The sequence below is a fragment of the Neolewinella antarctica genome (assembly GCF_011927835.1).
GTDB lineage: Bacteria > Bacteroidota > Bacteroidia > Chitinophagales > Saprospiraceae > Neolewinella > Neolewinella antarctica.
In genome coordinates this window covers 1-55227 of the sequence record NZ_JAATJH010000013.1, presented here as the reverse complement: position 1 = coordinate 55227, position 55227 = coordinate 1, and the positions used below count along the sequence as shown (strand labels likewise).

The following is a 55227-nucleotide window of genomic DNA, read 5'->3' as shown; positions in this document are numbered from 1 at the left end:
AAGTTAAGCTGCCCAGCGCCGATGGTACTTGGACATTGCTCCCGGGAGAGTAGGTCGCCGCCAATTTTATGAGAGCCTCATCGCTAACCGCGGTGAGGCTTTCTTCGTTTGGGGAAGACGCTCATCATACATCATGAAAATGCTGCGTTGATTTATGATCCTACGGTTTGTTACAAATAGCGCAAAATAAGTAGGCGAAGTCGCGCTAATTTTGTAAGCCTTCGGCTCCCAAGTAGTTCAGGTTAGGCTCCTGTCTCCGGGCTTAACCTCAATCTTTATGACTGTTTAGCCGTTTGTATAATCAGCGACCGTCGCACATCATCGGTAAGCCTTATTTTGTAGGCAGTAAACAAAGTCCCATGCTAGTACTGATCATTACTTCCCTTTTGCTTTCTCTCTGGTTCTTCCGTAAGAACTTCAAAGACGGCCCACTCTGGATGCTGGGCACCTACCTGGGCATCGGCTTATTGCTATGGACGGATTACCAGTCCGTATTCGTAGCCAGCGAAGCACTGCCCCGCATCATTCGCGACTTCCTTCTACTCGGCATGGTCGGGTTTATCCAGAGCCTGGCGGTAAACAAACGAATATCGGTCTGGGTAGCCATACCACTCATTCTGTTCATATTTGCCCTAGCGCATTTCCTGGAGTTCGAAGCTCCCGGCGAGAATAAAACGTTTACCGACGGTCTCCAGACAACTATGCCGATCGACTACGATGAGGATGGCGAGTTTTTGGTCGAGATCAAACAAGGACAGGCGGGTGAAGCTTTCAGAGCCGATGCTGTTTCCCGGGGCTGGACCCCTAGATCAGCTTTTTTACCAGCCGACGGGCAATCTACTTCCTTAGATGATTATTTTGTACTGGATGTCGAAGACGTACAGAGTGCTGCAGAAATACTGCAAAATCTGCCGTCCGTTGCGTACTTCGAGCCAAATGAGGTGATTCAATTGAGCCCAATGGAGTTGAACGAAGTCGCCCCGAAGACGGGTACACGGAGTTCGTTGTCCATCAACGATCCCTTTACGGATCAGCAGTGGGCAATGGGTGTCCTGAAGATGGATGAGTACTACCGGTTGTTGTCAACAAAATCGCCAGTGAAAATAGCCAGAATTGCTATTTTGGATACTGGGATTGACAGCCAACACGAAGATCTGAGTGACAATTACTTCTCCATCGACACAAAGTACGACAACGACCCAATGGGCCACGGCACGCACTGTGCCGGTATTGCGGCCGGTACTACTAACAATGGAATCGGTATCGGTTCCCTTGCCGGAAGTGGTGACCAGCCATTTGTAGAAATCACGGGCATCAAGGTGTTAAACGCTGCTGGAATGGGTACGCAGAAAAGCATCATCGCGGGCATCATTGAGGCGGTGGACGAGGGGGTCGATATCATCAGCCTATCACTTGGTGGCCCTAGCAACGGCAGCCGTCAGAAAGCCTATTCTCAGGCGGTGAAGTACGCGCACGATCACGGAGCCATTGTCATCGCCGCGGCGGGAAATAGCAACGCTGATGCCTTCAATTACGCCCCGGCAAACGCTACGGGTATGATTACCGTAAGTGCACTCGACCAGTATTTATTGCGCGCGCCGTTTTCCAACAAGGTCGATCGCCTGCAACGTGGTATTGCGGCGCCGGGCGTTGGCATTTATAGCACTACACCGAACAGTACTTACAAAGTATTTAGCGGCACTAGCATGGCCTGCCCCTTCGTAGCGGGCCTCATTGGTGTCATGAAATCTATCGACCCCGAACTGAATGCGGAAGAAGCCTACGATATATTGCAGCAGACTGGCCTTGACGTAGCCGACGGCAAAGTCACCGGCAGGGTCGTACAACCGGCCGCAGCACTCAGGGCCATCGGCAATTGACATCTCACGTTGAACCAACGATTGTTGAGCGAAGAGATCCATTAGATAGTCGAGAAACCGCCTATTCTACCGAGTCAATTTTACAGTATCTTCGGCCATCATCAGTACAGCCGGACCATGGATCTACAGTTAAGCGATAAAACGATTGCCGTAGGCGGAGCAACGAGCGGTTTAGGCCGTGCGGTAGCCGAAGCTTTGCTGGCCGAAGGAGCTACGGTGATTGGTATCGCTCGCACCCAGCAAGATCTGAATAAGATGGGCGCGGTCGCAGGTGCAAAGTTTATTGGCTACGCCGCCGACCTGACCGATGCCACGGCCGTCAAGCACTTAGCCGCTTTCCTGAATGAGCACAAAATTTACGCTTGCGTATTTAACGCTGGCGGCCCACCTACGGGCAGGGTAGAGGACCTGGACATGAACGACTGGGATGATGCCTACCGAAGCACCTTCCGCTGGAAAATTCAACTAACGAACGCATTGCTGCCGGCTATGAAGGAGAAAGCCGAAGGGCGACTGTTGTTTCTCGAAAGTGTTTCCATTAAACAACCCATCGACAATCTGGTGCTGAGCAATGCCATGCGAGCTGCCATGGCGGGCTTCGTGAAAACCTTGAGCCGTGAGATTGGCGAGCAAGGAATTACCGTAAACATCCTGGCACCAGGGTACCACGCTACGCCAAGAATCACGACCGTCCTGGAGAAGTCAGCGGAGATACAGGGCCTCGATCTATCAGCCGTAGAAAGCCAGTTTGCCGCGGAGACGGCCGTAAAGAAAATCGGGCAACCGGCGGATTTTGCAACGATGGCCGCTTTCTTGCTATCTCCCGCCGCAAATTACATCACCGGCCAAACCATTACCGTCGACGGCGGCCTGGTGCGCCACATTACTGGTTAATGAGTACGTTCATAGACAAGAATAAAGACCTTAAACTCATCGAGGTCTTCCCCGGCATAACTGGCCACCTCGTGCATACGGAAGCTTGTACCATCGGGGATTTTTACCTGAAAGCCGGCACGGAACTACCGGTCCACCAGCACCCGCACGAACAGACTTCCACTATTTTGGAGGGCGATTTTGAATTTACCGTCGACGGGACCAAGCGCATATGCCGAGCCGGTGACGTAGCCGTCATGGGCAGCAATGTGCCGCACTCGGGCATAGCACTCACCGACTGTCGCATTATCGATGTCTTCCACCCCGTGCGGGAAGATTACCGGGCGCTGGCCACCAAGAAATAAGCTATGAGGATCTGTTACCTGGGCAACCCGCCGCTGAATTATCCCGTGGAAGTCGAATGGCGGAAGTGGGGGGAAGGCCCCGTCTACGAAATCGACGGCTTAGTACTCTTCGACACCAAAGCTCCCCTGTCCCCCCTGGATTTCAAAAAAGCTTTACTGGCGCAACGGCACGGCCGGACGATTATCTACTTCGGTGAACACGACCTCCCCGCCCCCTTACGTGCCGACCACACTTATACAAGTTTCAACGAGCAGTTGGTTGATACGTACGTAGACCACATCATCTCCAGTCAACGAACCAATTACGAGCCGATCGACTGCAATTTTTACGACAATTTCGAAGCTGCCATCACCGAGCGCCGCCCGGTTCGAATCGAGTTTCGGGAGACGGACGGTACGTCAAGCCGGATCGAAACCCGGCTGTTGAACACAATGACCAATAATGGGGAAGAGTACATCCAGTTTCGGGACGGTACTTGGTTGCGGCTGGACCGGGTGGTTTCCGTGGATGGCGTAGCGGCTGGTGCGAGTTGTCAGTTTTAAACTAAAAAGGCGCGGTCGCGGGTGCCAAGAAAACGGGTAAGGCAAGGAGTTGTGGGTTCACCCACTTTGCTCTTACTAAATTTCTCTGCACCCGCGACCGCGCCAAAGCACTACTGCCCTGGATTGATCAGAAGAAAGCTAGCTTTACTTAAGGCGTCCGAATACGCGTCGTCTCGTTGATCCAGCACTCGACGGTGAAAGATTCCCCCTCCTTCAATCCCCGCTGAAAGACGTCAGAGCGTGACGGCATGTACTGCGTGTACGTGTTGATGAGCTTGTTGGCCTTACTCGTCACCGACTCGTCGAGGCTCTTGGCCCGCTGCCACATGTCGATGGCCGGCCACGTGACAACCTGAGAATTAAAACCGGTGCCGGAGCCACAGAGTGGGCCGCTGCTCGCGTAAAGCGTGCCGATGAGCATATAAGGCTCGCCCGAGCTTGGGTCCGTAGATGAAGCCTGACGGGCCCAAGCGCGCGCCTGACTGAAGCTGCGCAAATCACGATAGTAAATCTTTGCTGTCAACATCTGGTAGGTAAATTTCCGGTCGGCGGGAATATCTGGCATGGCCTCCTCAAACTTCTTCACGGCCTCCCTCGGCTTGCCGTCCTGATAAAGCTGATAGGCGACCTTCACTAGTCGTTGCCACGGAGCGGCGTTCCCACCACCGCCAGCAACTTCGGGCTCCTGGCACTTGCTCGTGAATGCCTGCTTCAGTTCCTGCAGTTCCGGGCTGGATTCAGCGCAACCCCCGAACTTCATCCGGCTGTAAGCGGTGCGGATCTCGTCACAATCATCCGGATTATCCTGGTAGGTTTGGTAGTACTCGTCAACGAAGTACTGACAGTCGTAAAAGCCCTTCACGGTTTCGAAATATTTGAGCGCGCCGGGGGTGTATTCATTAACCTTTTCCCAGGTTGCGCAGTCTTCCCCCGCGCACTCCTTAAGCGCTTTTGCCAATCGGTAACGAAGATTATCAACGGTAGTCTTTGCTTCGGCGTCGGTGAGTTTTCCTTCCCGGTGTAGCTTGACTGTCAAACCGGCCGTAGGGTTGACGACGAAATACTGAAGTTTGTCTTTGCCATCTAACTCTATACTCTCTTTGAAAAGACTGTAAATGTTTTCATCCGTAGCCGAGCCTGGGTAAGTGTAGTAACTGTCGAACGCCTGGATGGCGGCCATGTACCCGTTGCCCGGGTAACACTCGCGGGCTTTCGTGTAGAGGGTAAGCAGCGTATCTCCGTACACTTCTTTCTTGGCCGGGTCTTGCTGGATCAGGTCGTTGTAAAAAGCTACGCCATCAGTGAAGACGGTGCTGCGGCGACCGTCAGCGGCGGGGGAGTTCGCGTAAACTTTGCGCCATTCTTTCATCGCCAGGGTCATGTCTTTTGCCTTGAGGAGTTGGCGGTAGATGACGTAATCCGTTTCCGCCTGGTCGGGGTTGCGGGCGTCGGTAAACTTACCGCAGGGGCTCAGCTCTTCCCCGGGCATGGCGGGCTTGGAGGCCGTACTGGTCTTAGGATTTTTAGCGTTCGTTGTCGCCGGGCCGGCCGCCTTGGGCGTGCAGGAAAAAACCAATGCCGCGAGACAAGAGGCCGCCAGGGAGCGCAAGAATAATTGGATGGACATAAATGAAAATTAGTTTCGTGAAGGATGAAGACGGAATCCAACCTGGGTGTTGGTGTGCGCCTGAGTTTACGGTCAGCAAAAAGGTACTACTTTTGCGGCTCAATTACCCTAATATGAAGATGCATAACTTTAGTGCCGGCCCGGCCATTCTCCCCGCAACGGTTCTGGAGCAGGCCGCCGACGCGGTCCGCGACTTTGACGGGCTTGGCCTGTCGATCCTCGAGATTAGCCACCGCAGCCCATCGTTCACTAAGGTGCTGGCGGAGACGGAATCGCTCGTGCGGGAACTGTTGGACTTGAATGACGACTACGGCGTGATCTTTATTTCCGGCGGTGCGAGTGCCGAGTTTTTTCTGACGGCCATGAACCTGCTCAACGAAGACGAGCGAGCTGGGTACCTGGACACCGGCACGTGGTCTACGAAAGCCATTAAAGAAGCGAAGCTTTTCGGCGGCGTTGAAGTATTGGCCAGCTCCAAGGATAAGAACTTCAACTACATTCCCAAAGGTTACCCTATTCCGCAAGGATTGAAGTACGTACACGTCACGAGTAACAACACGATCTACGGCACGCAAATCAAAGACTGGCCGGAGACTGACGCCCCCCTCGTGGCCGACATGTCGAGCGATATCTTCAGCCGGCGACTGCCGATGGAGAAATTTGGCATCATCTACGCCGGCGCACAAAAGAATATGGGCCCCGCTGGTGTAACCATGGTGATCATCAGAAAGGACCTGTTGGGCACGGTCAAACGGGCGCTGCCCTCAATGCTCGACTACCGAGTTCACATCGAAAAGGGCTCTACTTTCAATACGCCCCCCGTCTACCCCATCTACGTTTGCATGCTGACCCTGCGCTGGGTAAAGGCGCAAGGTGGACTGGAGGCGATGGAGAAGATCAACGAAGCAAAGGCCAAACTGCTCTACGACGAGATTGAACGGAACCCCAAGTTCAAGTGCACAATTCCCGACCCGATCGACCGCAGTTTGATGAACGTAACCTTCGTTACGACGGAGGAGGCCGACACCGCACCCTTCATGGAAGCCGCCAAGGCTGCCGGGGTGGACGCACTGAAGGGCCACCGGTCCGTTGGCGGATTTCGGGCTAGCATTTATAACGCCATGCCAATCGAGAGCGTCCAGGTGCTGGTCGACGTGATGAAGGGTTTCTAATAATTTTACGGGATTCTTTTCCGTTCGGCACCTTTCGGGGGTGCATTCGTCGGCGAAAACGTTGGTTTGGTCGGTTTGAACCGAGTTAGTCCGCGTAAGATTTCTTAAAGTCTTTAACGCGCCCTATTTTGTAACCACTAAGCGATAAACATCAAACCCGCCCGATGAAAACCAGCCAACCCCGTTCCTTTTTACTTGCTGCAATGATAATGTTCGTGCTGAGTGGGCTGAGCTTCGGCTTTCTACTGGGGCAATCACACCAGCAGCGAACGGTGGAAGCGACGGAGCAGATTCGCGCGATGAGTTCGCAGGTAAAAACCGGTGGCGCGCTCGTTGCTCGTGTGGCCCTCAGCGTGCGTAACGTGCTCATTAAGTAAGACAGGAAAACAATTTACGGGGGAGCGCGTCTTCCCTCCACACGACCCGCCCGGTAGCAATACCCGGCGGGTCGTTTAATTTAAAACCCTTTTACGCTAAGTGTTTATGCTCGACAAACAATTCAAAGGGCTCCTCTGTGATCTCGACGGTACCCTGGCTGATTCGGAGCCGCAACACTGTGAAGCCTGGCTCGACGTCCTGAACAATGACTACGGACTGAGTTACGACGAGCACTGGTTCGAGCAGTACGTCGGGACGAGCGACCAGGTTCTGTCCGCTGACGTGATTGAGGCGCACGGCCTATCGGTTGACCAGGCCGAGCTGATTAGCCAAAAGCAGGTGAGATTCCACGACGTCATCAGAACGAGCGGAACTGCTTTTCCGGGAATAAAGGAAGCGTTGCGGGAGGTCGCGGATGCGTTTCCGCTCGCCATCGCCACCAACAGTGGTCGGGCAGATACGGACGTCGTGGTACCCGCCCTGGGTCTGGATTCCTTCACGGACGTGGTTGTGACGGCAACGGACGTAGCGAACCTGAAACCGTCGCCGGATATCTACCTCCTGGCCGCCAAAAAACTGGGTTTGGACCCACGTGATTGTATCGCCATCGAGGACAGTAAGCCGGGGGGCACGGCCGCCAAAGCTGCGGGCTGTTACCTGATCGGGCTCAACGACAAGGTCACCGGCGCCGACGAAATGATTGTGGATAACGCGGCGGCAATTCGGCGGGCGCTGGAATTGCTAAAGCAGAGCTAGTAGAAATCTTGCAGATGGAAAGCAAAAGCACGCCGGAACCCGAACTGATATACCCTGGCTAATTCACCCGGTGCTAGCATTAGGATCCGGGGATAACCACCGACGGTATGGGCGTCCGGCCCCAATATTATCGGACCCGCCGGCGTGAGTTGCACCGTCCCGGGCAGGACGGGAGAGCTAATCATTTGCAAAAGTTCAGAGGCGTGGTCCCGGTAGCTATTTGGAGTATTAGGTTGGGGCAGTAATCGCAATCCCTGTCGGTTGCTCTGCGTACTAATTTCGTAGCGTGCCGTTAAAAGCCCTTCCCTCCGAGTCGGTGAAAGCCAGGTCCATTCCGGCCCCGGATACACGTTGATTGGTGAAGTCATGTCATAAACGGGACCTGGACCCGGCGCGGTGAACTGCTGCTTAACCGCGCCGTCTACGCACGCTAGCAAGTTACTACTCCAGCTTTTTCCAATTTTTATGTTTCCCCCTAATAATAACTCCCTACTGGACAAAATCTCTTTCGACCAGCGACCGTTGAGCGCGAAGTAAGCGAATACCGCACTGCGCGCAGCCCGGCCAACCAGGGTATTCGAATCCCGCAAATCACGTGCCGTTCCTGGTGCTACGGGCTGACCGTCAATCTCCCAGTGCATATCCGCTCCGGTCAGTGCGATGCGGCAATCACCCTGGATTCGCCACGTACCGCCCACCAGCGGAACCTCGATGAGCGGTTGCCCGGGTGGGTTACCCAGCAACTCGTTGGCGAAAGCCGCGGACGGCGGATCTACCGGTCCACCACTCGGGAGGGCTAAATGGCGGACGCCCCGCCGGGCTCCGCTAATCAACTTGGCACTCCCGCTAGCTATCGAGGCCGCGCCCAAATATTCGAGTGTCACCTGATTTTCCACGCTGCTGGGTTTTGTAATAAGTGCGTGAATTTACGGTCGTTTACCCGGGTAAACCTCACGGTATCGCCCGCAGCCAGGCGACTCAAGTTACCAAGGTGCGCTACATTTTCGTTCAGCATGGGCAACGGGCACCGGCCGACAATTCGCCACCCCCCGGGGCTCACCCGCGGATAAATTGCCGTTTGATTTCCCGCAATGGCGACCGAACCCGCAGTAACCGACGCGCGGGGAGTACTCAGGCGGGGCACCGCCAGGCGATGGTCGGTCACGCCGAGAAAGCCAAAACCCGGGCTAAAACCGAGTTGAAAGACGCGGTAGTCCCTACCGCAATGAAGGTTGATCACCTCATCTTTAGTCAATTTCGTCAACGCCGCTACGTCTTCTAGGTCAGGGCCACCTTCGCCGCCGTAGAGCACGGGTAGGTGATGTATTATATTTTCTGTGTTCCAGTTGTCGGGCATTTGCAGCTCGAAAAGCCGATCCATGTCTACTTCACGCACTGGCCGATCAAACACGACCATTAAGGATGCGTAGGCCGGTACGCAGTCAGTGACGTGGGGCCAGCCGGCCAGTGCTTCCCGGTAGGCGTGCACGGCATCGTTCACGGCGGGGTCGATGATGGTCTCCCATTCCAACAGAACGGCGAGGGGGCCGTACCGAAATATGCGCCGGGGCTTACGCACGTGTGGCTTGGTCGTAAATGAGTAGTAATTGCTGACGGATGGCGCTGGCGGCGTAAAGTTTTTTGGCCCTGGTCGATAAATCCGCCCGCCGTACCGGGTTATCACGTCCATCGTGCACCATTTTCTGCATTGCGTTGAGAAGAGCCGCGTAGTCATCCACATCAATGAGTTCCCCCTGTTCTGAATCGGTGACGATCGACTCGGGGCCGCCACACTGGGTAGCGATCGTTTTTAGCCCGCAGAGCTGCGCCTCCAGCATTACGACGGATTGGGTTTCGTAGTCGCTGGTCAACAAAAATGCGTCGGCGGCGCGCATGAGGTCGGCAATCTCGGTGAGTGAGTGGGGGCCTGACACGTTGATCTCTGGTTGGTGACCGTTACTGCTCGGGTGCTCCGGGGCCAGGGAAGCGATTAGCTCGGTGAGTTGTGCGATGTCCCCGTCACCCGCAATCGTCAGGGAAACGTCGGGGTGAGTCTGCCAGACTTCGTAAAAAGCACCGATTATTAGGTCGAGCCGCTTCGCGGGGCTAAAATTACTGACGTGTAAAAACCTGAACGTTGGTGATTCCGACCACTCCGGGGGGGGGGTAGAAAGTCGTCTCGTCAACTGAGTTAGACACGACTTGGTACTTACCCTTGATACCGTGGCGCTCCATGCCCGCCCGCAAACCCGGGCTGACGGGCATGATCAAGTCGGCGCTGCTGGCCGCCCGTGTCGCCAGGTATCGCTCCATCACCCTGAGTAGCGGCCACGGCGCGAGCCACCGGGAAGCGTGCTCCGTAACGACAAAAGGGATGCCCCACTTGCGCGCTAATTTCGCGGCGACGATGCCACCGTCCACCAGTACGTGCGCGTGGATGAGGTCGAAACCGTCGCGAAAAGTCGACACACCACGGCGCCAGGCATTGCGCCTCGCCAGAATACGCTGCACCCGCGGCCCCGCCCCCGAATAATAGATGCGGACAACGTTTAAGGGACCCTCCCGCTTTTTTTCTAACCGTTGATACCCAGTGGGTTCTCTAAAATCCGATGTAACTGCCAGTACGGTGACTTCCCAATCGTCCGCCACCAGCTCGGCGAGGTTTTGTACGAAGTTGCCATCGGCAGGGTAAACGCGGTTGGGGTACCAGGCCGAGATGACGAGTAGACGCATGGGGTGAAAATAGGTGTTAAACCCGGAGCACGCGAGCTTAATTGTAGTCGCCAGCTCGATCGAGCAGGTAAAGTGCTAGCGCAAAATTTCTAAATTTTCGCGCTCATCGCTAAGGCCGGCCATTCGAGGTCGCGTTTGGCCACGAGGTAGTCCACGTCCAAATCCGGCCACTCGACCCCGATGGCCGGGTCATCGTACCGCAGGCCCGCTTCAGTTTTGGGCGCGTAGTAATTGTCACATTTGTAGCTGAAAATCGCCGTTTCGGATAGCACCAGGTATCCGTGGGCGAATCCACGGGGCACGAAGAGTTGTTGCTGGTTCTCGGCGCTCAGCTCGCAGCCATACCATTCGTACAGGGTGGGGGAGCCGGGCCGCAGGTCCACGGCAACGTCGTACACCGAGCCCTGGATTACGCGGACTAATTTTGCCTGGGCGGCGTCGCCCGTCTGTCGGTGCAACGCCCGGAGTACGCCCTTTCCGGATTTTGCTTGGTTGTCCTGCACGAAGACGCTGTTGATACCGGCTTTTTTAAAGATATCGGCGTTGTAAGATTCAAAAAAATAGCCCCGGGCATCTTTAAATACGCGTGGTTGGAATAGCTGGAGACCCGCAATGGGTGTCGTGATAAATGGCATGTGTTAAAGTTGAGTGTGTGTTACCAGCCCCGGTAATTTGGGGGTTCGTGGCCTAGTATTCGGAGGTAGACGAGCGTCTGGGCGCGGTGGTGCGTAGCGTGATCCTGAAGGAGGTAAATGACCACGCGGCGGCTTTTCTCGCCCGCGAAAAAGTTTGGGGCCGGCTCGTTCCACCGGTGCTCGGCGAGTTCGCTGATGGCGTCCTTAGCGAAAGCGTAGGCGGTCGTGAGGGTCACGGAGAGGTCAGCGCGCGTAGCGGTGGGGCTCATCGTTTCGCGCCGGGCGGCAAGGTCAAAATCAACCGGGCTGTGGACGTACGTGCTGGTGAGGAAATAAATATTGGTGGCCAAGTGGTGGAATTGCTCCCTCAAAGTCATCTGGCCGGCGGTGGGGCGAAAGTCCAAATCGCCGTCCGTCGTCGCCAGCAACGTTTCTAGGGTATAGGCCAGTGAGTTATCCCATTTCGTCACCCATTCGGCCCGGGCCGGAAAGTCGGCTTCACTGACCAGCGCGGGAGTTGTAACTACCGCTGTTTCCTGGGCGCGGGCGCGGGAGCAGAGTAGCAACAAAATAGCGAGGGGAGCAAATCGGACCATAGCCGCGAAGATACCCCGGGCGGATTAAAAACGTTCGTCAGTCAACTGCTCGCAAACATTGCGCCCGTCCTTTGCTGGGTATGGTCGAGATAAACAATCTAACGCCGCCCGAAGGTGCTACCTTTGGTTTTGCTGCCCATCTCTACTGATCCCCAAATTCGCTACGTTTTGAAATACCCGTTAACGCTCATTCTGGTGGTTGCACTAGCTACCGTGGCCCAAGCTCAGTACACCGGTGATAGTCTTTATTTTCTTTTGCCCACGGATACGATGCTGTTGGAAGTTGATAAGTCATCCGGCAGTCTACTATTTCAACACCAAATCGCCCCCCGGCAAACCGTCTACGGCGCCGCAAAATTTTACGGCCTCAACGTAGAAGACTTTTACGTGATTAAACCTGACCTACGCGATAAATACGCCGTAGGCGATACGATCGAGGTGCCCATCCCCGCCAGCGTGATCAGGTGGGAGATTGCCGCCGACAGCCTAACGTGGTACGTTCCCGTCCGGTACCGGCTCCAGGCCGGTGAAACGTTGTTCGGCTTGGCAACCCGTCGGCTCGGTTGGCAGAGTGATGCTCCGTTACGGAAATTGAATCCCGACATCGACGTACAGCGCCTTAAACCAGGGACCATTTTAGACATCGGCTACATGTCCGTCGCGGGCCTCCCTCCCTCAGCAACCACTTATCAGGATGCGTACAGCATCCGCAACCGGGGTCTTAAGAAACTCTGGGACGCCAGGACTGCGGGGCGGAAAATGAAAGTAGAAAATGGGAAGGCGGCCTGGACAAAAAAGGGAGACCAGAACAAATTTATGGCCCTGCACCGTACCGCCCCCATCAACAGCATCATCGAACTGACTGACCCCCGGAGTAGACGGACGATTTACGCCCGCGTGATCGGGCGCATCCCGGAGCAGATATACCACCCAAAAATTATCGTGGTGGTCAGCCCACTCGTCGTCAAGACATTTGGCGTGAGGGACCGGGAGTTCTACGTCAGGACGAGCCATTTTTGAGCGATGCACGCTCGCGAGCGGTCTGCGTGCTGCTACCCACATAAGGCAGCCGTAGGACTTGTCGGTCACCCTGATCAGCGTAAAGAGCTCGTAACGTACTAATAATCACGACAATAGCCTCAGGGTCGTTTTCGAACCTTAACTAAATCGAGGATGTTCACCTGTGCGGCGCAATTATAAATACTAGTATCTTTGCCTTTACGTTAGCCATTACGTCTAGCTCGCCTTCCCTTTCATCATCACTCAGGTTTTCCGGGCTTCATTTCCGCACGGTTGCCGGGCGCGCCGAATTAACCTTTCTATGGCCAAGCACATTTTCTACGTTTTCCTGGTTGCCAGTTCCACGCTGATTATGAGCGTCAGTGAATACGAGCTTGACGAGTACTTAGTTGGTAATTTCCGGATGGAAGTCTTTTCGGATAATTACCCAGTTACCGACACGACCGACCTTGTGCGAACGACCGGCCGCAATTTGCGGTCTCTGAAGGATAGTGAGTTACAGAAGCAGCTGAAAACTCGTCTTCGCCAAAACCCCGTCTGGAAGCGGCTCATCGATCAGAAAAGACTGTCGGTGGGCATCGTGGACATGAGTGACCGCAGCCGCACGAAGTACGCTGCCGTCAACGGGCGCCACATGATGTACGCCGCTAGTCTTCCAAAGATAGCCGTGCTAGCCGCCGCCCACGACGCCATCGAGCGGGGAGAATTGGCGGAGTCCGCGGAGGTTAAAAAGGACATGCGCCTCATGATCGCCAAATCCAACAACGCCGCTACTACCCGGATGATCGACCGCGTCGGCTTCGAAAATATCGAGCGCACGATGACGGCTCCCGACCTCAAGTTATACGACCCCGCTTACGGTGGGGGACTCTGGGTGGGCAAGCGCTACGCAGCCGGCGGCCGTCGCTACCCCGACCCCATGAAAGGTATTAGCCACGCGGCCACCACCGAGCAAATTTGCCGGTATTTCTACAAATTAGCCAACGGTGAGCTCGTCAGCGCGGACGCCAGCCGCAAGATGCGCGGATACCTCGTCGACCCGGAGCTGCACCATAAGTTCGTCAGTGTCCTGGATCGTGTCGCCCCGAACGCTAAAGTGTACCGCAAGTCTGGCTCCTGGAGTACTTTTCACGCCGACGTAGCGATGGTGCAGGGACCGGACCGTAACTACATCATGACGGCGCTGGTGGATGATGCCGCGGGAGAATCGATCGTGCGGCAATTGGGGGCCGTACTGGACGACATGCTCAACGGGCAGGCGAAGTAGTGCTCCGATCGGCCTGGCTTCTTTTGTCCGCTACGCTTTAATTTTACCGGAAGAAGCTAAAGTCCTGACCGGCACCAGCGGGCGGCTTTGGCTTGCCGATAAGTACAAATTCAGCCGTACCTTGCTGACTCTCTCCCGCCGACAAAACTAGTTAGGTACTAGGTCTTGATCGCCGCTAAGCCAACGTCATCGTTTCCATTGCAAAGTTTTTCGGCCGCGTGTTTAGAATCCGCCCCGGTGAATGGGCTCCGGTGCTGTTGCTACAATTGCAAATTTTTTTGATCATTGCAGTACTCCTCATCACCAAACCGGTGGGAAGTGCCATCTTCGTCAGTCGTTTTGGTCCCGACGCACTGCCCTACGCTTACATACTGACGGCCGTGGCCGCCGCGATCATTTCTACCGGATATTCGCAGGCGGTCAAATATTTTAGCATCCTGCGGGTCAACTTGTGGAGTCTCGGGATTTGCATTACTGCTTTACTGGGCTGCGTCCTGCTAATTCCCCTGCGAAACACGGAAGATTTTGTCGCCGTTGCCCTCTACATCTGGGTGGCGTTGTTCGGCGTGCTGGCCGCTTCGCAGTTTTGGACGATGGCGAGTATGGTCTTTGACATCCGACAGGCCAAGCGACTGTTCGGGCCGATTGGTGCCGGAGCGATCGCGGGGGGGATCGCGGGCGGGTATCTCGCCAGTCTTTTTGCGGAGACGGTCGGTACCCGCGTCCTGCTGATTATTGCGGCACTAATGCTGATCCCGGTAATTTTGATCAGTTTGTTCGTTTGGCGCAGGTACATCCAGCGGGTGCCCGGGAGGCGGAGCGTTAAGGTGGCCCCAACTGAGCCACTGTCCGAGCGACCCCACCAATTAATCTTGCGATCGCGCCACCTGATGCTGCTGTGTGGAATCATTGCCCTGAGCGTGATCACCGCTAAATTGGTGGATTACCAATTTAGCGCACTTGCTTCGGCCCGCTACGCCGACCCGGCGCGCCTGACCGCGTTCTTTGGCTTCTGGTTCTCGACTTTCAACGTGATCGGGTTGCTGATTCAGTTGTTGTTGACCCAGCGCGTACTGCAACGATTGGGCGTAAGTGGCGCGCTGATGTTTCTGCCCGCCGGCCTGGGGCTTGGCGCATTCGTGATGTTATTCATCCCCACGCTGGGCACGGTCATCTTCAGCCGCTGCGTGGACGGTAGTCTCAAGCAAAGCCTCCACCGGGCTGGCGTCGAGATGCTCTACCTACCGGTCAATCTACGCATCAAGAACCGCATCAAAACTTACATTGACGTGCTGATCGACTCCGCGGCCGGTGGCCTCAGTGGATTTCTGCTGTTGTTTTTGATCGATTACGCCGGGGCGTCGCCGGGGCAAATCAGTATTCTCGTCTTAGTTCTTTCGTTGGCTTGGTTCGCTAGCGTACTCGCCGTTCGCGAAGAATACCTCGACGCCTTTCGTAACCAGTTGGCACACCTACGGCCGAAGCGTAGTAAACGTAAGTTGAACACCCGGCACGAAGAGGTGATGCAGGGATTTCTCAAAGTCCTAGAGGAAGGGGACCACTCCGCCGACGCGAAGCGACTGCTTTACGTCCTGGAACGCACGGAAAAAATGCAGGAAAATATTTTTCTGAAACCCACCGAGCGTCTGCTTTTTCATAAAGATCCGAACGTCCGCGCGCGGGCACTACACAACCTTTCTTACCGGGGGAAGAATGATATTTTCGATCTGGTGGTTTTCATGCTCGACGACAGAGAACTCGTCGTCAAAAAGGCAGCGCTGGAATACCTCATCAATAACCACTTGGAAAGTGCCGTGGAGGTAATTCAGCAACAGTTGAACCACGAAGACCCTGAAATAGCGGGCCTGGCGCTAATTGATTTACTCATCGAAACCAACGGTAACGAAGTGCTGCGGCGGCGGTGGCACCTACACGAAGTGTTCGCCGAGCGCGTGGCTGCATTGGACAAAATGCCCGGCGACCTGGCGTTCAAGTGGCGATTACACTTACTGGTGGCCGCTGGCCGTTCCGGGACAAACCTGGGGAATCGCTTCATCGCTAAAGAACTGCGCAGCCCGAACGAGGAGGTCATAAAAGTTGCCATCATTGCCGCAGGTGAAACACTGGCGGAGAGGTGGCTGCTGCCCCTAATTGACTTCCTTTCGGAAGCTCCCTACCGCAAACACGCCATGACGGCCCTGACGCAGTACGGCTCGAAACTGGTCAGGATCTTACCGCGCTACCTGCGCGACGGAGTCATCGACATCGAGGACCTCCGGCGGCTGCCCGCCGTCATCGAGGGCATCCGGGGCGAGCAAACCGTGTCGCTCTTATTCAGTATGATGGAGAAGTTTTTTCCGGCTGATTTGGAGTTGCGCCTGGAAGTGCTGCGTTCGCTCAACGCCCTCCGGCGCGACTTTCCCGAACTGCCCATGCCGCGCAAAAAGATCACGAAGTACATCCGTAAGGAATCAAGCCGCTATCAGCACGTGCTGGACTTGCTGGGTAATCAGTTAGCCATGGCGAAGACGCTGGGGGACGATATCACTAAAGGAAGGGAGGCACTAATCAAATTACTGCAGAAAAGGCGGGAGGGTAATCTAGACCGCATGTTTCGCCTGCTGGGCCTGTTTTACGCGCCGGCGGACATTATTCCCATTTACCGGGGGCTCAAAACGGCCACGCCGCCGGAGCGCGTAAGTGCCCTGGAGTTCCTGGATACTCTACTGGACAACTCCCTTAAACAGTCCATCATGCCACTCGTAGAATACGAGGTACGCTCGCGCGTAGAAACCGTCGTAACGACCGGGCTCTCGGAAGCGGAACTACGTGTTATGCAAAATTTGTATTTCTCGACCACGCTCAAGGGGACGGACCAGAAGCTGAAGGCAGCCGTCCTCTTCCTGCTGTGCTTCAGACCGGAGGACGATCTCGAATCACTCGTCAGAATGGCCACGAAAAGCTCCAACCCACGGGTGAAAAAAATGGCGGAGCAGGCGCTGGGGCGGTTGGTGGAAGTGTGAGCCATTAGCTCAGGGTCTAACCACGTAGGTAATCTTTGGATCGGTAAACACCATAAGCAAAAATGGGGAGCTACGCGGCTGCGTAACTCCCCATTCGAATAAACTTTGCACCTGCGACGCCTTGGCTAGTCCCGTACTTAGTCGGGGCGACCGCGCCAAAATTTTAGCCCCGCTGCATGCGCTTGCTGAATACTAAAAACAGCACCCCGCACAGCAACCAAGCCGGCAACGTAACGAAGCTCAGGAAAATATCGAACTGCCAGCTGAGGAAGTAAAACAACCCAAAACTGACCGCCCAGGCGTAGAGCACCGCCGGGTTAAATTTAATGCCCGCGACTTCCGCATAATTTTTCTTGATCCCCATCCGCTCGTGGAAGAAGTGCTCGAACACAATTATGGCACCGAACGGCGCCAGCACGAAGCCGTAGAGCGCGACAAAGCCGAGTAATTTCATGGCAAATGCCGGGAAAAGACCCGCTACCGTAGCCAGTGAACCCGCGATGATCGTTCCCCACACTGCGGGGCTTTTGGGGATTAGCGTTTGAAAGGCCAAGCCCGCGCGGTAAATGGTCGGGTTGGCGGTCGTCCAGCCAGCCAGCACAACGGCAATGATGCCAAACCAACCGATCGCGTTATACGCCAAGGGGCCGGGGGCTACCTCAATGTTGCCACTTGCTAACATATCCACGCCCGCGGGCGTCTTGAGGAAAGCAGCGAATAAAAGGGCGGCAGCAATCCAGGCCATGTAATGACCTACGTACATGCCGGCCGCGGTCGTCCAGCCGGAACTGGCATTTTTGGCGAAGCGGAAGACGGAGAGGTCGGACATCCCGACGTGCATAGCTGCGTTGGCAAACCAACTCCAGATCACGACGTGCCAGAACGTAAACTTGATCTGTCCGCCCATCGGCGCGCCACCTTCCCCCCAGATGTCCCAAAACTCTCCAAAACTGTTAACACCCAGCTGACCGAGCGCGACGAAGCCACAAACGATAAAAGCCAGGACAATGATGGGCGACATCCAGTTAGCCACTTTCGACACCGTATCGTAACCACGCGCCGCAATAACGGTCGTAACCGCGCCAACCGCCAGCACAATGAGCACGTAAGTAAGGCCGTTCGGGCCAACATCGTCCAGCGCGGGCATGTCCATGCCGAGGGGAATGCCGATGGCCGTAGAGGACACGGTAAACATCGACCCCGCTAAGAAACAGAAGAACACTCCGTTCGCAACGTTATAAAATTTGACTAGAGTAGAACCACTGATCTTTTCTAGTTGAAAATATAAGGTCAGGCGATTTTTCACCGCGATTTCAGCCGTCAAATATCTCCAGCTCAGTACCGCCAGTAAATTACCGATCAGCAAGCCAACGATAAGGTCGAAAGCACTGACGCCCGCCGTCAGGAAAAGCGGACCGATCATGAATTCCGTACCCGCCGCGTGTTCTCCGGCGTACATGCCCAAAAAACTTTTCCAGCCCTTCCAGTTGGACGACGGCACGGGTTCCCGTTCGAATTCACCGCCGGCGACGTCTTCTATCATCTGTTCTTCGGTCACATTCTGTAGCATGATGGTTTTTTAAAGGTTTGTTGAGTGAGGAGTAGCGTCGCTCTAATGAGGCGAGGCCGCGGGTGCCAGGTAAATTGGGTAGAGCCGTGCGTTATCCGGCCAGCCCGCTGGCTGGGAGGGAATCCTTGAGAATGAAGGGTTGGTGTTTTTTTAGGCCGTAATTCTCCTGTAGGAAGCGGGAATTCAGCGCTTTGTCGGAAATACAGATCGCCGCACCCAGCGCGGAGCCGAGGGAGGAGTCCGTTGTTCTGACTTTAAGTTTCCGGAAATGATGGGTAAGCACGCTCAGGTAGACGTCGTTGTCGCTAAAGCCACCGTCGACGAATAATTTTTTTACCGAAACATCCCCCATGGCCCCCTGAATGTTGGCGACCTGTAGTCGGGTGAGCTCGACCATCAGGTGGTGATAGGCGTGCTGATAAGTCACTCCGTCGGGAATTAGTGTCTTCTCAGCACCGACGCCTCCCAGTTGCGCGAAGTGAAACCAGGGTTGAAAGTTCTTCACGATCTTCCGATAAGTTGCCAAGTCAAACCGGACGGACTCGTGGTGGCGTTCGTCCACGTCAAAATGCTTCGCTAAATAAGTCGTCTGATCTTTGTACTCTTCCCCCAGAAAGAGCCGGGCTGCCTTGACGGGCTTGCCATCGATGCGCATGTAATTGATGCATTGATCCTTGAGGTCGTCTTCCACCAGCGCGCCGGCCGCAAATGGATTGAGGCTCACGCTCCACGTGCCAGTGCTGACTAGTATGAAGGGTTTTCTTTGGCTACGGATATACGGAAGCAAGGCAGCGGAGCTATCGTGGATGCCCACACCGATCTTCACTCGCTTTCCATTGTAGTTCATGTTGATGCTCGTTTCCGTAGAAACGATCGGCGGGAAGACGCGCTGTAGCTGCTCAGCGTAAACCCAGTCGTGATAATCTTTTTTGGTATAATCCCACAGTGCCGTGTGGCAGCCGATGCTAGTGTACTCACTGATCGGGACGCCGGTGAAAACGTAACTAAGAAATTGGGGTAGGTGTAAGGAATACTTGATCCGGGCAAATACCTCCGGTTTGGTGTGCTTAAGCCAGTAGAGTTGCATTCCGGAATTCAGCATCCCGGCGTTGTTGCTACCGGTATCGATCGTAAACGACTTCTCCGGACCGTATTTTTCGTAGAAACCGGCGACCAAATCGTCCGGCAGGGGTTTGTTGTAATTGTACAGGGGGGTCAGTACTTCCCCATCCGCATCGAGGTGTACGAAACTGGCCCCGTAGCTAGAGAAATTAATGGCTGCCACGTTGAATTCTTCCGCTTCCAGGATGCGGTGAAAAACTTCCCGTAACCATTTTTGTAAGGCCTGGATATCTTCCGTCGGAAAGCCATCCTCATCCTCGATCATATCAAAGGAAACGTACTCCCGGTGCACCTCCCGAAAGTTTTCGTCAAAGAGGAAAAACTTCTTGTTGGTGCGGCCGATATCGAATACCGCGGTTACTTCTTGCATGCCTGTTGGCTTTGGCCGACTTTAAAATGATACCTGCGCGGAACACAAAGCTTACTGAACCGGGTACGTGATGGATACGTGGCTAAGCAGCAGTGTTTGTGCTCCGCGCGACGGCTGTATGATCCGTTGCGAAAGACAACATTAGAGGCCAGTAGCCACGGTGTGCTTACCACGCTCACCAATTAATCCTTCGCGCACCTTCAAACTCCGGTAGGCTTCGATGGGGTTGAGCGCACCGCCGCCGTTCAGTCGAGCTTTCTGGAGAAGGGGCCGAACGTCCGTCCGGTAAGCGCCCTGCAGAATTTCCTGACACTTAACCACGTCGTGATTCAGCTGCGCGGCTTCGAGTGCTTTTTGGTCAATAAGGAGTGCTTTCGCGTAGGCTTCCTGAATGGCTTCCAGGCTCTGTAAAAGGTCTTCCAGTGGGTCCTTAATGTTGTGGCTGGCGTCGATCATCCAGGCAAGGTCCGGGTTTTGCGGGTTGTTCGCCATGCCGTAGACCAGTTCGTTGAAGATCAGGAACAGGGCGTAGGGCTTGATGCTGCCGACGGTCAGGTCGTCGTCGCCGTACTTGCTGTCGTTGAAGTGGAAGCCACCGAGTTTGCCCTTGCTCATTAAGGTAGCGACGACTTGCTCGATGTTAGAATTCGGGAGATGGTGGCCTAAATCTACGAGCGTATAGGCGCGGTCGCCACAAGCATTGGCGAGCATGAAACTCGTACCCCAGTCCATGATGACCGTGCTGTAGAAGTTAGGTTCGTAGGGCTTGTACTCGATGAGTAGACTCCAATCTTGAGGAAGCTCCCCGTAAATTTCTTTACAGCTTTTTTCCGTCTGGCTCAACGCCTTCTGGAAGCTGCGTTGTCCGGGAAAACTCGTTCCGTCGGCGAGCCAGATGGTGAGGGTTTTCGAACCGAGCTTTTCGCCGATGCGGACGACTTCGTTGTTGTGCGCCACGGCCTGGGCGCGGATAGCCTCGTCGGAATTCGCGAGGGAGCCGTGCTTGTAACTGTGCTTGGTACCGGGTTGGTCCTGGAAGGTATTGGAATTAATGGCGTCGAAAACGATACCGTTTTGGTCGGCGATTTGCTTGACGGCGGCGTAGTCGGTCGGGGTGTCCCAGGGAATGTGGAGGGAAACGGCTCCGGCGGTTTGCGTAAGCGCGTGGAGGATACCGACGTCACCAATCTTTTGCTCCAGGTTGCCCGGTTCGCCGTGAAAAGAGAAGCGGCCGAAACGCGTTCCCCCCGCACCGAGCGCCCAACTGGGAATAGCAACTTGGAAGTCGGCTACTTTCTGGACCAATGCATCTACGTCAACCCCCTGGTCGATTAGCTTTTGGCTGAGGTAGTAATAGTCGGCTTGGTGGCCTTTCAGGTTGCCGTTAGCGTCGGCTATATGTTGTTTGGTAAGTTGCATGATGTGGGTAGTGTGGGTATAGAAAAATGCGCGGTCGCGGGTGCCGGGTCAATCGGGATAGAGCAGAATAATGGGCATTAATCCCGTCCACTTTGCTGTTTCACCAATCTACCCGGCACCCGCGGCCGCGCAACAGAAAACTTAAATTTACCGAACGAAAGCCGTAGCCATGCCACCGTCAACATTAATGATGTTACCGGTCGTTTTGGTCAGTACGCCCACGCAAGCGAAGACACCATCGGCGATATCCTCCGGACGAATGATCTCGTTGAGCAAATTCCGCTTGGCGTAGTGCGCCGGAAGCTCGTCCACCGTGATGCCGTAAGCCTTGGCCCGGCCTTCCGCCCATGCGCCTTCCCAGATCTTGGAGCCGATGATGACGCCGTCGGGGTTGACGGTATTGACGCGGATGTGGTCTTTGCCCAACTCGGCGGCCAGGAGACGTGCCATGTGCTGCTGCGCTGCTTTGGCCGTTCCGTAGGCTACGTTATTAGGACCGGAAACCAGTCCGTTTTTGGAAGCGATGGAGATGAAATCACCCCCCGTGCCCTGCTTACGCATGGTCTCAACGGATGCTTGAGCTAATTGGAATTGACCCTTTACGAGAACGTTCTGGAGAATATCCCAATCCTTCTCGGTGTGGTCCTCCAGTGGCTTGGAAATCGCTAAGCCGGCGGAGTGAACGACAATGTCGACACCCCCGAAAGCAAGTGCCGCCGCGTCGAGCGCACCCTCGATGGAGGCCATGTCAGTCACGTCGCAAACGGCGTAAGTTGACTGGTCGCGACCGTACGTAGCGTGCGCTTCTTCCAGGGAAGCCTTGTTGATGTCGGAAAGCACCACGACGGCACCTTCGGCCACGAGTTTGTCGGCAATGGCCTTACCGATGCCACCGCCGGCACCGGTGACGAGGGCCACTTTACGGCTGAGCGGTTGTTCTTTCGGCTGACGCTGTAGCTTGGCTTCTTCGAGTAACCAGTATTCGATGTCGAAAGCTTCCTGGCGGGGTAGGGAAGTGTATTCCGTGATCGCCTCGGCACCCCGCATCACGTTGATGGCGTTGATGTAGAATTCGCTGGCGACGCGGGAGGTCTGCTTGTTTTTAGCGAAGCTGAACAGACCGACGCCCGGGTAGAGAATAATGACCGGGTTCGGATCCCGCTCGGCGGGGCTGTTGGCGCGTTTGTGCTTTTCGTAGTACTGGTGGTAACCTTCGCGGTATTTGGCGAAAGCGCCTTCCAGTTTGGCGAGGATGACCTCGCGGTCGCTAAGATCTTCCTGGGGGTCGAGCTCCAGCACGAGGGGCTGAATCTTGGTGCGCAGGAAGTGGTCCGGGCAGCTCGTACCCATGGGGGCGAGACGCTGGAGGTCGTAGCTATTGATGAACTGGAGTACCTTATCGGTATCCTGAAACGTACCCACCTGGCGGGCGTGGCTGGAGGTCAGACCACGGAGGAGTGGCATGAGCTTGGCCGCCTGGTTCTTGCGGGCTTCGGGAGAAAGTGATTTGACTTTTTCGCCACCGAATACTTTGTCGCCCTGCTCGGCAACGCGCTTTTCGATGTATTCGGAGGCCATTTCGATGACTTCCAAACTGTTGATGTAACTTTCGTAGCTCGTATCACCCCACGTGAACAAACCATGGCTGCCGAGGACGATGCCGCGAATGCCGGGGTTTTCGGCCAGGCAACGTTCTAGTTGGAGACCTAGATCGAAACCGGGGCGCTGCCAGGGCACCCAACCCATGGTGTCTCCCCAGATATCCTTCGTGACTTGCTCGCTGTCCTTTGCGGCGGCCACGGCGATGAGGGCATCGGGGTGGAGGTGGTCGATGTGCTTGAAGGGGAGTAAGCCGTGCAGGGGCGTATCGATGGAGGGGGCTTTGCTGTCGAGGTCGTAGATGCAGTGCTGGAACAAGCCGACCATGCGGTCTTCATCTTCGAGGCCGCCGTACACACTTTTGAGCGCGCGCAAACGCCCGGTGTAGAGCCCGGCGATGCCGGACCGCTTGAGGGTGCCGATGTCACCACCGGAGCCTTTTACCCACATCACTTCGACTTCTTCTCCGGTGAGGGGGTCTTTCTCGATGGTCTTGCAACTGGTGTTGCCGCCACCGTAATTGGTGATGCGAAGGTCGGCACCGAGGATGTTAGAACGGTAGAGGAACAGGGCGACCTGGTCGTCCCCCAAGGAAGTGGCGTGGGCGTCGTCCCAGAGATAATCGACGTGGTTGAAGGTTTTCGTAAGGGTCATGTTGATGAGTAGACTTAAGGTTTCGATGATTTGGATGCGTGGCCAAGTTAGAATATTGTTCCGCTAAAAAGTGTCCTGTACCGTCCCGGATGGGGTGAACCGGGCGCGCGGCAATATTTTTGTATTGTTCACGCAATAGCGGCGTAAGATTAGGGGATTTGAATCAAGATGCGGTATTTTACGCCGATGAGCGTTGTTCACTTTGTTAAGAGCATGATGGGACTCTAGCTTCCGGCCTTGTTTTGGTCACTTTTGCGGTGGTCTTCGTTAGCAAAATCCTCATTTAGCTACGGCTAAACTCCGGTTTTGCTGCCTTAACCATCACAAAACTGTCTCACCACGCAGTAGCAGCGTAGCTAAAACCGGCCAGGAACCCACCCCGAAGGAGCAGCGTAGCTAAAGTCCCAACACGCTCTTAGTGATTGAAACTCACCCGATGCAAAACTTTACCTGACGATTTGGCTCCCTTTAGCCCGTCTTAATTAAACCGTTCACGCACCTCACTATGCGGATATTTGAATACATCACGATTGACCCCAATTCCCGTAAGCCGAAGTACCGCCAAATTGTCGATTGCATCGTCGAAAACATCGGGGCGGGCAACATCATGGTTGACGAAAAAATACCTTCCATCAACTCGCTCAGCGAGCGGTTCATCCTTTCCCGCGACACCGTGGAAAAGGCGTACAACATCCTCAAGAAGCGGAATATCATCACCCCGGTAAAGGGTAAAGGATTCTACGTTACGGACGTCCCCCTCAAAAAGGGCAACCGCATACTCTTTCTCATCAATAAGCTCAGCGCTTATAAGATGAGGATCTATAATTCCTTCGTGAGTAGCGTGGGCCCCGACGTGCAGACGGACCTGGATATCTACCACTGTGACGAATCGTTGTTCCTAGCGCTACTCGAACGGGATCAGCACGGTTACGACTACTTTGTCATCATGCCGCACTTTAAAACGGACGAGCTGCGGCACACCAGCACTACGGACAAAGTGACGCGCTTGCTGCGTTCCATTCCGGATAACAAGCTCGTAATTCTCGATAACCACCTCAGCGAGTTAGCCGGTGATTTCGCGGAAGTTTATCAGGACTTTGAAATGGATATTTACGAGGCGTTGAAGCAGGGCGAATCCAAGATTCAGCAGTACGAAAAGGCCGTTCTGGGTTTTCCCTCCCGCTCCGTGTATCCTTACCCGCGGCGAATCCTCCGGGGCTTTCGTCACTTCTGCGTCGAAGCAAAGATCTCTTTCGAAGTAATCGACAAAATTGAAGAAGACCACCCCCTCGAAGCCGGTACGCTCTACCTCACCATCCCGGAGGAAGATTTGGTTAATCTCGTTAAAGCTGCCCGCGATCAGGGCCTTACCCCGGGCAAAGACATCGGAATAATTTCCTACAACGAGACGCCCCTGAAGGACCTACTTGGCATCACGACCATCTCGACAAATTTTGATCAAATGGGCCGAACCAGCGCCCGGCTGATTACGGAAAAGAAACGCGATAAGATTAAAAACCCCTTCGTGCTTACCAATCGTGACTCGCTCTGAGTAAAGGAATTAGCTTCGTTCTATTAACCCTAATTGTTGGGAGCTAGCAAAAACTTGTACCGCCGGTAATACTCGGTTAGGCGGTCCTTAGCCTTACATTTAGCCATGACAAAGCTCAACCAACTTATCGGCGTATTCTTGCTCGGCGCCTGTTTTTCTGCGTGCTCGCCGTCCGTCAGTCAGGTGCAAAGCGGCCCGGAGGAAAAGCTAGCCGACTCGACCGGGACCCAAAACGAGCTCGTCGCGCTCGATCAACTCGTGACTTCTCACAGCGACGTATTTCAGCTCTCCGACCAGGACCGGCCAGGCTCCTGGTGTTGGTTTCAGGACCAACGGGCCGTGGTGGACGTCAACGGCGTTGACGGGCCGACCCTGCTGACCGGCGTGGTCACTTACGCGCCCGAGGGCGACGATAAGCGGGGGGACATTGACCTCTACTGGGCGAGCCTGAACTCAGAAATAAAGGGTGACCCGATCAAAGAAAGGGGGCGATTCGAATTAGATGATCAGTTGCAAATGGACGATCACGCATCTCCTTCATTTCTCATTTTGCCCGGTGGCGGGTACCTGGTTAATTGGTCGAAGCATGGGAACGACAAATACCTACGGACCAGATTATCCACCTCACCGGGTGATCCAACCTCCTGGGAAGAGACCATCCGTACGGAACCGACCGGCACGGGTATCACCTACACGAATCCTTATTACCTCACGTCGCTAAAGGACGGTCGGCCCGGTATTTTTAATGGCGTGCGCTCCCGCGGTTTCGACTCTAACTGGATCTTCTCCGAGGATTTGGGCCGTACCTGGACCTACGGCGGACAAACGGTAGACGCCAAAGACGCCTGGCCGGACGATCGGGAAGGCGGGCGGGCCTACGTCAAGTACGCGGGCGACGGTAAATCAAAAATTCACCTGTTCTCCACCGACGACCACCCGCGGGTTAATTTCAACCCCAGCCACACGGCACCCGGCACCGGCCTAAATTCTCTCTACCACGCTTACTTAGAAAACGGGCAGCTTTTCCGCAGCGACGGCACCGTTATCGACGAAGATATTTACGACGATAACGCCGTGCCACCCACCGACATGACCGTCCTGCTTCAGGACGGAACCGTCGTGATGGGTGACTCCATGCGCCGGGGCTGGATCACCGACATCAAGGTCGACCCCGCCGGTAATCCGTTCGGCATCATCCAGTTTCGGGCCAACGACGATGCGGACGACCACCGCTACTTCTACGCCCGGCACGACGGCCGGGAATGGCACGTCAACTTCCTCGCGTACGCCGGTGATTACATTGGTGACCCAAACGAAAACGATTATACTGGTCTGGCCTCCGTCGACGCGGCTAACCCCAATACCGTTTTCGTGTCCACCAGCAGCCACCCGGTAACCGGGGAGCACCTCATCAGCACCGCCGACGGAAAGCGGCACCAGGAAATCTACGTAGGCCGGACCACCGACCTGGGTAAGACCTGGCGGTGGGCCGCCGTCACGGAAAACTCCGTGGACGACAACATTAGACCGGTCGTTCCGGCCTGGCGGGAAGGCACTAGCCTGGTCTTGTGGATGCGCGGTGATTTCCCTACGTACAGAAGGTACAGCACCGACGTAATCGGGCAAGTTTTTGCGTACTGAGCGGCCGACAACCGCGAGCAAATCATCGCTGGGCGGCTCGGTGGTTATTTACTGACGTCTTCGGTGAGGTAAAATACGGACCGCACCGGAGCTAGCGTTAGCTGGAATCGGGTGTAGACCGCCCCTTCTCTATTTACAAATTCGGACTTTACCGGCCCGGAAACCTTTCCGGTGTGCGGGTCCCACTGACGGAGTACGTGCGCTCCCTTTACCGACACTTCCGACGTAACTCGTTCGTCACTGGAGTTGGAAAAGTAGTAGACATCACGACCATCCTTGACCTTGTGGATGTAAGAGAACTTACCAATTTTCGGGACCGGCCGGGGTGGGGTAGTCACGATTACGTCGGGTGTGGGTGCAAGCCGGTTTAACGCTTTGGCTAGTATGTCCTGGTCAGGGTTCGGTAGAAATAAAGCATGTCCACCCGCATCATTCTTATTGTCGCCCATCGGTACGTTCGCGGAGCCAGGGACGACACCGAATATTTCCCGTACGAGGTTGACCACCGTAGTGTCCTTGCCTTTTTCGGAAGATTTCCAGGGCAACTGAGTGGTAGCAATCACGGTACCACCCTGCACGTAAAAGTCCCTGAGTTTACCAAGCGTAGCGGCGGAAATCACTTTGCCTCCGGTCAGCATCATGACGTCGTAGCTTTGAAAATTCTCTTCGTTCTTCAGGTGCACTTTTCCGTCGGATAGAACATACTTGTCCTCCAGAAAATACTCAGGGTGGACGAACGTGAAGTCGCGGTGCAGCGCGTTGGTTAGCCAGCCGCTGATGGTCTGGTAATCGGTTTCGGGGGCCACGAAGAAACCCTGGCGGGGGTTGTCCTCGTCCTCAAAGCGGTACCAACCCGCCAGGCTTTCGAAAGGGTACAGCACACCGATGTTCGCCACGCGGCGACCTCCCTGGAGGAGTTGGCAACCGCGGCCGACGAACTCGGAGTAAGCCGGCAGCGCGGCGGCGATCTTTTCGTTGTACGGAGAGACCAGGGGTGAAATGTAGATCTCGTTCGGGTTGTAATTGTACCAAAGCCCGTGTGGAACCACGCGGTTAACGCCCCGTACGAACAAGTCCATCATCTCGCGGTAGAGCATTAACGAATCAAAGCTATCGCCCGGGAAAGCTCCGTAGATTTCCGTGGCCACCACGGGGCGGTCGTAGAAATCCGCTGCGGAGCTAATGAGTTTGTGGCCATCCTGACCAAATTGATAGCGAATGATGGCATCCGTTAGCGGGATGGCCGTGTGGCGGAAGAACTTAAAAATGTCGCCGTTCATGTCGATCGGCGTCGGGTCGTAGTTGCCCGGTGGGTGGCCGGTGTCTTCGATGCCGTGCGCTTTGGCCCACTCGCCAACTAGTTTTGGGAATCCTTCGGCGAGTAATTCGGCCCGTGTCAGGAAGAAGGCGTGGCGGGCGGATTCCGTTTCCGGGCCAATGTCGTACCAGAGGGCGGGGTAGAGGTTGTGCGGCTCGTAGCCGTTCAGGCGCGTAAAGGCATCGTCGAAGCTCGGCGTCCAGGTGCGTGGGTGGCGCCAGAAACCTACGTCATCGAAAAAGGATACTTTGATGGTGTTGCCAAAGTACTCCGGGAAGCGGGCGTAGTAGCGCTCGTACGTTTCGTTGATGAAGTGACGAACGGCGACCGTATCCATAAAGTCCATCACGAGGTATTTCTTGTGGAAACTGTCTCTGCGCATCACGAAATACATCAGTTTCCAGGCTCCCGCGGGGGGCATCCACGCCAACCGCCCGGCGTTCATTTGGGGGCGGAGGTCGATTATCTCTTTGGTGACGGAGTCCATGGCAACGACGGACAGTAGCTTACCCTCCGGCGGCGCTTCGTTGACCTTGGTTCCGGTTTGCAGCGCGCGCTCGACGAGGTCCAGCCTTTTGATGGTGTGTTCGGGATATTTGCTTTCCATCTTGCCGCCGGCCATGCCGCTGGGGAAGTCGATGTCATCGTAGAGGATGACTTCCATGTCCAGTTCCCGGGCGGTCGTGAGTACGTGCTGAAATTGTTCGAAGTAGTCTTCGGACAGGAACTCGGGTAGCGTACCGAATTTTGGGTCACCGTTCGTTTTTACCCCGTCGTTAAGGGGGAGTACGCTGATGCCCGAGAAGCCAGCGAGCTCCTTGGCGTCGCGCATTTGCTTTTCGATGCCTTCGTGCGTGAGCTCTCCGTTGATGTGCCAAAAGGGCATCGGTTTGAACGCCCCGTCCGGGTTTGCAAAGCTCCGCTCGGAAATGCCATTAATTGCAATCGATTGCTCCCCGCAGTTTGTAAGCAACGTACTGAAGCCTATTAAAATTAAATAGCTGACAATAAGGGAGTAATTGTGTCTGGTCGAGTGTGGTGACATACGGGCGTGGCGTTTGCGTTGGTGTAGATTGAATATTGAATGTACAACCAAAACTCCCGTATCACGGAGCGATCAGTGTTTACCCAACCATCGGCGCCAGAAACTCGTCGCGGTAGTACGTACCGCTCGTTATTGGTTGTGCAGTACTGTACCGTCGGGTTCGATCATCAGCACTGCTCAGGCACTATTATACTATGTTTGCCGGTCCTGCGGGGACCTCCAGACCGCTGCACGCAGGTCAAAGTCAGGGTCAACGACCACACTACTGGACATTTTCAAATCGGACGCTTGGAGGACTCGAAACCCTTCGCTACGCTTTAGTTTCGAGACGCTCCAAGGTTCTAAAATTCTACTTGAGGACCTTGGAGCGTCCTCTGCCGTGAAGCCGAAGGCGTAATTATTGAGGTCCTCCAAGCGTCCGGGGAAAATGTCCAGTAGTATGGTCAACGATAATATATTTGTGGGTATTAATAGTATTACAATCGATTGTTAAAATTTATAATTAGATGCGGTGCCATTAATCCTTGCGCCGTAAGGAATACACATGGTCTAATTGAGTCCAATCTCGGTTCAGAAAGAGACCCGGATACCACAGGATGCACATCTATCTGGGAAAAGACAAATTTGTGCAAGTCACCCTGAGTGTTAACCTTACCCGTTTTGCTTCGTATTAGTATTTGATTGGTAGATTTGCTACTGAGGCAAAGTGCGAATATTTATCCATCCGTTGGAGTTGGCGGGTACGTTAAGGTTGGTGGGCGGTACCATTAGTTCACCAGGCTGTTTTGTCATCACCAACTTTGTTATCTTGAGGCAACGCTAGCCCCACCCGATGGGTACCTACGTGGGGTAGGTAATTTCTACACTTTATTCTGATTCCTATGCTGAAAAATATATTTTGCCTCCTGCTGCCACTGTTGTTTGTCGTGAGTTGTGGGAGCGCCCCCCAAACCAGCGAGACCGAGGTGCCCTGGAAGAACCTGACCGTCGGTAATGATTTGGCTGGCTGGACTTCCCTCGGTGGCGATGCTACCTATAAAATGGAGGACGGCGTAGTGACCGGTACTACGGTATCCAATACGCCCAACACCTTCCTCACTACCGATGAGATGTACGGAGATTTCATTCTGGAGCTCGACTTCCAGGTTGACCCCAGTATGAACTCCGGTGTTCAATTCCGCAGCAATAGCTTGCCAACGTACCAGAACGGCCGCGTTCATGGCTATCAAATGGAAATCGACCCGTCCAAACGCGCCTGGAGTGGCGGAATATTTGACGAAGGACGCCGTAAGTGGTTAGTCAACCTAAAGGATAATCCCGCGGGGCAGGCAGCCTTCAAGCAAAACGAGTGGAATACCTACCGCCTGGAAGCCATTGGCGACAGCATACGGATTTGGCTCAACGGCGTGCCCACAGCGCACCTGGTGGACGACATGACGGCTGAGGGGTTCATTGGCCTGCAGGTGCACAGTATCCACGGCGACAAGGAGCCCGGCACGGAAATCAAGTGGCGTAACGTAAAAATTCTCACCGAGAACCTCGCCCGGTACCAGCGCGTCATCGACCTACCAGCGGTCACCACCCTCAACCAGCTTACGCAGGACGAAGAGAAGAACGAATTCAGCCTGCTGTTCGACGGTCAATCCACCGACCAGTGGCGGGGTGCGAAGTTGACCGACTTCCCGGCGGGCGGGTGGTCCGTATCCGATAAAGGTGTACTATCCATTGCCGCTTCCGGTGGTGCCGAATCCGCCGCCGCGGGTGACATTGTCACCAAGAAGAAGTATGGCAACTTTGAGTTACTGGTTGATTTTCGCTTGAGCGAAGGCGCTAACAGTGGCATCAAGTATTACGTAGATACCGAAATGAACCAGGGCGCCGGTTCTTCAATCGGTCTGGAATACCAGATTCTCGACGACGCCGTTCATCCGGATGCCAAACTCGGCAACCATGAAGGTAGCCGGACACTGGCGTCGGTTTACGATCTCATTCAGGCGGACCCCAACAAGCCCGCTAACCCGATCGGCGAGTGGAACCAGGCCCGGATCGTTTCCAACGAAGGAAAAGTCCAGCACTTCCTCAACGGCACCGAAGTGCTTTCCTACGACCGCTTCAGTCCGGAATTCGAGCAACTCGTAAAGGAGAGCAAGTACGTTGACTGGGACGGTTTCGGCCAACTAAAGGAAGGACACATCCTGCTTCAAGATCACGGCGATCTGGTTGATTACCGTAATCTGAAAATCAGAGCGCTCTAGAACAATAGATACTTTTGTAGGTAAACTATCCAAAGAATCACGAAGAATATAATATGAACAATCGCAGAAATTTTCTCCGCCGTTCCGCCATAGTTGGTGCCGGCGTGATGGCCCTTCCGAAGTTAGCTTATTCCAACATCCTCGGAGCCAATGAGCGCATTAACGTCGCAATAATCGGTGTGCGAAGCCGGGCAAAAGCACTCACGAAAGCCGTTGGTGCCTACCCCAACGCAACCGTTTTATTTACGTGTGACGTGGACGACAAGATCATTGAAAAGAATAACGTCTACTGCCAGGAAACACTGGGCTACGTACCCAAAGTAGAAAAAGACTTCCGTAAAATTCTCGACAACCCAGAGATCGACGCGGTCTTCATCGCTACGCCGGAACACTGGCACGCACCGATGGCCATCAGTGCCCTCAAGGCCGGCAAGCACGTCTACGTAGAAAAGCCCTGTAGCCACAACCCGTGGGAAAACGAGATGCTCGTCAAGGCCCAACAGATGTACGGTAAAAAAGTGCAGATGGGTAATCAGCAGCGCTCAGCCTCTACGTCCGCCATGGCGGTCAAGGACATTTCCGAAGGCATCATCGGCGACGTTTACAAAGGTGAGGCTTACTACGGCAACAACCGCGGCTCGATCGGCACCGGAAAAGTCATGCCGGCCCCCGATCACCTCGACTGGGAACTGTGGCAAGGACCCGCACCGCGCCAGGCCTACCAAGACAACGTCCATCCTTACAACTGGCACTGGTTCAAGAAGTGGGGCACCGGAGAAATCCACAACAACGGCACGCACGAAATTGACGTTTGCCGCTGGGCCATGGGCCTCGATCTACCGAAAACAGTTACTTCCTTCGGTGGGAAGTTCACCTACGATGACGACTGGCAATTTGCCGACAACCAGCAAGTTACTTACGGGTACGACGATGACAAGTTCATCACCTGGACCGGCCACAGCCGTGGCATGGTGAAGCCAAACCGCCCCGGCCGCGGCGCGACGATCTACGGTAGCAAAGGCGCGATCACGCTCAGCCGTAACAACTACGAGCTCTTCGATCTGGGGGGTAACCTCATCAAAGAAGAGAAAGAAAAGGAGCAGAGTGCCACGACCAACACGGTAGGTGCCGGCGGTCTCGACGTAACCCACGTCGGTAACTTCCTCGACTCGATCAGAATGGACGTTGCGCAGAATTCCCCAATCTCGGACGCCAGCGTGACTACGATGATGTGCCACCTCGGCAACATCGCCCAGGAGGTCGGCCGGACCCTACGTATCGACCAGAATACCGGTCACGTATTCGACGACGACGAGGCGATGAGCCACTGGAAGCGGGAGTACGAGTACGGTTGGGAACCGAAGCTTTCGTAGCCACGGTTTTCTGCTCCCTTCACATTGACCCTGCACCCGCGACACGATAGTTAGTCCCGCACTTAGTCGGGACGACCGCGACAAAAATTCTTAAAGTCCTTACATGCACAAATATTTTCACGTCACCGTTTCCGCTTGTTTACTAGTTGCCTCTTGCTTTCTTGTTTCATGCGCGGACGCGGGTGCGGAGGAGGTGGGTGCAGCAAACGAACGACCGAACATCATTTTCATCCTCACGGACGATCAACGCTGGGATGCTCTCGGGTACGCCGGCAACGAGCTGATCAGTACGCCGGAGATGGACCGCCTGGCCCGCGAAGGTGCCTACTTCAGCCACGCCATGGTGACGACGCCGATTTGCGCCGCGAGCCGGGCCAGTATCCTCAGCAGCCGTTACGAACGCACGCACCGGTTCGATTTTCAGGCCAAAGCAATGCGCGAAGAATACATGGCGGACTCCTACCCGATTTTGCTGCGCGACGCGGGCTACCGGACTGGATTCTACGGAAAATTCGGCGTGAAGTACGCCGCGCAGGGTGACCTTTTCGAGGAGTCGGACATGTACGATCGCCTCGATAAATACCCCGACAAACGTGGCTACTACTACAAGCAACTCGACGGCGACAGCGTACACCTAACTCGGTACACCGGCGAAATGGCGCAGCGGTTCATCCGGGACAATAAGGGTGACCGACCCTTTAGTCTTTCGCTGTGTTTTAGCGCGCCCCACGCCCACGACCCCGCCCCCGAGCAATATTTCTGGGAACCCGAAGGAGACAAGCTACTGGCCGACACGCAAATCCCCCCGCCCGCGCTGGGGGACGACCGTTACTTCGACGCCCAACCCCCCGCCGTCCGCAACGGCTTTAACCGCCTGCGGTGGGGCTGGCGCTACGACACGCCGGAGAAATACCAACACAGCGTCAAAGGTTACTACCGGATGATCTCCGGCATCGACCGGGAAATTGCGGGTATTCGCGCCGAGCTGGAGGCAAAGGGCTTAGCCGATAATACCATCATCATCCTGATGGGCGACAACGGCCAGTTCCTGGGCGAACGCCAACTTGCGGGCAAGTGGTTACTTTACGATAACTCCGTGCGCGTGCCCCTCATCGTGTTCGACCCCCGCCGGGGCAAACACCTCGATCTGGACGCCATGGCCCTCAACATCGACGTGCCGGCCACGATGCTGGACTTGGCCGGGGTCGACCGCCCCGCCGGTTGGCAGGGGCAAAGCTTGCTTCCCCTGATGGACGGCGCCGATGACCTGGTCGACCGCGATACGGTGTTGCTGGAACACCTGTGGGACTTCGCCAACATCCCCCCCAGCGAAGGTGTCCGGACCAAGAAATGGAAGTACTTCCGCTACGTGAACGAGCCGGCCTACGAGGAACTGTATAACCTCGAAGAGGACCGGGCCGAAACGATCAACCTGGTCGATAACCCGGACTTCACCGCTACGCTCGACCGCCTACGGGCCAAAACGAACGCACTAACCCTGGAGCTCAGTGACGATCACTCCGCCGCGCCGACGGCACTGGCGGGGAAGTCGGGCCGGGGTAGAGCAGATTTCACCTGGGAGCTGCCGCAGAGCGTTGGTGGCCAGACGGCCTACCAGATAATCCTGGCCTCCTCACCGGAGAAGCTCGCCCTGAACGACGGCGACCTCTGGAATAGCGGTGAAGTAGTCGCGACCGAAAACAGCGCATCCGAGCCCGTTGCCGGCTACGCAGCCGGGCAGCAAGCTTACTGGAAAATTAGGGTGTGGGACGAAGAGCATCGTCTAGGTCGCTACTCCGAGCCGCAAACCATCAGCCAGTAATGCAGCCTTCAGCGATTATTTCCCGTGTCCTCCTTCTGCTGCTCGTAATGGCGGTACGGCCACTGACGGGGCAGGCCGCAAATGATCAATTTGACGAAAGCTACTTAACCGAGCACCTCAGTGAAGCCCACCCCCGGTTGATTCTCACGCCGGCATTAGAAGCAGAACTGACCGCTAAAATTCAGACGGATACGCTGACCAAAGCCTATTACGATCAATTACGTACCGAAGCCTACCGCTTACTCGATACGCCACTGATTAAATACGAACTGGAAGGATTTCGGCTGCTCTTCGTCGCGCGGGAGATGGGGCGGAGGATGAGTATCCTGAGCATGGTGTACCGCCAGGAACGAGACCCGGTCATTCTCGCACGAATTAACGAGGAACTATTGGCTGCCTGCGCCTTTCCCGATTGGAACCCCCAGCATTTTTTGGACATCGCCGAGCTATCCGTCGGCGTAGCGACGGCGGTCGATTGGGTGGGGGAGGACCTTCCGGCCGCAACGGTGACCGCAGCAAAAAATGCGCTGATCAACAAGGCACTTTTACCGAGTTTCGATCTGTCCAACGAGCGGATGGGTTGGATTGAGGGTACGAACAATTGGAACACGGTTTGTCACGGCGGACTGGTGTTGGCGGCACTAGCCGTCGCCGACGATGAGCCCGCACTGGCGACCAAAACCATTCGCCGCGCGCTGGATAAAATGCCGAACTCGCTGGCGGAATACGGCCCGGACGGAAATTATCCGGAAGGACCCAGCTACTGGGAGTACGGCACGGTATTCGGCGTTCTGGCGATGAATGCCCTGACCACCGCATTGGGGTCGGATTTCGGACTCTCCGCCACTACCGGTTTTTTGGAAAGCGCGGGCTTTCGCCTAATCGCCACGGCTCCATCCGGGCTCTACTTCAACTACTCCGATTCCGGTAGCAAAGAGGGTAGTAGTGGTGCCATTCTGTTGACCTGGTTCGCGGGAAAAACGGGTGATGCGCAGTATTTGAAGCCAAACTATCTCGTAATGCCGAAGGTGGCTCAAACGCGGTACGGTGGTCAGGGACTAGTCTGGCTTAGCCAATTCCAGGAAACAAAGCGAGGTAAACAGCCAAGGATTTGGCGCGGACGCGGGAGCACGCCGGTTGTGGTAATGCAAGCGGAACACACCGACCCCCGACAACTCTACTTCGCGGCGAAGGGAGGCCGAACCCAGACCAGCCATGGCAATATGGACATCGGTACGTTCGTCTTTGAACTCGACGGAGTCCGCTGGGTGACCGACCCCGGTAATCAACGCTACTACCTACTAAATAAGATCGGTTTTCAACTTGGCCGGTACTGCCAGGAGTGCGAACGCTGGTCTTTGTTGACCAAGTCAAACTTAACCCACAGCACCCTCACGGTCAATAACGAGCGATTCGACGTAACGGGTTTTGCGCCCATCTCGGAGGTCACCACGGGTGATCGGCCGAGCGCTACCATCGACCTGAGTGCTTTAAACCCAGGATTACTTTCTACGGCCCGGCGCCAATTTACCAAGGAGAGCGATCACGGTATGCTCCTTACGGACGAGTTCGTCGCGACGGATTCCGCACGATTCGTAACCTGGGCCATCATAACGACGGCCGACGTCATTCCCCGGGCGGGTGGGGCTGAATTACGTCAGGATGGAAAGGTGCTCGAACTCACCATCGTGGAGCCCGCCGGCTACAACGTATCCATCAGCCAACTCGACCCGCCACCACTGGCGATTGACAAAACTATTCCGGGACTGAAACGGGTGGAAATCCGCGTTCCCGCCCACACACTTACCGACGGCCGGGGGCGTATTTCCGTACGCCTGGCCGGCCCCCCAACTAAAATATAATGATGCACCCACTACTACTTACCGTCTTCCGCCGGCGTTTCGCCCTCCTGATTGCCCTTCCACTTACCTGCCTGTTGGCGGGGTGTGACTCTGCGACTACTTCCTCCACCGGTGAGGGCGAGTTCGACGACCGGGTGAGTGAACTGATGAGCAAAATGAGCACGGCCGACAAAGTAGCCGAGCTAACCCAGGACGCCCCGGCTAACGATAGTCTCGGTATTCCCCTGATGCGGTACAGCGAATGCCTCCACGGTTTGTGGATCGAAGGCGCGACGGTCTATCCCCAGGCGATCGCCCTCGGTGGCACGTGGGAACCGGAACTGGTGCGGCAAATGACGGACATCATCGCGCGGGAGGCCCGGGCGGTCAACATTAGCCACTGCTACTCGCCGAATCTGGACGTCACTAACGGCGACGCGCGGTACGGACGGGTGGAAGAATCCTACGGGGAAGACCCTTACTTGGTTACCCGGATGGGCGTTGCGTTCATCCAGGGTCTGCAGGGCATGGGCGATGAGTACCTGGATGAGAACCACGTGCTCGCCACGGCCAAGCACTTTGTCGGTTACCCCGAGAACCGCCGGGGCATCAACGCTGGCTTCGTGGACATCTCCGAGCGTCGCTTAAAGGAGATCTATCTACCCCCCTTCGAGGCCGCCGTCAAGGAGGCCCGCGTCGGCTGCATCATGCCCGGCCACCAGGACATGAACGGTATTCCGCTGCACATGGACGGTAAGCGCCTGACCGGTCTGCTCCGGGACGAGTGGGGTTTCGACGGTTTCATCGTATCCGACAACAACGACGTATCGCGCCTCGAACTCATGCACTTCATCGCCAAAAACCGGACGGAGGCGGCCGTCATGGGCCTCAAGGCCGGCGTCGACATGGATTTGGTCATCGGTAAAAGTCCCAAGTTCTCCGCCTACATCGACAACGTACTGCGCGATACCCTGGAAGCCGACCCGTCCCTGATGAAGTACGTTGACCAGAGCGTGCGCCGTATCCTGACGATGAAGTACAAACTCGGCTTATTCGACGATGACCGGGTGTACGCCGATACACTGGTCAGTACGCAGGAAGCACAGGATTTCGCCCTCCACCTGGCGCACAAGGCGGTGACGCTGCTGAAGAACGACGATCAACTATTACCCCTCGACGTCACTAAGTTGAAGTCAATTGCGGTCATCGGCCCCAACGCCGCCGAAGTACGGCTGCCGAACGGTAGGTACACGCAGATGGGTGGCTACTCCGGCATCCCGCCGTACTTCACGTCCGTGATCGAGGGCATCGAAGCGAAAGTTGGCGATAAAATACAAGTGAATTACGCGGAGGGTGCCGCCCTTAAAAGTGAGTCAACCGCTGGTTTCGCGGAAGCCGTCGCCGCCGCCCGGCGTTCCGACGTGGTTATTCTGGCCATCGGTGGCTCCACGGAAACCTGCGGTGAAGGCACGGACCGGGAGACTCTGGACCTGTTCGGCGTGCAGGAAGAACTGGTGAAAGCCATCGAGGCGACCGGCAAACCCATCGTTGCCGTTCTGCTCAACGGCCGGCCCTTAGCAATCAATTACCTCGCCGAGAACATCCCCGCCATCATCGAAGGCTGGTACCTGGGGATGCGAACGGGTGAAGCGTTGGCGGACGTGATCTTCGGCGACTACAATCCCGGGGGCAAACTGACGGTTTCCTTTCCGCGCGGGGTCGGCCAGATTCCGGTCACCTACCTGGAGCGGCCCGACTTCGTTGGCTCCGGGAGCGGTCAGTACCGATTTGCCGATAAAACGCCGTTGTACCCCTTCGGCTTTGGCCTGAGTTACACCACGTTCGCGTACGGCGAGCCCACCCTGCTGGCACCCGCGATCGCGCTAGCTGATTCTACTACGGTTTCCGTGACTGTGACGAATACGGGCGACCGGGCGGGTGAAGAGGTCGTGCAGTTGTACGTCCGGGACGATTACGCGTCGGTCGGTCGCTACAATAAATTACTCAAGGGATTCGAACGCGTGGCCCTCGAGCCCGGTGAAACGAAAACCGTGACGTTTCCGCTCGGCTTTGAGCAACTCGCGCTGTACGACGCCGAATTGGAGAAAGTAGTGGAGGCGGGAACCTTTACGATTTCCGTCGGCGGCTCCTCCCGCGCCGAGGACTTAAAGACCGTTACGTTAACGACAAACGAACCGTCCGCGCGGTAACCGGGCGGATACCGGCGAATCGCCACTGGCGATTCAGATTATTACGCCGGCGAGCGGTCGAACTAATTTTTTCCAACGATAAGCGTACGTACGAAAGAAGGCACTAAGCAGCATCGATCGGTGATCGATCGACTGCACGGTGATGCTATCTGCCGATCGGGAATCAAGCTATTCGCTTCCGTTTTGGCACTAAAATTAGTGGCATAAAATGTTGCAATCCATTGCATTTAATTAATCGTCGGCAGTGACCCCACAATATTTTGCCGTACCACATTCGCAGCTTAGATTAGTGTCCTGAAATACAATATTTTGGCGGTGCCACCATTTGGCCCGTTTTATTTTAATCGCATTAATCTCAATTACATGCTCAACTTTACCCTGGCGAATGTTCGCCCCTTTTTATTTACCGGTTTATTTTGCCTGGCCGGGGCGAGTGTCCTGACCGCTCAGGAGCAGACGCCTTTCCTCGAAACCGGACCCCACGCCATCCCCGGCACCATTGAATTCGAAGATTTTGATAACGGCGGTCAGGGCATTTCCTGGAACGAGATCAACCCCGCGGACAAAGCCCCCAATCAGGGTGGCAGCACCTACCGTGGCGACGCTGACGTCGACATCGAAGACCGCCCGGAAGCGGACGGAATGCCCGCACGCAGAATTGTGGGTTACGTCGGGAACGGCGAATGGTTGGAATACACCGTCGACGTTGCCGAAGCCGGCGAATACTCCATTGAAGCGGTCGTTGGCGTTGGTCGCGCCGGTGCCGAGCTCGGACTGAGCATACCCGGGGAGGACAGCACGCGCGTCCTTGTGGAAAATCAGTACTTTTTCGCGACTGAGGGCTTCAACGATTACAAGACCGTCGCGTTCGACGACCCCGCAACGATCATGCTCAAGGCTGGCGTACAGGTACTCCGCGTCAACATTGTCAACTTTGGCTTTAACCTGGACAACATCACGTTCACCAAGGTAGGCGGTGGCAGCACTTCGGTTTTCTCCGCACCGAAGGTTGCGCAATTAAGCATCTCCCCCAACCCCAGTTCCAACGGTCGTTTTCTGCTGGACGAGGTAGCGGACTGGAAGGTGTACTCACTCGTCGGCCAGATGGTCGCCGCCGGTCAGGGTCGTGAGATCGACTTGTCACTTCTCGACCGCGGTACGTACGTCGTGCGCACCGCCACCGCCATGCGGAAGGTTATTTTCCAGTAGGGTATTAGGGCGCGGCCGCGGGTACCGGGGAAACTTGTTCAGCAGGATTTTCTCGGCACCTGCGACCGCGCCCTCTTTTTATGCTTTAACAACATCATGCCATGCAAATTCGCCACGCGGCCCTTTTCAGTTTTCTACTTTTTAGTCTTTTTACAACCGCCTTATTTGCTCAACCCAGCGTTGCGAACCTGCGCTGCGAGTACCACACCGATCCGGTCGGCATCGACGTGGATGCCCCGCGCCTGAGCTGGTGGATGGTCGACGCGGCAACCGATGCCCACCAAACCGCTTACGAGATTCGGGTAGCCAAATCTACCCCTAACCTCAGCAAAACCAAAAAAAATACCTGGTCCACCGGAAAGGTGACCAGCGATAAATCCACCAACGTGGCCTACGCCGGCCCCGCGCTCGCTTCCGGCGAACGCGCCTACTGGCAGGTCAGAATTTGGAACCAGGACGACACGCCCAGTGAATGGAGTGCCCCCGCGTTCTGGGAAATGGGCCTGACCGAAACCAGCGACTGGCCCGCCGCCTGGATCACGCTCGCCAACGAGCCTACCTCCCCGACGTCGCTACCTTCCCACTACTACCGGAAGGAATTTAGCGCAAAAAAGAAAATCCGCTCGGCACGTTTGTACGCCACGAGCCACGGTATCTACGAGTGCTATCTCAACGGTAAGAAGGTCGGCGACCAACTTTTTACCCCCGGGTTCACCAGTTACCACAAGCGCCTCCAGTACCAGACTTACGACGTGACCGCCATGCTCGGCACTCAGAACACGATTGCGGCAAACGTCGCCGATGGCTGGTACCGCGGCTACCTCGGCTGGGACGGTAAACGGGGCTACTACGGCGACAAACTCGCCCTGCTGGCGCAAATCGTGATCGAATACGAAAACGGCGACACCGAAGTGATCGGAACCGACGCCAGCTGGCGGGCCGGCACGGGCGCTTTCCGCCTTTCCGATATCTACAACGGTGAACGGTACGACGCCCGTAAGGAGCCGACCGGCTGGAAAATGAACGGTTTTGATGACGCCGCGTGGTCCAAAGTAGCCGTGGCCGACATCCCTAAGGATCAACTTGTCGCCTCCAATGGCCTGCCCGTGCGCGCGATCGAAGAGATCACGCCCATCGAAATCATCGTTACGCCGAAGGGCGAGCAAGTGTACGACCTCGGCCAAAACATCGTCGGCCGCGCCCGCATCGTGGTGAACGGCAACGCGGGTGATTCCGTCACGCTGAAGTTTGCCGAAGTGCTCGATAAGGAAGGCAACTTCTTCACCGAGAACCTGCGGGCCGCCGAGGCCACGGATGTCTACGTACTGAAGGGTGGGGGAGAAGAGGTTTTCGAGCCCCGGTTCACCTTTCACGGGTTTCGCTTCATCAAGGTGATGGGCTTCAAACCCACCGTGGACCAGTTGACCGGCATCGTCATCCACTCCGACATGGAGCCGACGGGCGACTTCTCCTGCTCCGACGAACTGATCAACCAATTGCAGAGCAACATCCAGTGGGGCCAGAAGGACAACTTCCTCGACATCCCCACCGACTGCCCGCAGCGCGACGAGCGCGTGGGTTGGACGGGCGACGCGCAGGTCTTCAGCATGACGGCCGCCTATAACTACGACGTGGCTTCCTTCTACACGAAATGGCTTAAAGACCTGGCGGTGGATCAGCTGGAAAACGGCATGGTCACGCACGTCGTTCCCGATATGTGGGACGAGAAGGGTGGGGCGACCGCCTGGGGGGATGCCGCGACGGTGATCCCCTGGTCGGTGTACCAGAGTTACGGCGACGAACGCATTTTGGCCGAACAGTACGCGAGTATGAAGGGCTGGGTGGAGTTCATGCGGATGAAGGCCGGGGAAGACTTTCTCTGGAACAACAACAAAGATTGGCACTGGGGCGACTGGCTCGCCTTCCACTCCGAAAAACCCGATTACGCCGGGTCGGTGACCGAAAAGGACCTGATCGCCACCGCTTACTACTATTACAGTACGAGTTTGGTCCGCCAGTCCGCGGCTATTCTGGGTAAAACCGCCGAAGCTGAGGAGTACGCGGAATTAATGGAACACATCAAGGCGGCGTTCCAACGCGAATACTTTACGCGCAGCGGTCGCCTGGTATCCCACACGCAAACGGCTTACGCGCTTGCGATCACGTTCGATCTCGTACCGGAAGAACTGCTGGATGAAGTGGGCGAATACTTTGCGGAGGACGTGAAAAAATTCGGCCACCTGACGACCGGTTTCGTCGGTACGCCCCTGCTGTGTAGCTCACTCTCGAAAATCGGCCGTGATGACCTGGCCTTTATGTTGCTGAACCGCAAGGAATATCCTTCCTGGTTATACCCCGTCACGCAGGGTGCCACTACGATCTGGGAGCGCTGGGATACGCAAAAGCCCGACGGCTCCATCATCGCGGGCATGAATAGTTTTAATCATTACGCTTACGGTGCGATCGGCGAGTGGTTGTACACCCACGTGGCCGGTCTGCGGACCGACCCGGAGCATCCCGGCTATAAACATTTCTTTTTGGATCCGCACCCTGGCGGTGGCCTGACCAACGCGAACGCTGAATTTGATTCCGTGTACGGCCCGATCAAGTCCGCGTGGACGATTGCCGACGGAGAAATGACGTACGAAGTAAGCATCCCCCCCAATACGACCGCTACGGTAGTGCTTCCGGGTGCCTCGCCGGAGGGCGTGACGGCAACGCCTAATCTTGCGAATACGGTAAATCCGGCGGCCACCGCGGACGGTACGGAAATGACGCTGGGGGCGGGTACGTACACGTTTACTTACGCGCTGCCAGCTAGTCGATAATGCCGTTACGAAATTGCACCGCGTTGTGCGAATGCTTTTGTCTGGCAATTTTATGGCATTACACGTAAGGATTGAATTATAAACCAAACGACACCGTTGCCGCTCCGGGCAGCACGAATTTTAACTCATCTTTTTTCACGGGCAGCCAGCTCTCTGTGGCTGCGCAAACTTCACGGTTTATAAAACACTTTACAATGCTTAATTTTAATCCGGCGAATATTCGCCAAACAGTACTAACTGGGCTTTTTTGCGCGGCTACTATTGGTACGATTACCGCCGGGACAACACCCACCGGCCCCGTTACCGACGACTGCGCCAGCAGCGAACTCATCGTTTCGGGAGGGCAGACGCCATTTGCGGGCGTAATCTCGCTACCCGGAACCATTGAAGCTGAGAACTTCGACGCCGACGGCCCAGATGATACCGTCGACGGTTACCAAGGGGCTTTTGATAAAACGGCGGGCAACGTTGCTGACCCGGGCAATACTTACCGCCCCGGGTCTGACGTAGACATTCAGGATAGGTTCCAACGCGTCTTCGTTACGGCACTTCAGGGTCAAGAATACCTTGAATTCACCGTAAACGCCACGGAAGGTGCCGGTAATTACAACTTTGAATTCGTGGCCAGCTCACTCCGCAACGCCAATCGTACCGTCCAGGTGCAGCGCGAAGTCTGTGACCCGGCAACGATGATGACCTCACTGGTTGACCTCGGTACGGTGACCTTAGTACTAACCACCGGCGGTGATGCCGTTTTTGCAAGCACAACGCTCGAAGACGTCGCGCTGATCGCGGGCGAGCAAGTCTTACGCCTCACGTTCGGCGCTTTTGGCGGCGCTTTGGATCAGGTGATCGTAACCAAGGGCACGGGTGGACCGGTAGACCCGACCGTACAGGGTCCCTTCAACGGCCCCAATACTTTCGTAGACGGTACGCTGGTACTGGAAGTGGAGAACTATGACACCGGAGGGCAGGACGTAGCCTACAACGATACCGGTGATACGCCAGCCGATAACAGCAACAACACTTACCGCCCCGGTGACGGTGTGGACGTCAGAAGTTTTGGTCCGGCAATCGTGATCAACGACAATACCTTCAATGAGTGGCAGGAATACACGATCGACGTTCCCGCCGCGGCGCAGTACGTGTTCGAGTTCCGGTACTTTACCGGGCGGGACGGAGTCATCCGGGTGGAAGCGGATTTTGACGCCGGTAATACGACCCCGGTTGAAGTTACCCTACCCGCGGGTGGCGTGCCGGCGGATTTCGTGATGGCCAGATCGCAACCCATCAGCCTCGGCGCTGGTGTACAGGTGCTCCGTTTCACCGTTGCCGGTGGCGGTTACAACCTGGATAAGGTCACCATTGCCGAGGTGAACCTCCCGGTGGACTGGATGTCCTTTACCGGCGCGGCTAATCAGAAGTCCGTCAACCTCGCCTGGACGACGGCGAATGAGGTAGAGAACGAAGGCTTTACCGTGCAACGTAGTCAGAACGGTGCGCAGTGGGAAGCTTTGGGGTTCGTCGGTGCCAACGAAACCAGTAGCTACCGTTTTGCGGATCAACGGCCCGTCTCAGGGACCAACCTGTACCGCTTGCAGCAGCGCGATTACGACGGTACGACGGACCTTTCTTCCGTCATTCAGGTCAGTTTCGCCGCGGATTTGGAAACCCGCCTTTACCCGAACCCAACCACGAACCGGATCGAGTTCGCCACCCAGCAGACCATCGCCAACGCTCGTTTGCTCGACGTGACCGGTCGTACGCTGCGCATCGTCCCCGGTAACGTCCGTGGGCTGGACGTGCAGGACCTCGCCTCCGGAACTTACTACCTGCAACTGCAGGGTGCGGATAGCGTAGAAACGCTGCGCTTCGTGAAGAAGTAAGTTAACGTGGATGCATTCGACCACGCAGGTGGTCTGGATTCAGGCGGCCGTCCGTAAATAGCTATGGACGGCCGCCTTTATTTAACGTAGGGAGTACACCGTCATTTAAAAACATATTCACCGGAATAAAGCACCCCGTGCAATCGGTCATTTATTTTGCACCCGCGGCCGCGCATCAATCGGATTATACCACACGAGGTAAACCGAGCCGGAGCGGTGAAAAACGGCATCCATCACGCCATCACCATTCACCTTCCAGTTATCTGGAAATGAGACCTTAATTAAATATTCGTGCAACGTAGTTTAATGATTAATAATTGCTTCTTTCTGCTCCTGGGGCTGTGCTGCTTGGGCAACACGGTACGCGCGCAGGGTACGTATCCATTCGTGGTGCCGAACACAATCACGGCGGAGCTGGACGTGCGGACGGGCGGGCAGGAAGCCTTTCGAAACCCGCTGCTCGGCTACAATATTTTTGGGTTTAATTCGGCACTCGAGAAGGAGTTTGTCAGAAGATTCGACCCCATTACCGTCAGGTTCCCCCACGGGCTTTTTGCCAACTGGTACGACTGGCGCACGGACGGGACGCGGGTCTTCGGTACGGAAACGTTCGACTACATCTTCAGGGACCGAGAGACGAGAACCGCCGAAATCGACGAATTAAGTTCGATTGAGACCTTCGACCGCATCAACCGGAAAGTTGGCATTGATGGGCTGGAACAACTGAACGATGAACGCCTCGTCCGCGAGGGCACCGGCTTCGACATAGTCTGGACGTTCAACATGAGTGCCGACGCCGAGGCCGGGGCAACCCTGAACGAAGCCCCGGAGACGCTGGGCTTTTACGACGACCTCATCTCCCGTGGCCTCGCCGTAACGGACGTAGAGCTGGGGAACGAGAATTTTTACCCCGGCCAGCGCAGCTCCTTTATCCCCAATGCAACGGATTACGTGGCCCGCGCAAAGGCCATGGCGCAGGCACTGAAGTCGCGGGACCCCGACGTGAAAGTCTCCATCCCCCTGCTCCGCAGAGGATCTTTCGTCGACCCCAACTGGAACGCAAAACTGACGCAGGACGGAACTTACTTCGACGCCGTGACCGTGCACACTTACATCGGCGCCGACCCCGATAACGCGGACAACAGCGACGATGCGTACAGTACGGCGCTCACCGCGCGGAAAAGCTTGGCGTCCTCGACCAATAACTTCGTGCGTCCTTTCACCACCAAGCCGGTCTGGTTGACGGAGTGGGGCGTACAGTCCGGAGGCCCCAACGCCGCCTCCGTGCTGGGCATGGCGGATTGCTATTTATTCATGGCGGAAAACCAGGACATCTACCAGCGCGCGAACTGGTTCAGCGTGAACGGTAAATTAAATTCATTCGTCGCCTTTACGGACAAAGCGAACGGCAGTAAGGACCAAATAAAGTACCCGCTGGAAAAGACGGCGTACGGCCTGGCCCACGAAATCCTCAATTCCGTACTCGCCAACAGCGTACTGCTGGAAGGAACGATGACCACCCTGGAACTGGAGAGCGGCGTTGACGCCGTTACGGCCAGAGCCGTGACGAAAGACGGGAGAACGGCCGTGTTGATCATTAATTTAACGGATAAATCCGTCCCCTTCACGCTGAAGATCGACGGCACGCCGTACACCGAACCGTTCGTCCACCGGGCCATGCAGTTCGCCACCGTAGGTGAGGAGCGGGAGTTGCCGTTCGGTCAAGACCCCCTGAGCGTAATCAAAGAAGGTATGGGTGACATTACGTTGCCGCCATTATCCATCAGCACGGTGTACTTAGGCGACGACGCGTACCTGGCCAAAACCAATTTCGTGCCGGACGGCGGTATCGTCGAGGCCGAAGACTACGACGAAGGCGGCCCCGACGTCGCTTACGGGGAGAAAGCGGACGGTAGAACCGGCAGCAACCTGACGTACCGGCCGACGGAACTTGTCGACCTGCAAAACTTCGGTTCGCGCATCGTGACGTTCGATAATAAATTTAACGAATACCAAGAATATACCCTGAACGTGACCAAAGCTGATAACTACGACATCATTTTTACCTACGCCTCTAACTCGGCCACCAGCTCCGGACAAATTCAAGTCTCCGTGGAACTTCCGGGTCAGGCAACCGCCGACTTGGGTGGGCGGGTTATGTTGCCGAGCACCCCCCGTGACGCAGCCGGCAACCCCGAGTTTGCCACGGTGACCAAGACCGGCGTTCAACTTCCCGTAGGCAACACCGTGCTGCGATTTACCACCAAGGGTGGCGGTTACGGACTCGACTTTTTCGAGGTCGTACCAACACCGATCTTTCAGGCCGGGTTTCTCGGTACGAATGAATTCACTAACGGCGTACTGGCCCTGGAGGCAGAAGACTACGACGCAGGCGGCCCGGAAGTGGCTTACTTCGACAAGAGTGACGCTACCGCCGACGGTGGTAATAATCCTTACCGCCCGGGTGACGGCGTGGACGTGCGCAATTTTGGTTCCGTTACCGTCATCGAGGGTAATGAATTTAACGAGTGGCAAGAATATACCATCGACGTGCCGACGGCGGGTGAGTACGTGTTTGAATTCAATTACTTTACCGGGCGAAACGGCACCGTCCGCATTCAACCGGACGTTGATAACAATGCCATGACCTTCGAAGTGCCACTACCCCGGGGGGGCAGCCCAACGGATTTTGTGACTAGCACGTCCGGAAACATTAGTTTGGTCGCCGGCGAACAAGTCCTCCGCTTCACCGTAGCGGGTGGGGGGTACAATCTCGATCGAGTAACGATTTCCGAGGCGGTCTTGCCCGTTGACTGGCTGACCTTCACCGGGGTAGCGGAGCAGAAGTTCGTGAACCTAGCTTGGCGAACCGCCGGGGAAGTAGCGAACGAGGGATTCACGGTGCAGCGTAGCGGTAACGGCGTGGACTGGGCGAATCTGGACTTTGTCGCGGCGTCCGCAACGGGCGAGTACGGTTTTCGGGACCAGCAACCGGCCGCGGGAATCAACTACTACCGGTTGGAACAACGCGACTTCGACGGCACGACGGACCTTTCCGTAATTGTCCAGGTCGATTTTGCGTCCACCTTCGCCGCGCGTCTGTTTCCGAACCCCACAACCGACGGAATTGAATTAGTAACCCAGCAAACCATCGTCAACGCCCGGTTGCTCGACGTGAATGGCCGCACGCTGCGCGTCATTAGCGGCGACGTGCGGCGGCTCGACGTGAGTGATCTTTCCGTCGGTACCTATTATTTGGAATTGACGGGTGCGGAGGGGGTACGGACGCTGCGTTTTCAAAAGAGTAATCAGTGATAATATGAAAAAATCGCGAACCAAACTTCATCTTACCCCAAAAGACAGCAAATAGTAGTTAACTGATCTTGCGCAAAAGATTTAACCACATAGCACACGGAGATCACAAAGGATGACTTTCCTTTGTGTTCTCCGTGCCCTTTGTGGTAAGAAAAGAATGAGCTGCGTAAGGTCAGTTAGTTAATAAAATAATCAATAAAAACTGCGCGCCGTACGAGACACCGCAGGATACAATTTACCCGAATTATTCTTATTTTCATTTAAACACAAATAAACCGATTATGACAAAATACCTATTACCCAGAAAACTGGGATTACTAATGCTCTGCGCGTGTTGCCTCACCGGCAGCGTGTTTGCGCAGGAAGATTACCCGTTCGACATCCCCGAGACGATCACGGCGGAGTTGGACGTGCAGACGGGCAGCGAAGAAACATTCCTCAATCCCCTGCTGGGTTACAACATCTTCGGCTTTGAATCCGACCGGGATAAGGAATTGATCCGAAAGTTCGATCCCATCACCGTCCGGTTCCCCCACGGCCTGTTTGCTAACTGGTACGACTGGCGTAGGGACGTAACTCGCCTGTTCGGTACGGAAACGTTCGAATACGTCGCGCGGGATGATCCTAATGACATCAGAACCGCCACGGTAGATGAAATAGACGCCATCAATACCTTCGACCGACTGAACCGGAAATTGGGCATCGACGGCCTCGAACAGCTGAACCGGGAACGGATCCTCGGTGTAGGAAAAGGCTTCGACATGGTCTGGACCTTCAACATGAGTTGGGACGCCGAAGCCGGCGCTTCCACCGACGAAGCACCCGAAACCCTCGCGTTCTACGACAACCTGATCGCCCGCGGTCTCGAAGTGAAAGACGTCGAAATGGGCAACGAGAATTTCTACCCCGGCCAACGTAGCTCCTTCATTCCTAACGCTCCGGATTACGTCGCCCGGGCTAAGGCGATGGGCGAAGCACTGAAGTCCAGAGACCCGGATATCAAAGTATCCATCCCGCTCCTGAGAAGAGGCTCCTTCTTCGCACCGAAGTGGAACGATAAGCTCACCGAAGAACTGGATTACTTCGACGCGGTCACCGTCCACACCTACATCGGTAAGGACCCCGATAATGCTGATAACAACGACGATGCTTACAGTACGGCGCTGACCGCCCGTAAAAGCCTGGCGAGTTCCACCAACGACTTCGTGCGCATCCACACGACCAAGCCCGTCTGGCTGACCGAGTGGGGCGTAAGCTCCGGCGGTGCCAACGCCGTTTCGGCACTGGGTATGGCCGACTGTATTATGTTCATGGCCGAGAACCAGGATATTTACCAACGCGCGAACTGGTTCAGCGTAAACGGTAAGCTCAACTCCTTCGTCGCCTTTACGGAGCGCGAAAACGGTAGCAAGGACCAGGTGAAATACCCACTGGAAAAGACGGCCTACGGCCTGACCCACGATATTCTCCAGTCCGTCCTCGCCAACAGCGTCCTGCTGGACGGTAACATGACTACCCTGGAACTAGAAAGTGGCGTCAACGCCGTAACGGCCCGCGCCGTAACTAAGGATGGCAAGACCACCGTCCTGGTACTGAACCTGACCGACAAGTCGGTTCCCTTCACGCTGAAGCTCGACGGCACCACCTACGATCAACCCTTCATCCACAAAGCGATGCAGTTTTCGAGCGTCGACGAAACGCGTGAACTTCCTATCGATCAGGACCCCCTGAGCGAAATTAAATCTGGCATGGGCGCCATTACGTTGCCGCCGTTGTCCATCAGTACGGTATTCCTGGGTAGCGACTCCGACGCGCAGGCGCCAACGGTAGCGTTGACCTCTCCCGCGGCCTTCTCTTCCTACAAACCAGGGGACGTGATCCCACTGATGGCCACCGCTAGTGACATTGACGGAGCGATTGTACAAGTGCAGTTCACGGTGGACAGCATCGACATTGACACCGCCATCACGACGGCTCCTTACGAAACAACCTTCACCCCGACGGAAGCCGGAACCTACCGGGTTTCCGCTACGGCAACGGACGACGAAGGCACGTCGACGGAAGCTTTCGTACTGATTTACGTGACCAATTTTGTTCAGGAACCTTTCACCGGTTCTCCCATTCGGCTGCCCGGCGTATTCGAGGCGGAAGACTTCGACAAGGGCGGGCAAGACCTCGCTTACAACGATAAAACCCCCGGAAACACGGGCGACTCGGACTATCGTGCGGAAGAAGACGTCGATATTAGTCTGTCCGACGAGCGGGTTGTCGTAACCGACAACACCTTCGGCGAGTGGACGGAATTTACCGTCGCGGTGGCCGATTCCAATAGCTACAATTTTGAATGGACGTACGCTACGAAACGCCCCAACGCGGGGCTAACCGTGGAGTTAATCGGGCAGGGCACAATCATCGAGCGCATCGACCTACCCAACACCGGTGAGTTCACGACTTACCTGACGGCTACCGCTGATTCGGTTGCCTTACCGGCGGGGGAGTACGTCTTGCGCTTCAGAACGATCGACGGTGGATACAACATAGATAAGATTACGGTAACCTCCAACGCCGAGCAGTCTCCGTACGCGGGCATTACCCAACTTCCCGGTAAGTTAGAGGCCGAGAACTACGACATCGGCGGTACGGACGTTTCGTTCGTGGACAACGACGCCGGTAACACCGGTGGCGTTTACCGCACGGACGACGTCGACATCGGCACGGGCGGTACCGGTTTCGTTACCGGTTTCAACGCACCGGGTGAGTGGCAGGAGCACACCGTGAACGTAACGTCGGCTGATTTTTACGCGCTGGACATGGCTTACGCTTCCGGACGCCCCGGTGGCGGTGGTATGATGAGCATCATCCTTCCGGACGCCGGTATGGACACGATCGTAAATGCTTACGAGTTTCCGGTAACGGAAGGTTGGGGCTCCTACGATACCATAACCTTGGATAGCGTCTTCCTGGAAGCCGGTGAGCAAGTGATCCGCTTATTCGTCGCTGGCCGTGGCTACAACCTGGACTTCATCGAGTTCCGGGGTTCCAACGTGGTATCGACCAGTAACTTCCAGAAGCTGGACCGCATCACCGTGTCACCGAACCCGAGTAGTGACGGTCGTTTCTTCCTCGAGAAGGAGGACAACTGGACGATTTATTCACTGACCGGTCGCACGGTCGCGCAAGGAAAAGGTCGGGAGATCGACCTGTCTAATTTCGCGCGCGCTACGTACCTGTTGCGGACGACTACCGGTATCGGTAAAATTATCTTTCAGTAGGGCGCGGCCGCGGGTGCAAGGGATTTACGGTAAATACCAATCTAAATCTCACGACCACCGGCAAAACGTCTTTACCGAGTAGATCAGGAAGTTGCCAACCTGATTAAACTAATTATACGGCAGATCGGCCGTCCGCACATCACCGCGGGCGGCCGATTTTTTGGGTAAGGCGGGTGCGCTCGCCAACGCAGGCTGTTTATCTTGGCTTTGCCGCCTAATCCATTTATTCAAGTTCAAAATATCTTCCCCTTGGTAGTCCGCTCCGTGTTCACCCTGCTCTTCCCCCTTTTACTCTGCACCTGCGGCCGCGCCCCGGCCCCCGTTGCGGCGCCCCCCGCGGAAGTGTTCAAACCCGGGAACCCGCTGATCAAAGACATCGGCATGTCGGACCCGCACGCCCGGGTATTCGGCGACACGGTGTACCTCTACACCGGCCACGATACCTCGCCGGACGACGACCTGTGGGACATGCGGGAATGGCGCGTGTTTACCACTACGGACTTGGTCAACTGGACGCAGCGGGGCAGCATCTCCCCCCAGGATAATTACATGGACGACGACAGCTCCGACGCCTGGGCCGCCGATGCCGCGACGCGGAACGGAAAATATTACTTTTATTTCTCCGACCAGAAACGCAGCGTCGGCGTGATGACGTCCGATTCCCCGACCGGTCCATTTAAAGATCCGCTCGGTAAACCACTCGTTTCGCCGCGCCATGACCCCACTGCTTTTATTGATGATGATGAGAACGAAACACCTTATTTAGTTTATGGTGATAAGGAAGAGTCGTACCACGTCGGTAGGTTAAATGAGGACATGATCTCTCTGGCCGAGCAACCCCGGCCCATTACGATTACGGGGGAAGCGTGGGCGAATGCCCCCAAATGGATGGATAAGAGCTATTTATTTAAATACGATAGCACTTACTACCTGAGTTGGGGTCGGGATTACGCTACCTCCGACAATGTCTACGGCCCGTACGTCGGCCGCGGGGCGGTGGGGCAAGGCCACCACCTGGACCAGTTCGCCCACGGTAGCTTCTTCTGGTGGAAAGGGCAGTTTTACCACGTGTGGTGCTACTACCTCGTTAACGGAAAAAAATACCGCGAGACGATCATGACCTACGCCCACTTCACCGACGACGGCCGGTTGGTAACCGATACCGATTTTCTCGATCAGCATTTCGCGAACGGGGTAGGGCAGTACGACGCTAATTGGGACCGGATCGAGGCGGAATGGTACTACGAAATAGCCGACGGCGCCGGTGCCAAGAAACGGGACGCGCCGGACGGTGGCTTCCAGGTCGGCGATGCCCGCGCGGGTGACTGGCTGCGCTACGCCAACGTTACCTTCGGTCCGGATGCCACCGAGTTTACCGCCAAACTTATTGATGCCGACCGGGGGATGGGGATTGAGGTGCGGATTGGTGCGCCGGATGGTCCGGTGGTGGCTACGGTGGTGGTTCCTGGGGGTGGTGCTGATGCTTTTACGGGGGAGGTTTCTGGGGAGTTTTCTGGGGGTGCTGGGCGGCGTGATGTTTATTTGGTTTTTACTGGGTCGGGGGCGGGGAGGGTTGGGGTTGATTGGTTTGGGTGGTAGTTTGGGTTCGAACTGGAGAGCAGTTTTGTGGAGAATTTGCGCGGATGCTACTGTTCCGCATAACAAAAAGTATTACATTTAGAAAAATTTTAGATTATGGCAAGTTTAGAAAGTGGTGATAAATCTTATTCAACTCTTTTGAATGAAATTGAAACTGGACAGATTAAAATTCCTCAGTTTCAAAGAGATTTTGTATGGTCAACAGAGAGATCAGCTAAACTAGTGGATAGTGTTCTTAAAGGTTATCCAATTGGGACTTTCATTTATTGGCGGACAAATGAGAGATTAAGGTCCATAAAGAACATTGGAAAGTTAGATTTACCAGAACCCGCTGATGGTGAATTCGTAAATTACGTATTGGACGGTCAGCAAAGAATAACTTCTCTATTTGCTACTTTAAAAGGACTCGTGATTAAGAGAAGCAGCGGCAGGTACGATGATTTTTCAAATATATATGTAGATCTAGATGCAAATTTTGATGATGAAATTGTCATATCAGATATTAAAGACCGCGAAGAATACGCTTGCATAAGACTTACGGATTTGATGTCGTCAGACAGGAAGTTTTTAAACAATTTTAGCGACGATAGATATAATAAAATTGAGAAATACAAGCGAATAATATCCTCTTATCAGTTTAAAGGCATTAATTTTAAAGATGCAGAGATTGATGAAGCTACGGATGTGTTTACGAGGCTCAATGTTGGTGGTAAGGACCTTACTCTTTTTGAGATAATGGTTGCAAAAACATATGATCAAGAAAAGAAATTTGATCTCCAGGAAAAATTTACTGAATTAACAAGTGAGTTAGAGGAGATTAAATATGAAACAATTTCTTCGGCAAATGTCCTGCAACTTGTTAGTCTATTGATAACTGGAGAATGCAAGAGAAAAGCAATTCTAAAATTAGACAAGAAAGAGTTTATTGAAATGTGGCCAGAAGCCGTGAAATGTGTGAAGCAGGCAGTTTTTCACTACAAGGCATTTGGAATTCCCGTTTCTCGATTACTTCCTTATAATGCCCTTATAGTTCCAATTTCATACTTCTATCATAAAACAAAAGGAAAACCTAATTATAAGACCTCTAAAATGCTTGAAGATTTCTTTTGGAGAACATCGCTAGGTTTTAGGTATTCATCTTCAGTTGAAGCAAAATTAGTCCAGGATATTGACAAGATGGACCATATAATAGCAGGTAGTCTACCTAAATATGATTGGACTATTGACGTTTCCACAGATAACATAGTGAACAATGGCCAGTTTGCGGCTAACACATCATTCATAAAAGCTATTTTGTGTTTATTTACAATGCAACATCCGAGATCCTTCGATAATGATCAGGAAGTGAACATTCATAATAGTTGGTTAAAGATAGCAACATCACGAAATTATCATCACTTTTTCCCCAAAGGATTTCTAAAGAAGAATAGTCCTGAAATTGAACAATGGCAGTATAACCATATCGCAAACATTACGATTATAGATGGAGAATTAAATAAAAATAAAATTAGGGCTAAAGCTCCTTCTAAGTACATGAGTGAATACATGGAGGAGAACAAGAATATCGAAAATACCATGAAAACACATTTAATCGATGACATCAAAGATTATGGAGTATTAGATGATAATTACATGAAATTTTTCAAAAAAAGGTGCGCCCGTATTAGCTCGGAGTTAATTGATCGAATTATCGTTCAAGTTAAATCTAGTGAAGAAGAATAATGTGCGGAGAATACAGAAACAATGGACAAGTCGCCCTATAGGTTTGAAAATTGAGTTCTAACGTTGTTCTTTCTTTCAGCGGTCGGTCCAACGGTTTTGATTCACAAAACTCCCCGCTCTCCTGTGTCAGCAACGGTTTTTGTGAATATTTGCTTATGACCCGCCTACCTTGCCGTAGATTGGTGTATTTTGTTTTCGATTGAAGATGTGACCTCTATTGCTGCGAACTTTCTGCTCAAATAGCTATATTCTATTTATAAAATTATAAGAATATGGGTAGTACCTAAATCATCGATAGAATGCAAAAGATCAACTATTCCAATTACTGCTAAATTATTGTTTTTTATTAAAACGCAAATATGAACGACTTAGAACTATTAAACAAGATTTACCGGTCTGCGGATAATATTGATTTCTCTACAGTTTGGGGAGAAGCGTTATTTGTGTTTGATTCAAACGTTCTGTTAGACCTATATCGACTTCCAAATTCAGCAACCGAAGACCTAATCAATCTGTTCAAAAATGAGAACATACAAGCTCGTTGTTGGATTCCAAAAAATACGATACTTGAATTTTACAATAATCGGATATCTGCAATTTCAGATCAAAAAAACAAATTTAGTAAAGTTGAAAGCCTTATTGATAAGTAATCAGACAAATTTAGCTTAACTTTTGTAAATTGCCAAATGAATGTACGATTACTGACGCTAACGGATGAAGAACATGCTGCCCTGATG

Annotated in this window: 37 protein-coding genes; 25 read left to right on the top strand and 12 right to left on the bottom strand. The window is 54.8% G+C overall.

The window, feature by feature from the left end; all coding sequences use genetic code 11:
• Positions 1–359: 359 nt before the first annotated feature.
• From GGR27_RS19510 to GGR27_RS19495, 4 genes are all read left to right on the top strand, one after another.
• Entirely contained in the window at positions 360–1880 is a 1521-nt protein-coding gene (locus tag GGR27_RS19510) for a S8 family peptidase (RefSeq protein WP_168040550.1), read from the top strand.
• A gap of 117 nt (positions 1881–1997) precedes the next feature.
• Positions 1998–2774, top strand: coding sequence for an SDR family oxidoreductase (locus GGR27_RS19505; RefSeq protein ID WP_168040548.1), 777 nt, complete (start codon positions 1998–2000; stop codon positions 2772–2774).
• A complete protein-coding gene (locus tag GGR27_RS19500; RefSeq protein ID WP_168040546.1) occupies positions 2774–3118 on the top strand; it encodes a cupin domain-containing protein in 345 nt (114 codons plus the stop codon). Before GGR27_RS19505 ends, GGR27_RS19500 begins: the two co-directional genes overlap by 1 nt.
• Positions 3119–3121: 3 nt before the next feature.
• Positions 3122–3661: a hypothetical protein gene (locus GGR27_RS19495; RefSeq protein ID WP_168040544.1), complete on the top strand. Its 540-nt coding sequence runs from the start codon at positions 3122–3124 to the stop codon at positions 3659–3661.
• 148 nt (positions 3662–3809) lie between these two features.
• On the opposite strand, the gene GGR27_RS19490 is transcribed toward GGR27_RS19495, so the two are convergent.
• Positions 3810–5288, bottom strand: a complete 1479-nt coding sequence (locus GGR27_RS19490; protein ID WP_168040542.1) for a tetratricopeptide repeat protein — start codon at positions 5286–5288, stop codon at positions 3810–3812.
• Positions 5289–5401: 113 nt separating this feature from the next.
• Here GGR27_RS19490 and serC point away from each other — a divergent pair, with 113 nt between their 5' ends.
• The 3 genes from serC to GGR27_RS19475 all read left to right on the top strand — a co-directional run bounded on the left by serC (position 5402) and on the right by GGR27_RS19475 (position 7594).
• Entirely contained in the window at positions 5402–6460 is a 1059-nt protein-coding gene (gene serC, locus GGR27_RS19485; RefSeq protein WP_168040540.1) for a 3-phosphoserine/phosphohydroxythreonine transaminase, read from the top strand.
• A gap of 164 nt (positions 6461–6624) precedes the next feature.
• Positions 6625–6837: a hypothetical protein gene (locus GGR27_RS19480; protein ID WP_168040538.1), complete on the top strand. Its 213-nt coding sequence runs from the start codon at positions 6625–6627 to the stop codon at positions 6835–6837.
• 106 nt (positions 6838–6943) lie between these two features.
• Positions 6944–7594, top strand: coding sequence for an HAD family hydrolase (locus GGR27_RS19475; protein ID WP_168040536.1), 651 nt, complete (start codon positions 6944–6946; stop codon positions 7592–7594).
• Here the strand turns inward: GGR27_RS19475 and GGR27_RS19470 are convergent.
• The 6 genes from GGR27_RS19470 to GGR27_RS19445 all read right to left on the bottom strand — a co-directional run bounded on the left by GGR27_RS19470 (position 7591) and on the right by GGR27_RS19445 (position 11558).
• Positions 7591–8490: a 5-oxoprolinase subunit C family protein gene (locus GGR27_RS19470; protein ID WP_168040534.1), complete on the bottom strand. Its 900-nt coding sequence runs from the start codon at positions 8488–8490 to the stop codon at positions 7591–7593. The genes GGR27_RS19475 and GGR27_RS19470 overlap by 4 nt on opposite strands.
• Positions 8475–9173 carry a 5-oxoprolinase subunit PxpB gene (gene pxpB / locus GGR27_RS19465; protein WP_168040532.1) on the bottom strand — a complete coding sequence of 233 codons (699 nt, stop codon included), beginning with the start codon at positions 9171–9173 and terminating at the stop codon, positions 8475–8477. Before pxpB ends, GGR27_RS19470 begins: the two co-directional genes overlap by 16 nt.
• Entirely contained in the window at positions 9166–9780 is a 615-nt protein-coding gene (locus tag GGR27_RS19460; protein WP_168040530.1) for a glycosyltransferase family 4 protein, read from the bottom strand. The genes pxpB and GGR27_RS19460 overlap by 8 nt, the downstream gene beginning before the upstream one ends.
• Positions 9707–10327, bottom strand: coding sequence for a glycosyltransferase (locus tag GGR27_RS19455; protein WP_168040528.1), 621 nt, complete (start codon positions 10325–10327; stop codon positions 9707–9709). The genes GGR27_RS19460 and GGR27_RS19455 overlap by 74 nt, the downstream gene beginning before the upstream one ends.
• An 89-nt stretch (positions 10328–10416) precedes the next feature.
• Entirely contained in the window at positions 10417–10962 is a 546-nt protein-coding gene (gene rfbC / locus GGR27_RS19450; RefSeq protein ID WP_168040526.1) for a dTDP-4-dehydrorhamnose 3,5-epimerase, read from the bottom strand.
• A 20-nt stretch (positions 10963–10982) separates the two neighbouring features.
• A complete protein-coding gene (locus GGR27_RS19445; RefSeq protein ID WP_168040524.1) occupies positions 10983–11558 on the bottom strand; it encodes a DinB family protein in 576 nt (191 codons plus the stop codon).
• A 168-nt stretch (positions 11559–11726) separates the two neighbouring features.
• Between GGR27_RS19445 and GGR27_RS19440 the strand changes: the two genes are divergently transcribed.
• The 3 genes from GGR27_RS19440 to GGR27_RS19430 all read left to right on the top strand — a co-directional run bounded on the left by GGR27_RS19440 (position 11727) and on the right by GGR27_RS19430 (position 16868).
• Complete coding sequence (locus tag GGR27_RS19440) at positions 11727–12578, top strand: LysM peptidoglycan-binding domain-containing protein (RefSeq protein WP_168040522.1); 852 nt, start codon at positions 11727–11729, stop codon at positions 12576–12578.
• 301 nt (positions 12579–12879) lie between these two features.
• Positions 12880–13845 (top strand): serine hydrolase, encoded by a 966-nt coding sequence (locus GGR27_RS19435; RefSeq protein WP_209038010.1) that lies wholly within the window; start codon positions 12880–12882, stop codon positions 13843–13845.
• 278 nt (positions 13846–14123) lie between these two features.
• Positions 14124–16868, top strand: a complete 2745-nt coding sequence (locus GGR27_RS19430; RefSeq protein WP_168040520.1) for an Npt1/Npt2 family nucleotide transporter — start codon at positions 14124–14126, stop codon at positions 16866–16868.
• A gap of 163 nt (positions 16869–17031) precedes the next feature.
• On the opposite strand, the gene GGR27_RS19425 is transcribed toward GGR27_RS19430, so the two are convergent.
• The 4 genes from GGR27_RS19425 to GGR27_RS19410 form a co-directional block, all read right to left on the bottom strand.
• Positions 17032–18438, bottom strand: coding sequence for a purine-cytosine permease family protein (locus GGR27_RS19425; protein ID WP_168040518.1), 1407 nt, complete (start codon positions 18436–18438; stop codon positions 17032–17034).
• 91 nt (positions 18439–18529) lie between these two features.
• On the bottom strand, positions 18530–19930 hold the full coding sequence (locus GGR27_RS19420; RefSeq protein WP_168040516.1) for an FGGY-family carbohydrate kinase: 1401 nt from the start codon (positions 19928–19930) through the stop codon (positions 18530–18532).
• Positions 19931–20071: 141 nt separating this feature from the next.
• On the bottom strand, positions 20072–21349 hold the full coding sequence (locus tag GGR27_RS19415; protein WP_168040515.1) for a sugar isomerase: 1278 nt from the start codon (positions 21347–21349) through the stop codon (positions 20072–20074).
• 147 nt (positions 21350–21496) lie between these two features.
• On the bottom strand, positions 21497–23602 hold the full coding sequence (locus GGR27_RS19410; RefSeq protein ID WP_168040513.1) for a bifunctional aldolase/short-chain dehydrogenase: 2106 nt from the start codon (positions 23600–23602) through the stop codon (positions 21497–21499).
• Between the two features lie 505 nt (positions 23603–24107).
• On the opposite strand from GGR27_RS19410, the gene GGR27_RS19405 reads away from it, so the two are divergent.
• Together GGR27_RS19405 and GGR27_RS19400 are read left to right on the top strand one after the other, a co-directional pair.
• Positions 24108–25154 (top strand): GntR family transcriptional regulator, encoded by a 1047-nt coding sequence (locus GGR27_RS19405; RefSeq protein WP_168040510.1) that lies wholly within the window; start codon positions 24108–24110, stop codon positions 25152–25154.
• A 105-nt stretch (positions 25155–25259) separates the two neighbouring features.
• Entirely contained in the window at positions 25260–26795 is a 1536-nt protein-coding gene (locus GGR27_RS19400) for a BNR-4 repeat-containing protein (protein ID WP_168040507.1), read from the top strand.
• Positions 26796–26839: 44 nt separating this feature from the next.
• On the opposite strand, the gene GGR27_RS19395 is transcribed toward GGR27_RS19400, so the two are convergent.
• Positions 26840–28999, bottom strand: a complete 2160-nt coding sequence (locus GGR27_RS19395; protein WP_168040505.1) for a glycosyl hydrolase — start codon at positions 28997–28999, stop codon at positions 26840–26842.
• A 1040-nt stretch (positions 29000–30039) separates the two neighbouring features.
• On the opposite strand from GGR27_RS19395, the gene GGR27_RS19390 reads away from it, so the two are divergent.
• The 13 genes from GGR27_RS19390 to GGR27_RS19330 all read left to right on the top strand — a co-directional run bounded on the left by GGR27_RS19390 (position 30040) and on the right by GGR27_RS19330 (position 55140).
• Positions 30040–31413, top strand: a complete 1374-nt coding sequence (locus GGR27_RS19390) for a 3-keto-disaccharide hydrolase (protein WP_168040503.1) — start codon at positions 30040–30042, stop codon at positions 31411–31413.
• A 53-nt stretch (positions 31414–31466) separates the two neighbouring features.
• Positions 31467–32786, top strand: a complete 1320-nt coding sequence (locus GGR27_RS19385; protein WP_168040501.1) for a Gfo/Idh/MocA family protein — start codon at positions 31467–31469, stop codon at positions 32784–32786.
• Positions 32787–32889: 103 nt separating this feature from the next.
• Positions 32890–34608, top strand: a complete 1719-nt coding sequence (locus tag GGR27_RS19380) for a sulfatase family protein (protein ID WP_168040499.1) — start codon at positions 32890–32892, stop codon at positions 34606–34608.
• On the top strand, positions 34608–36470 hold the full coding sequence (locus GGR27_RS19375; protein WP_168040497.1) for a heparinase II/III domain-containing protein: 1863 nt from the start codon (positions 34608–34610) through the stop codon (positions 36468–36470). Before GGR27_RS19380 ends, GGR27_RS19375 begins: the two co-directional genes overlap by 1 nt.
• On the top strand, positions 36470–38659 hold the full coding sequence (locus GGR27_RS19370; RefSeq protein ID WP_209038009.1) for a glycoside hydrolase family 3 N-terminal domain-containing protein: 2190 nt from the start codon (positions 36470–36472) through the stop codon (positions 38657–38659). The genes GGR27_RS19375 and GGR27_RS19370 overlap by 1 nt, the downstream gene beginning before the upstream one ends.
• A 363-nt stretch (positions 38660–39022) precedes the next feature.
• Entirely contained in the window at positions 39023–39868 is an 846-nt protein-coding gene (locus GGR27_RS19365; protein ID WP_168040495.1) for a carbohydrate-binding protein, read from the top strand.
• 101 nt (positions 39869–39969) lie between these two features.
• Positions 39970–42696 carry a glycoside hydrolase family 78 protein gene (locus tag GGR27_RS19360; RefSeq protein ID WP_168040493.1) on the top strand — a complete coding sequence of 909 codons (2727 nt, stop codon included), beginning with the start codon at positions 39970–39972 and terminating at the stop codon, positions 42694–42696.
• A gap of 194 nt (positions 42697–42890) precedes the next feature.
• Positions 42891–44582, top strand: coding sequence for a T9SS type A sorting domain-containing protein (locus GGR27_RS19355; protein ID WP_168040491.1), 1692 nt, complete (start codon positions 42891–42893; stop codon positions 44580–44582).
• A gap of 306 nt (positions 44583–44888) precedes the next feature.
• A complete protein-coding gene (locus GGR27_RS19350; RefSeq protein WP_168040489.1) occupies positions 44889–47897 on the top strand; it encodes a carbohydrate-binding protein in 3009 nt (1002 codons plus the stop codon).
• A gap of 281 nt (positions 47898–48178) precedes the next feature.
• Entirely contained in the window at positions 48179–51169 is a 2991-nt protein-coding gene (locus GGR27_RS19345) for a carbohydrate-binding protein (protein ID WP_168040488.1), read from the top strand.
• 249 nt (positions 51170–51418) lie between these two features.
• The gene (locus GGR27_RS19340; RefSeq protein ID WP_209038008.1) at positions 51419–52768 is read left to right on the top strand and encodes a family 43 glycosylhydrolase; all 1350 of its coding nucleotides are present in this window, start codon (positions 51419–51421) and stop codon (positions 52766–52768) included.
• Between the two features lie 96 nt (positions 52769–52864).
• The gene (locus GGR27_RS19335; protein ID WP_168040486.1) at positions 52865–54490 is read left to right on the top strand and encodes a GmrSD restriction endonuclease domain-containing protein; all 1626 of its coding nucleotides are present in this window, start codon (positions 52865–52867) and stop codon (positions 54488–54490) included.
• 359 nt (positions 54491–54849) lie between these two features.
• Positions 54850–55140, top strand: a complete 291-nt coding sequence (locus tag GGR27_RS19330) for a PIN-like domain-containing protein (RefSeq protein WP_168040484.1) — start codon at positions 54850–54852, stop codon at positions 55138–55140.
• Positions 55141–55227 lie beyond the last annotated feature (87 nt).

What these genes read in the sequence shown, in the direction of transcription:
- GGR27_RS19510 (WP_168040550.1), top strand. Translation starts at nt 360, where the DNA reads ATGCTAGTACTGATCATTACTTCCCTTTTGCTTTCTCTCTGGTTCTTC.
- GGR27_RS19505 (WP_168040548.1), top strand. Translation starts at nt 1,998, where the DNA reads ATGGATCTACAGTTAAGCGATAAAACGATTGCCGTAGGCGGAGCAACG.
- GGR27_RS19500 (WP_168040546.1), top strand. Translation starts at nt 2,774, where the DNA reads ATGAGTACGTTCATAGACAAGAATAAAGACCTTAAACTCATCGAGGTC.
- GGR27_RS19495 (WP_168040544.1), top strand. Translation starts at nt 3,122, where the DNA reads ATGAGGATCTGTTACCTGGGCAACCCGCCGCTGAATTATCCCGTGGAA.
- GGR27_RS19490 (WP_168040542.1), bottom strand. Translation starts at nt 5,288, where the DNA reads ATGTCCATCCAATTATTCTTGCGCTCCCTGGCGGCCTCTTGTCTCGCG.
- serC (WP_168040540.1), top strand. Translation starts at nt 5,402, where the DNA reads ATGAAGATGCATAACTTTAGTGCCGGCCCGGCCATTCTCCCCGCAACG.
- GGR27_RS19480 (WP_168040538.1), top strand. Translation starts at nt 6,625, where the DNA reads ATGAAAACCAGCCAACCCCGTTCCTTTTTACTTGCTGCAATGATAATG.
- GGR27_RS19475 (WP_168040536.1), top strand. Translation starts at nt 6,944, where the DNA reads ATGCTCGACAAACAATTCAAAGGGCTCCTCTGTGATCTCGACGGTACC.
- GGR27_RS19455 (WP_168040528.1), bottom strand. Translation starts at nt 10,327, where the DNA reads ATGCGTCTACTCGTCATCTCGGCCTGGTACCCCAACCGCGTTTACCCT.
- rfbC (WP_168040526.1), bottom strand. Translation starts at nt 10,962, where the DNA reads ATGCCATTTATCACGACACCCATTGCGGGTCTCCAGCTATTCCAACCA.
- GGR27_RS19445 (WP_168040524.1), bottom strand. Translation starts at nt 11,558, where the DNA reads ATGGTCCGATTTGCTCCCCTCGCTATTTTGTTGCTACTCTGCTCCCGC.
- GGR27_RS19435 (WP_209038010.1), top strand. Translation starts at nt 12,880, where the DNA reads ATGGCCAAGCACATTTTCTACGTTTTCCTGGTTGCCAGTTCCACGCTG.
- GGR27_RS19425 (WP_168040518.1), bottom strand. Translation starts at nt 18,438, where the DNA reads ATGCTACAGAATGTGACCGAAGAACAGATGATAGAAGACGTCGCCGGC.
- GGR27_RS19420 (WP_168040516.1), bottom strand. Translation starts at nt 19,930, where the DNA reads ATGCAAGAAGTAACCGCGGTATTCGATATCGGCCGCACCAACAAGAAG.
- GGR27_RS19415 (WP_168040515.1), bottom strand. Translation starts at nt 21,349, where the DNA reads ATGCAACTTACCAAACAACATATAGCCGACGCTAACGGCAACCTGAAA.
- GGR27_RS19410 (WP_168040513.1), bottom strand. Translation starts at nt 23,602, where the DNA reads ATGACCCTTACGAAAACCTTCAACCACGTCGATTATCTCTGGGACGAC.
- GGR27_RS19405 (WP_168040510.1), top strand. Translation starts at nt 24,108, where the DNA reads ATGCGGATATTTGAATACATCACGATTGACCCCAATTCCCGTAAGCCG.
- GGR27_RS19400 (WP_168040507.1), top strand. Translation starts at nt 25,260, where the DNA reads ATGACAAAGCTCAACCAACTTATCGGCGTATTCTTGCTCGGCGCCTGT.
- GGR27_RS19395 (WP_168040505.1), bottom strand. Translation starts at nt 28,999, where the DNA reads ATGCCCTTTTGGCACATCAACGGAGAGCTCACGCACGAAGGCATCGAA.
- GGR27_RS19390 (WP_168040503.1), top strand. Translation starts at nt 30,040, where the DNA reads ATGCTGAAAAATATATTTTGCCTCCTGCTGCCACTGTTGTTTGTCGTG.
- GGR27_RS19385 (WP_168040501.1), top strand. Translation starts at nt 31,467, where the DNA reads ATGAACAATCGCAGAAATTTTCTCCGCCGTTCCGCCATAGTTGGTGCC.
- GGR27_RS19380 (WP_168040499.1), top strand. Translation starts at nt 32,890, where the DNA reads ATGCACAAATATTTTCACGTCACCGTTTCCGCTTGTTTACTAGTTGCC.
- GGR27_RS19375 (WP_168040497.1), top strand. Translation starts at nt 34,608, where the DNA reads ATGCAGCCTTCAGCGATTATTTCCCGTGTCCTCCTTCTGCTGCTCGTA.
- GGR27_RS19370 (WP_209038009.1), top strand. Translation starts at nt 36,470, where the DNA reads ATGATGCACCCACTACTACTTACCGTCTTCCGCCGGCGTTTCGCCCTC.
- GGR27_RS19365 (WP_168040495.1), top strand. Translation starts at nt 39,023, where the DNA reads ATGCTCAACTTTACCCTGGCGAATGTTCGCCCCTTTTTATTTACCGGT.
- GGR27_RS19360 (WP_168040493.1), top strand. Translation starts at nt 39,970, where the DNA reads ATGCAAATTCGCCACGCGGCCCTTTTCAGTTTTCTACTTTTTAGTCTT.
- GGR27_RS19355 (WP_168040491.1), top strand. Translation starts at nt 42,891, where the DNA reads ATGCTTAATTTTAATCCGGCGAATATTCGCCAAACAGTACTAACTGGG.
- GGR27_RS19350 (WP_168040489.1), top strand. Translation starts at nt 44,889, where the DNA reads ATGATTAATAATTGCTTCTTTCTGCTCCTGGGGCTGTGCTGCTTGGGC.
- GGR27_RS19345 (WP_168040488.1), top strand. Translation starts at nt 48,179, where the DNA reads ATGACAAAATACCTATTACCCAGAAAACTGGGATTACTAATGCTCTGC.
- GGR27_RS19335 (WP_168040486.1), top strand. Translation starts at nt 52,865, where the DNA reads ATGGCAAGTTTAGAAAGTGGTGATAAATCTTATTCAACTCTTTTGAAT.
- GGR27_RS19330 (WP_168040484.1), top strand. Translation starts at nt 54,850, where the DNA reads ATGAACGACTTAGAACTATTAAACAAGATTTACCGGTCTGCGGATAAT.